55 protein-coding genes, 2 tRNA genes, 1 rRNA gene and 1 riboswitch (1 of these 59 running past the window's edge) are annotated in these 57,671 nt (G+C 54.8%); of the genes, 33 read left to right on the forward strand and 25 right to left on the reverse strand.

Annotation, left to right across the window (positions count from 1 at the left end; all coding sequences use genetic code 11):
* Positions 1-113: ribosomal RNA gene (locus C1A08_RS10855) — 16S ribosomal RNA — on the reverse strand; the annotation flags it as partial.
* 1,093 nt (positions 114-1,206) lie between these two features.
* Positions 1,207-2,691, reverse strand: coding sequence for a proline--tRNA ligase (gene proS, locus C1A08_RS10860; protein ID WP_055203223.1), 1,485 nt, complete (start codon positions 2,689-2,691; stop codon positions 1,207-1,209).
* A 327-nt stretch (positions 2,692-3,018) separates the two neighbouring features.
* Between proS and C1A08_RS10865 the strand changes: the two genes are divergently transcribed.
* Both C1A08_RS10865 and C1A08_RS10870 read left to right on the forward strand, forming a co-directional pair.
* Positions 3,019-4,239, forward strand: coding sequence for a hypothetical protein (locus C1A08_RS10865; RefSeq protein ID WP_125147128.1), 1,221 nt, complete (start codon positions 3,019-3,021; stop codon positions 4,237-4,239).
* A gap of 72 nt (positions 4,240-4,311) precedes the next feature.
* Complete coding sequence (locus tag C1A08_RS10870; RefSeq protein WP_055203218.1) at positions 4,312-5,859, forward strand: hypothetical protein; 1,548 nt, start codon at positions 4,312-4,314, stop codon at positions 5,857-5,859.
* A gap of 63 nt (positions 5,860-5,922) precedes the next feature.
* Here C1A08_RS10870 and C1A08_RS10875 read toward each other — a convergent pair whose 3' ends face one another.
* The 12 genes from C1A08_RS10875 to C1A08_RS10925 all read right to left on the reverse strand — a co-directional run bounded on the left by C1A08_RS10875 (position 5,923) and on the right by C1A08_RS10925 (position 18,571).
* Entirely contained in the window at positions 5,923-6,576 is a 654-nt protein-coding gene (locus C1A08_RS10875; RefSeq protein ID WP_101573658.1) for a response regulator, read from the reverse strand.
* A 13-nt stretch (positions 6,577-6,589) separates the two neighbouring features.
* Positions 6,590-7,525 carry a sensor histidine kinase gene (locus C1A08_RS10880; protein WP_101573457.1) on the reverse strand — a complete coding sequence of 312 codons (936 nt, stop codon included), beginning with the start codon at positions 7,523-7,525 and terminating at the stop codon, positions 6,590-6,592.
* Positions 7,526-7,736: 211 nt separating this feature from the next.
* Entirely contained in the window at positions 7,737-8,099 is a 363-nt protein-coding gene (gene rplS / locus C1A08_RS10885; protein WP_055203213.1) for a 50S ribosomal protein L19, read from the reverse strand.
* A gap of 202 nt (positions 8,100-8,301) precedes the next feature.
* Positions 8,302-10,545 carry an aconitate hydratase gene (locus tag C1A08_RS10890; RefSeq protein WP_101573459.1) on the reverse strand — a complete coding sequence of 748 codons (2,244 nt, stop codon included), beginning with the start codon at positions 10,543-10,545 and terminating at the stop codon, positions 8,302-8,304.
* Positions 10,546-10,685: 140 nt separating this feature from the next.
* Positions 10,686-11,231 carry a PH domain-containing protein gene (locus C1A08_RS10895; RefSeq protein ID WP_055203209.1) on the reverse strand — a complete coding sequence of 182 codons (546 nt, stop codon included), beginning with the start codon at positions 11,229-11,231 and terminating at the stop codon, positions 10,686-10,688.
* A 29-nt stretch (positions 11,232-11,260) separates the two neighbouring features.
* Complete coding sequence (locus C1A08_RS13285) at positions 11,261-11,509, reverse strand: hypothetical protein (protein WP_055203208.1); 249 nt, start codon at positions 11,507-11,509, stop codon at positions 11,261-11,263.
* 105 nt (positions 11,510-11,614) lie between these two features.
* Positions 11,615-12,640 (reverse strand): DHH family phosphoesterase, encoded by a 1,026-nt coding sequence (locus C1A08_RS10900; RefSeq protein ID WP_055203206.1) that lies wholly within the window; start codon positions 12,638-12,640, stop codon positions 11,615-11,617.
* A gap of 16 nt (positions 12,641-12,656) precedes the next feature.
* Positions 12,657-14,114: a S41 family peptidase gene (locus tag C1A08_RS10905; RefSeq protein ID WP_101573463.1), complete on the reverse strand. Its 1,458-nt coding sequence runs from the start codon at positions 14,112-14,114 to the stop codon at positions 12,657-12,659.
* 109 nt (positions 14,115-14,223) lie between these two features.
* Complete coding sequence (gene nth, locus C1A08_RS10910; protein WP_055203202.1) at positions 14,224-14,865, reverse strand: endonuclease III; 642 nt, start codon at positions 14,863-14,865, stop codon at positions 14,224-14,226.
* Between the two features lie 58 nt (positions 14,866-14,923).
* Positions 14,924-15,613, reverse strand: a complete 690-nt coding sequence (locus C1A08_RS10915; protein ID WP_101573660.1) for an LrgB family protein — start codon at positions 15,611-15,613, stop codon at positions 14,924-14,926.
* A complete protein-coding gene (locus tag C1A08_RS10920; protein WP_055203200.1) occupies positions 15,597-15,968 on the reverse strand; it encodes a CidA/LrgA family protein in 372 nt (123 codons plus the stop codon). Before C1A08_RS10920 ends, C1A08_RS10915 begins: the two co-directional genes overlap by 17 nt.
* Positions 15,969-16,081: 113 nt before the next feature.
* The gene (locus C1A08_RS10925; protein WP_101573662.1) at positions 16,082-18,571 is read right to left on the reverse strand and encodes an ATP-dependent helicase; all 2,490 of its coding nucleotides are present in this window, start codon (positions 18,569-18,571) and stop codon (positions 16,082-16,084) included.
* A gap of 246 nt (positions 18,572-18,817) precedes the next feature.
* Between C1A08_RS10925 and C1A08_RS10930 the strand changes: the two genes are divergently transcribed.
* From C1A08_RS10930 to C1A08_RS10965, 8 genes are all read left to right on the forward strand, one after another.
* A complete protein-coding gene (locus tag C1A08_RS10930) occupies positions 18,818-19,816 on the forward strand; it encodes an AAA family ATPase (RefSeq protein ID WP_055203198.1) in 999 nt (332 codons plus the stop codon).
* Positions 19,817-19,829: 13 nt separating this feature from the next.
* Entirely contained in the window at positions 19,830-20,711 is an 882-nt protein-coding gene (locus C1A08_RS10935; RefSeq protein ID WP_101573465.1) for a DUF58 domain-containing protein, read from the forward strand.
* 23 nt (positions 20,712-20,734) lie between these two features.
* Positions 20,735-21,745 carry a hypothetical protein gene (locus C1A08_RS10940; protein WP_101573467.1) on the forward strand — a complete coding sequence of 337 codons (1,011 nt, stop codon included), beginning with the start codon at positions 20,735-20,737 and terminating at the stop codon, positions 21,743-21,745.
* Positions 21,742-22,518 (forward strand): tetratricopeptide repeat protein, encoded by a 777-nt coding sequence (locus tag C1A08_RS10945; RefSeq protein ID WP_055203193.1) that lies wholly within the window; start codon positions 21,742-21,744, stop codon positions 22,516-22,518. Before C1A08_RS10940 ends, C1A08_RS10945 begins: the two co-directional genes overlap by 4 nt.
* Positions 22,519-22,561: 43 nt before the next feature.
* Entirely contained in the window at positions 22,562-23,557 is a 996-nt protein-coding gene (locus tag C1A08_RS10950; RefSeq protein WP_101573469.1) for a vWA domain-containing protein, read from the forward strand.
* A gap of 12 nt (positions 23,558-23,569) precedes the next feature.
* Positions 23,570-24,589: a vWA domain-containing protein gene (locus C1A08_RS10955; protein WP_055203191.1), complete on the forward strand. Its 1,020-nt coding sequence runs from the start codon at positions 23,570-23,572 to the stop codon at positions 24,587-24,589.
* Positions 24,590-24,866: 277 nt separating this feature from the next.
* Positions 24,867-25,892 (forward strand): homoserine O-acetyltransferase family protein, encoded by a 1,026-nt coding sequence (locus tag C1A08_RS10960; protein ID WP_101573471.1) that lies wholly within the window; start codon positions 24,867-24,869, stop codon positions 25,890-25,892.
* Positions 25,893-25,996: 104 nt separating this feature from the next.
* A complete protein-coding gene (locus C1A08_RS10965) occupies positions 25,997-27,922 on the forward strand; it encodes a glycoside hydrolase family 127 protein (protein ID WP_180951575.1) in 1,926 nt (641 codons plus the stop codon).
* A 214-nt stretch (positions 27,923-28,136) separates the two neighbouring features.
* Here the strand turns inward: C1A08_RS10965 and C1A08_RS10970 are convergent, their stop codons facing one another.
* Complete coding sequence (locus C1A08_RS10970) at positions 28,137-29,138, reverse strand: 2-hydroxyacid dehydrogenase (RefSeq protein ID WP_055203185.1); 1,002 nt, start codon at positions 29,136-29,138, stop codon at positions 28,137-28,139.
* 520 nt (positions 29,139-29,658) lie between these two features.
* On the opposite strand from C1A08_RS10970, the gene purD reads away from it, so the two are divergent.
* Complete coding sequence (gene purD / locus C1A08_RS10975; protein WP_101573475.1) at positions 29,659-30,948, forward strand: phosphoribosylamine--glycine ligase; 1,290 nt, start codon at positions 29,659-29,661, stop codon at positions 30,946-30,948.
* Positions 30,949-30,963: 15 nt separating this feature from the next.
* Entirely contained in the window at positions 30,964-31,953 is a 990-nt protein-coding gene (locus tag C1A08_RS10980; RefSeq protein WP_055203182.1) for a hypothetical protein, read from the forward strand.
* Here C1A08_RS10980 and C1A08_RS10985 read toward each other — a convergent pair.
* On the reverse strand, positions 31,942-32,856 hold the full coding sequence (locus C1A08_RS10985; protein ID WP_055203180.1) for a YegS/Rv2252/BmrU family lipid kinase: 915 nt from the start codon (positions 32,854-32,856) through the stop codon (positions 31,942-31,944). The genes C1A08_RS10980 and C1A08_RS10985 overlap by 12 nt on opposite strands.
* 33 nt (positions 32,857-32,889) lie before the next feature.
* Positions 32,890-33,912 carry an FAD:protein FMN transferase gene (locus C1A08_RS10990; RefSeq protein WP_101573477.1) on the reverse strand — a complete coding sequence of 341 codons (1,023 nt, stop codon included), beginning with the start codon at positions 33,910-33,912 and terminating at the stop codon, positions 32,890-32,892.
* 91 nt (positions 33,913-34,003) lie between these two features.
* A riboswitch (TPP riboswitch) is annotated at positions 34,004-34,099 on the forward strand.
* Positions 34,100-34,137: 38 nt separating this feature from the next.
* Between C1A08_RS10990 and thiS the strand changes: the two genes are divergently transcribed.
* From thiS to C1A08_RS11045, 11 genes are all read left to right on the forward strand, one after another.
* Positions 34,138-34,335 (forward strand): sulfur carrier protein ThiS, encoded by a 198-nt coding sequence (thiS, locus tag C1A08_RS10995; RefSeq protein ID WP_055203176.1) that lies wholly within the window; start codon positions 34,138-34,140, stop codon positions 34,333-34,335.
* Positions 34,336-34,339: 4 nt separating this feature from the next.
* Positions 34,340-35,578 (forward strand): thiamine phosphate synthase, encoded by a 1,239-nt coding sequence (locus C1A08_RS11000; RefSeq protein WP_101573479.1) that lies wholly within the window; start codon positions 34,340-34,342, stop codon positions 35,576-35,578.
* Positions 35,579-35,627: 49 nt separating this feature from the next.
* Complete coding sequence (locus tag C1A08_RS11005; protein ID WP_101573480.1) at positions 35,628-36,416, forward strand: thiazole synthase; 789 nt, start codon at positions 35,628-35,630, stop codon at positions 36,414-36,416.
* Entirely contained in the window at positions 36,413-37,546 is a 1,134-nt protein-coding gene (thiH, locus tag C1A08_RS11010) for a 2-iminoacetate synthase ThiH (protein WP_101573482.1), read from the forward strand. The genes C1A08_RS11005 and thiH overlap by 4 nt, the downstream gene beginning before the upstream one ends.
* A gap of 88 nt (positions 37,547-37,634) precedes the next feature.
* Positions 37,635-38,087: a D-aminoacyl-tRNA deacylase gene (dtd, locus tag C1A08_RS11015; RefSeq protein ID WP_101573484.1), complete on the forward strand. Its 453-nt coding sequence runs from the start codon at positions 37,635-37,637 to the stop codon at positions 38,085-38,087.
* Positions 38,088-38,104: 17 nt separating this feature from the next.
* Complete coding sequence (locus C1A08_RS11020; protein ID WP_055203169.1) at positions 38,105-38,419, forward strand: MazG nucleotide pyrophosphohydrolase domain-containing protein; 315 nt, start codon at positions 38,105-38,107, stop codon at positions 38,417-38,419.
* 244 nt (positions 38,420-38,663) lie between these two features.
* Positions 38,664-38,996 carry a hypothetical protein gene (locus C1A08_RS11025; protein ID WP_101573487.1) on the forward strand — a complete coding sequence of 111 codons (333 nt, stop codon included), beginning with the start codon at positions 38,664-38,666 and terminating at the stop codon, positions 38,994-38,996.
* Between the two features lie 128 nt (positions 38,997-39,124).
* The gene (locus C1A08_RS11030; protein WP_055203166.1) at positions 39,125-40,321 is read left to right on the forward strand and encodes an aspartate aminotransferase family protein; all 1,197 of its coding nucleotides are present in this window, start codon (positions 39,125-39,127) and stop codon (positions 40,319-40,321) included.
* Between the two features lie 172 nt (positions 40,322-40,493).
* Positions 40,494-41,372, forward strand: a complete 879-nt coding sequence (locus C1A08_RS11035; RefSeq protein ID WP_101573489.1) for an electron transfer flavoprotein subunit beta/FixA family protein — start codon at positions 40,494-40,496, stop codon at positions 41,370-41,372.
* Positions 41,373-41,403: 31 nt separating this feature from the next.
* On the forward strand, positions 41,404-42,423 hold the full coding sequence (locus C1A08_RS11040) for an electron transfer flavoprotein subunit alpha/FixB family protein (RefSeq protein WP_101573491.1): 1,020 nt from the start codon (positions 41,404-41,406) through the stop codon (positions 42,421-42,423).
* Between the two features lie 29 nt (positions 42,424-42,452).
* Positions 42,453-44,168 carry an acyl-CoA dehydrogenase family protein gene (locus tag C1A08_RS11045; protein ID WP_101573493.1) on the forward strand — a complete coding sequence of 572 codons (1,716 nt, stop codon included), beginning with the start codon at positions 42,453-42,455 and terminating at the stop codon, positions 44,166-44,168.
* An 82-nt stretch (positions 44,169-44,250) separates the two neighbouring features.
* On the opposite strand, the gene C1A08_RS11050 is transcribed toward C1A08_RS11045, so the two are convergent.
* From C1A08_RS11050 to purN, 7 genes are all read right to left on the reverse strand, one after another.
* The gene (locus C1A08_RS11050) at positions 44,251-44,523 is read right to left on the reverse strand and encodes a hypothetical protein (protein WP_101573495.1); all 273 of its coding nucleotides are present in this window, start codon (positions 44,521-44,523) and stop codon (positions 44,251-44,253) included.
* Positions 44,524-45,207: 684 nt separating this feature from the next.
* Positions 45,208-45,278 (reverse strand) — tRNA-Gln (locus C1A08_RS11055).
* Positions 45,279-45,327: 49 nt separating this feature from the next.
* A complete protein-coding gene (locus C1A08_RS11060; protein ID WP_101573497.1) occupies positions 45,328-46,557 on the reverse strand; it encodes a 3-deoxy-D-manno-octulosonic acid transferase in 1,230 nt (409 codons plus the stop codon).
* 6 nt (positions 46,558-46,563) lie between these two features.
* A complete protein-coding gene (locus C1A08_RS11065; protein ID WP_101573499.1) occupies positions 46,564-47,226 on the reverse strand; it encodes a Crp/Fnr family transcriptional regulator in 663 nt (220 codons plus the stop codon).
* Between the two features lie 88 nt (positions 47,227-47,314).
* On the reverse strand, positions 47,315-47,677 hold the full coding sequence (locus tag C1A08_RS11070; protein WP_055203118.1) for a YraN family protein: 363 nt from the start codon (positions 47,675-47,677) through the stop codon (positions 47,315-47,317).
* A 9-nt stretch (positions 47,678-47,686) separates the two neighbouring features.
* Positions 47,687-48,388, reverse strand: a complete 702-nt coding sequence (gene pepE / locus C1A08_RS11075; protein WP_101573501.1) for a dipeptidase PepE — start codon at positions 48,386-48,388, stop codon at positions 47,687-47,689.
* A gap of 26 nt (positions 48,389-48,414) precedes the next feature.
* The gene (gene purN, locus C1A08_RS11080; RefSeq protein WP_101573503.1) at positions 48,415-48,984 is read right to left on the reverse strand and encodes a phosphoribosylglycinamide formyltransferase; all 570 of its coding nucleotides are present in this window, start codon (positions 48,982-48,984) and stop codon (positions 48,415-48,417) included.
* 159 nt (positions 48,985-49,143) lie between these two features.
* On the opposite strand from purN, the gene C1A08_RS11085 reads away from it, so the two are divergent.
* The 8 genes from C1A08_RS11085 (at position 49,144) to C1A08_RS13500 (ending at position 54,632) form a co-directional block, all read left to right on the forward strand.
* The gene (locus C1A08_RS11085; RefSeq protein ID WP_055203124.1) at positions 49,144-49,377 is read left to right on the forward strand and encodes an acyl carrier protein; all 234 of its coding nucleotides are present in this window, start codon (positions 49,144-49,146) and stop codon (positions 49,375-49,377) included.
* Positions 49,378-49,426: 49 nt separating this feature from the next.
* Complete coding sequence (fabF, locus tag C1A08_RS11090; protein WP_055203586.1) at positions 49,427-50,674, forward strand: beta-ketoacyl-ACP synthase II; 1,248 nt, start codon at positions 49,427-49,429, stop codon at positions 50,672-50,674.
* Positions 50,674-51,450, forward strand: a complete 777-nt coding sequence (rnc, locus tag C1A08_RS11095; RefSeq protein ID WP_055203126.1) for a ribonuclease III — start codon at positions 50,674-50,676, stop codon at positions 51,448-51,450. Before fabF ends, rnc begins: the two co-directional genes overlap by 1 nt.
* Positions 51,451-51,463: 13 nt before the next feature.
* A complete protein-coding gene (gene radC, locus C1A08_RS11100) occupies positions 51,464-52,162 on the forward strand; it encodes a RadC family protein (protein WP_257937110.1) in 699 nt (232 codons plus the stop codon).
* A gap of 92 nt (positions 52,163-52,254) precedes the next feature.
* Complete coding sequence (gene tsaB, locus C1A08_RS11105; RefSeq protein WP_101573505.1) at positions 52,255-52,968, forward strand: tRNA (adenosine(37)-N6)-threonylcarbamoyltransferase complex dimerization subunit type 1 TsaB; 714 nt, start codon at positions 52,255-52,257, stop codon at positions 52,966-52,968.
* 27 nt (positions 52,969-52,995) lie between these two features.
* Positions 52,996-53,066, forward strand: a tRNA-Gln gene (locus tag C1A08_RS11110).
* Positions 53,067-53,415: 349 nt separating this feature from the next.
* Positions 53,416-54,159, forward strand: a complete 744-nt coding sequence (locus C1A08_RS11115) for a tyrosine-type recombinase/integrase (RefSeq protein WP_257937111.1) — start codon at positions 53,416-53,418, stop codon at positions 54,157-54,159.
* Positions 54,156-54,632 (forward strand): DUF6642 family protein, encoded by a 477-nt coding sequence (locus C1A08_RS13500; RefSeq protein ID WP_306345982.1) that lies wholly within the window; start codon positions 54,156-54,158, stop codon positions 54,630-54,632. Before C1A08_RS11115 ends, C1A08_RS13500 begins: the two co-directional genes overlap by 4 nt.
* A 32-nt stretch (positions 54,633-54,664) precedes the next feature.
* Here the strand turns inward: C1A08_RS13500 and C1A08_RS11125 are convergent, their stop codons facing one another.
* Positions 54,665-55,729, reverse strand: a complete 1,065-nt coding sequence (locus C1A08_RS11125) for a DNA cytosine methyltransferase (RefSeq protein WP_101573509.1) — start codon at positions 55,727-55,729, stop codon at positions 54,665-54,667.
* Between the two features lie 121 nt (positions 55,730-55,850).
* Between C1A08_RS11125 and C1A08_RS11130 the strand changes: the two genes are divergently transcribed.
* Positions 55,851-56,264, forward strand: a complete 414-nt coding sequence (locus C1A08_RS11130; protein ID WP_101573511.1) for a very short patch repair endonuclease — start codon at positions 55,851-55,853, stop codon at positions 56,262-56,264.
* Positions 56,265-56,355: 91 nt separating this feature from the next.
* Positions 56,356-57,671 carry the 5' portion of an ATP-binding protein gene (locus C1A08_RS11135; RefSeq protein ID WP_101573513.1) on the forward strand. It continues 358 nt past the right edge of the window, so only the first 1,316 of its 1,674 coding nucleotides appear in the window; it begins with the start codon at positions 56,356-56,358; its stop codon lies off the right edge, out of view.

Raw genomic sequence — 57,671 nt, forward strand, 5'->3', positions numbered from 1 at the left:
GTGCGCCGGTCGCCGGCAGAAGTAGCAAGCTACTTCTTCCGCTGCCCCTCGACTTGCATGTGTTAGGCCTGCCGCTAGCGTTTATCCTGAGCCAGGATCAAACTCTCCATTGTAAAAAATTTAAATCATTAGAGTCCTGACTACTTGAATTTCCTGAAATAATTTAGGAATTGATAAATACTACATTTACTTGTTTTTCTCAAATATTACCAATAATTCAAAGAACCTGTTTCATGTTGCGAAAAGTTCGCAAAGACCGCTAAAAAAATCGCTCTGATTTTAAGAGCGAATCGGACTGCAAAGATACGGCGGATTTTTAAATTTCCAAATGTTTCTTTGCAAAATTTGCAAATTTTATTTTCGACAACCTTTTGAAAGAACTGCTTTACTTTCGTTTAGCGGGTGCAAATGTAGAGACTTTTTTTTATCCTGCAAATTTTATCCGATCTTTTTTTGTTTTTTTTATTCATGCATTCATCTCATCCGTCCATTTCAATACATATAAAAATCTGTATTATTGTATATTAACTACAATTATCAATCCTTCAAATATTCATCTTTTTTAAATTTCATTCTTTCTCAAAGGTCTGCATTCTTTTAAAGCGAATCGTCAATAGAGATCATTGGAATATTCAATCTCCAACCGATAAATACTTAATCGGAATCGATCAAACATCTGGCAATACAAATCAAATAGGCAACTTCGCTCTTTTAGTATTTAAGGTATATATAGACATTATATTAATCGAACTATTACCTTTACAATATTTATAACATTTGCATTTAGTCGAATGATAAGTTTTGCAAAGAAATACGGTATAACACCCGTTATCATGACTGAATATCCGGATTTTCACTTGTTCAAGAAAAACAGCAGATCCTACAATATCGAAAGATGGCCTTGTTACAGCATAACGGAAGTATCCAAATTAGACGAATTAAATACACCCTATTGTTTTGTTCTTAATCCGGATATGACAATGAGTGCTGTTTCCATTCCAGAAAAAGCACTTCCATCGGTCACCAGTCTTTACTTGCAGGGAATTCTCGACCGTTTCTTTACAGTTGACCAAAACAATTGACAAACCGTTGCACTGCACCCAAAAGAACATTTAAGGAATCTTCATTGAAACAACAATTATTCCCTCATCCATGAATAAGGCCTCTGTTTTTACAGAGGCCTTATTCATCTAAAAGAGAGAAACATCAATAACTCCTGGCAAAAAGGACGCGGCGGTGCGAAGGCTTTCCGCTGACGATGCAGACTCCCTCTTCGGCGGGGGCGTCGACCGGAATGCACCGGATCGTCGCTTTCGTCTCGTTCTTGATGCGCTCTTCCGTTTCGGGCGAGCCGTCCCAATGGGCCAGGATAAAGCCGCCTTTGTCGTCGAGCACCCGTTTGAACTCGTCGTACGTGTCGACCCGCGTAATCATACCGTCGCGGAATTTCAGCGCTTTATCATAAATATTCTGCTGTATCTCGCCGAGAAGCCGTTCGACGGCATCTTCCAGCCCTTGTTGCGGAACGGTCGCTTTTTCGAGCGTATCGCGGCGAACCAGTTCGATCGTACCGCCGGCAAAGTCGCGCGGCCCCATCGCCAGGCGAACGGGGACGCCTTTCAACTCGTATTCCGCGAATTTGAAACCGGTGCGGACATTGTCCCGCGCATCGATTTTAACGCTGATTCCCCGTTTTTTCAGTTCGGCGGCAATCTCGTCCAGCCGGGCCAATATCTGCGCCAACTCTTCGGAGCCTTTGTAAATAGGGATCATCACGACCTGTATCGGAGCCAGCTTCGGCGGCAGCACGAGCCCGTTATTGTCGGAGTGCGCCATGATCAGGGCCCCCATCAAACGGGTCGAAACGCCCCACGAGGTCGCCCACACATAATCGAGCTTACCCTCCTTATTGGTAAACTGCACGTCGAACGCTTTTGCGAAATTCTGTCCGAGGAAGTGCGACGTTCCGCTTTGCAGCGCTTTCCCGTCCTGCATCAGCGCCTCGATCGTCAGCGTGTCGTCGGCCCCGGCGAAACGTTCGCTGTCGCTCTTGTGCCCCACGATCACCGGCAGCCCCATCCACTTTTCGGCAAATTCCTTGTAGACGCCGATCATTTTTTTCGCTTCGGCCATCGCTTCCTCCCGGGTTTCGTGCGCCGTATGCCCCTCCTGCCACAGGAACTCGGCCGTCCGCAGGAACAGGCGCGTACGCATCTCCCAACGCACCACGTTAGCCCACTGGTTGCAAAGAATCGGCAGGTCGCGGTACGACTGAATCCAATTTTTATAGGTATTCCAGATAATGGTCTCGGAGGTCGGGCGGACGATCAGCTCCTCCTCGAGCCTGGCATCGGGATCGACGATCACGCCCTTGCCGTCGGGATCGTTTTTCAGCCGGTAATGGGTCACCACGGCGCACTCCTTGGCAAACCCCTCGACATGATGCGCCTCCTTGCTGAAAAACGACTTCGGGATAAACAGCGGGAAATAAGCGTTTTCATGCCCGGTATCTTTGAACATCTGATCCAGCGCACGCTGCATCTTTTCCCAGATCGCATAACCGTACGGTTTGATCACCATACATCCGCGAACTGCCGAATTCTCGGCCAGTCCCGCTTTTACCACCAGATCGTTATACCACTGCGAATAGTTTTCGTCCCGTGATGTCAACTCTTTCAGCTCTTTTGCCATATCAAACTACTTTTCAGTCTTAAAATACTTCGGTTTGTGAATTTACAAAGGTATAGTATTTTTCCAAAAATCGTAAAAATTGAATATCTTTGGCAACGAGGCCGGATCGGTTTTTCCCTGGAAAAAGGAAAAACATTCGACCCGCGCCACGCAACGTTCGGAGGGCGCAGATGCATCTTTTAAAAACGGCGCGCGCGCCCTCCGGAACCGTGAAATTTATTTCCGGAGCAATAACTTTCGGGTATAATTTTCGTTATACCTATATATGATGGAATGCGGCGGCGGCGAAAAGGCCGCCATTCCGCGAAACAGAAAAAATAGAGTGCCATGAAAAGCCGAAAATTAATAACCGTATTGGGCAGCGTGGTCGTTGCCACGCTGCTGGGAGGATGCAGTGCAACCGTCTATTCGAGCACTTCATCCGCTGCCACCGACGATTTATACGTAACGCACAACCGGAAAGCGATCGCCGCCGAGAAGCAGCAGCGTCTCATCCGGCAGCAGGAAGCGCAGCGCGCCGCGGAAGAGGCCGAACGGGCCCGCCGCGAGGAAGTGGCCCGGGCCGTATCCGAACTGAACGACCGACAAGAGGACGAATCGCGCAGCAGCTTGATCGCGGGCGGTTACGGCGGAGATTCTTACGCAAGCCGTCTGAAAAGTCTCGGTTCGCTGAGCGACGACAGGCAGAGCGACGTCCAAAACGAAAATGCCAACACCTCGGGACGCTATGCCTCCGCCTACGATCCGGCCTATTACGACGTGACGGTCCTCGGCGACCAAGTGCTCGTAGAACCCAAATACGCCCCCTCCTTGTACGGCGACTGGGGAACAGCCAACGTAAACATCAATCTCGGACTGTGGGGATGGAGCTCCCCCGCATGGAACTGGAGCAGCCCGTGGTGGTGGGGATGGAGCCCGTCGTGGAGTTGGTATTCGGGATACTACCCTTATAACAGTTGGAACTGGGGATGGAATTGGGGATGGAACAGTTGGAACGGCTGGTACGGAGGATGGTACGGCGGCTGGTATCCGCCCTATTACGGAGGATGGTACGGCCCGCATCATCACTGGGGATACGATTATTACCCTAAATACAATAATAAGAACACGGTTTGGAACCGTCCGAGAACCGGAACGGGCGGCACGGTATCTTCCGCAGGGCGGGGGTCGTCGGGACCCAGCTACCGCCGGGGAGGAACCACTTCATCGACCTACCGGCCCGGAACGACTACCGGCTCGTCGCTGAACGGCGGCTCGTCGTACCGCCGGGGCGGTACGACCTCGAGCGGCAGTTCGATCGGCAGCACCGGTTCGGGAACGTCTTCGGGCAGTTCGTCCTACCGGCGCGGCGGAACCGCATCGGGGCCGACTACCACCGTAAGCCCGTCGGTTAACAACAATTCGGGATCGTCGTACCGGCGCGGAAGCACCGCTCCCTCTTCGGGCAGCAGCTACTCGCCGAGCACCGGGTCCGGCTACCGGGGCGGAGGAGGAGGATACACCGGCGGCGGACAATCGTCGGGCGGCGGCGCAAGCTATCGGAGATAATCTTCGGCCGGCTTCCGGCAACGACAAACCTCGAACACGAAACTCAACATCGAATTAATCAAAGAACGAATTATGAAAAAAAACAAATTCGTCACGCTATGCGTCATCGCGGCGCTTCCGTTCGCAACGGCGACCGCCCAGACTCCGGGCGACCTACTGAATCTATCTCAGTACAACTATTCATTCGGAACGGCACGCAGCGCGGCGCTCGGCGGAGCTTTCACATCGCTCGGCGCGGATCTCTCTTCGATGAACATCAATCCGGCAGGTCTGGGAATCTACCGGGGATCGGAAGTCGGCATATCGCCGTCGCTGACCTGGAGTAACATGGAAAGCGGCTTTCAGGGACGGAGCAACGACTATTCGCGCACCCGGTTTTCGCTGGGCAATGTCGGGGCAGCGCTGAACCTCTACCAGGGAACAGGCGCGCTGACCAGCTTCACGCTGGGCGTAGGTTATACGAAACTGGCCGATTTCAATACCACGTCGGCGGCTTACGGACAAGGGATCGGACAGTCGATGACCGAAGTATTCGCGGAAGATATCCGCGGAGTCAGCGAATCGACGCTGCGAATGACTCCCGAAGACCCGATTAGCCCGTTCCAGAGCCTCGCTATCGGACAATGGGGTGGAATTCTGGCCTACAACACCTATGTGCTCGACCCGGTAGGCGACAACTATTACGCCCCGTGGAACAACCTTTCGAAAGACGCGCGGATCAACCCGTCGCTGTACAACATCAACAAGGGAAGTATCGGCGAATACGACATCTCCGGCGGATTCAACTTCCAGAATATCCTCTACCTCGGGTTTACGGTCGGGATTCAGGATATTTACTTCCGGAACGAAAACAATTACAGCGAAACTTACAGCAACAATACGCTGCCGCTGAATCGCCTGAATTACATCCGGACGCTGCGTCAGGACGGCACCGGCGTGAATTTCAAGTTCGGGGCCATCCTCCGTCCGGTCGACAACCTGCGGATCGGCGTGGCCGTCCATACGCCGACCTACGTCAGCATGAACGAGGAGTACACCGAATACATGTCGGCGGAATTCAACACCCAGCAAAACTGGCAGGAGAGCCCGTACGCCCCCAACCAGTACAACATCAACACCCCCACGCGGCTGCTCACGGGTATTTCGTTCACGCTCCCGGGCGTAGGGCTGATCACGGCCGATTACGAACGGGTATGGTACGACAACATGAAGATCCGAAACATGAACGGAAACAACTGGGAATTCGAACAGGATCTCAACCAGGACATCAAGTCGTTCTTTCAGCCGGCGAACAACTTCCGGGTGGGCGTCGAGGCGACTCCGCTAAAAAACTTCTACGTGCGGGTCGGCTATGCCAATTACGGGGAGTGCATCCGGACGAAGGACGCCTTCATCAACCAGGCGAACGTCCGTTCTTACGAGAACTATTCGGCCGGCTTGGGATTCCGTTTCCAGAATTTCTACCTGGACGCGACCTATATTTACACCGCGTACAAATACGCTCCCTACCAGATGTTCTATTTCTACGACGATAAAGATAAATACACCATCCAGTCGGGAGCCGTCGATACCAAGCAGAACCGCAACACGATCACCCTGTCGGCGGGACTCAAGTTCTAAACGCCGTCCCTGTTATACGACACTCCCGGAACCGTTCGTAACGCGTTCCGGGAGTGTTTCGTTTCATATCTCCACCAGGTTGTGCTTGATCGCATAGACGACCAGGTTCGCCGTATTCCGGCATCCGGTTTTAGCCAGGATGTTCGACCGGTGCTTATCGACAGTGCGTTTCGAAATGAACAGCGCATCGGCGATCTCGTTGTTCGACTCGCCGCGGCAGATGTGCAGCAGGATCTCCGACTCGCGTTGCGAAAGCTGTTCGGGGCTGTCCTCCGGCACCGACGACGGAGTCGATTTGAGATTGCTTACCAGATTGAACAACAGCTCCTGCGAGAAAAAACTTCCTCCGTCGACCACCGTTTCGATCGCGGCTACGACGTCCTTGATTTCTGAATTTTTCAGAATAAAACCTTTCACGCCGAGCGACACCATTTTGAAATAGTAATCCTCGTCGCCGTACATCGAGAGCGTGATAATCCGCAGGTCGGGCCAACGTTTCAGCGCTTCTTCGGCGGCCACGATGCCGTTCATTTTCGGCATCTCGATATCCAACAGCACGACGTCCGGAGTTTCGCGCCCCAGCAGTTCGAGCAACTCGCAACCGTCGGAAGCCTCGCCGGTCACTTCGAAATTCCGGATGCCCGACAACAACGTCTTAAGTCCGTTGCGGAACAGCGTATGATCGTCCGCCAACACTATTTTACAAGTTCTTTCCATAACCGTCCTTTTTTTACACATGCACCTCGACCACCGCATTCATTCCGCGGCCGGGCATGCTTTTCAACGCGAAATCGCCTTTCAGCGAACTGACCCGAGACTGAATGTTAGCGATTCCCATTCCTTTCTGTTCGACCTTCGCTACGTCGAACCCGCATCCGTTATCGCGGTAATCGAGCCGCAGCACGCCGTCGGCGTAAACCAGCGAAACGGTAGCGACCGAGGCCCCGGAGTGTTTCAGACTGTTGTTAATCAACTCGCACACGATCCGGTACAGGATCACTTCGATATCCATATCGAAACGTTCCGTCCGCAGGTTCGTCGAAAAATTGATCCGCATCGCGCCGCGCGGCAGCCTATTGATGAAATTCGAGATCGCCCGCGATAACCCGAAATCGTTCAGGATATGCGGGCTGAGATTGACCGAGATCTCGCGCAGGCTGCGGATCGCTTCGTCGATCACGTAGTTGGCATTGCGCAGTATCTCGCGGTTGCGTTCATCCGTATCGCCGGACGAAAGCGCCGAAATAGACATCTTTGCGGACGAAAGCAACGGCCCCAATCCGTCGTGCAGATCTTTCGAAAAACGCTGCCGTTCTTTTTCCTCGGTACGCAACACGGTGTTCAGTATCCGCCGTTCGCTGATCCGCCGCTGACGCTCGGCACGGGCGATGTAATTGAAAATTTTCTGCACCAGGAGCATCCCGACCGCGAAACAGAGCGAAGTAACGATCCCTGTCCAGATAAAGAACTCCGACGGCAACCGCCACTCCTTCAGATCGGTGATCTGAACGTACTCCCCGAGACGCAGAAACGCCATGCAGGTCAGCGCGACCGTAAACAACATCCACGACAGGTTGTATTTGGTACGGCGCGTCAGCCCGATAGCGACGATCGCCGCAATGATTTGCAGGATGACGGATATGATCAGCAGTATCTCTTTAACCATTGCAGAATAGCCGTTTAACAGTGGAACGGAGTTCGAATATTTTGTAAATATACAAAATTTTCAGATTAACCGTCCCCGCCGCTGGCGAAGCGTCCTGTCCCGGCTGCCGAAAACAACTATCCGCCCGGCGGGGACGGGAACGACAAAACGGGGAACCAGCCTGCTGGTTCCCCGTCGTATAGAATCTTTCGTATCCGAAAAGCTATCCGGACTATTTGGCCACCACTCTTTTCTTCTCTTTGATACGGGCTTTTTTACCGGTCAGTTCGCGCAGGTAGTAAATACGCGCACGGCGAACGACACCCACTTTATTCACCTCGATACGGTCGATATGCGGCGAGTAAACCGGGAAAATACGTTCCACGCCAATACCGTCCGAAATTTTACGAATCGTGAACATCTTCGTAATACCGCTGCCCTTGATCTGAATGACCGTGCCGCGGAAACTCTGGAGACGTTCCTTGTTACCCTCGACAATCTTGTAGGTCACGGTAATCGTGTCGCCGCTTTTGAACGAGGGAACTTCCGGCTTCACCCACATCGAATCCTGGGCGATCTTGATTAAATTATCCATCTCTTTTCAATTAAATTTATAGTGGGAATATTGCGGGCCCCTACGTCCTCGCAAGAGATTCCTGCACTTTGGGAGGGCAAAGATAACGCTTTCCGTTGAAAAAACAATATTTTGCACTCGAAACCCGTGATATTTTCGAACTTTCAGGGAATTCCGGACGGACGATCCGCGCCGTCCGGCCGGAAAATACCGCTGCAATTCGTTAGCAGTTCAATGCGGCTCCCGCCTTGAACCACTTGATTTGCTGTTCGTTGTAAGTATGATTGGCTTCGAACGACTCGGACGTTCCGTCGCTGTGGCGCAGCGTAACGGTCATCCGGCTGCCCGGCGCAAACGTTTTCAGGCCGGTCACTTCGATCCGGTCGTCCTCGCGGATGCGGTCGTAATCGGCCGGATCGGCGAACGTCAGCGCCAGCATACCCTGTTTTTTCAGGTTCGTTTCATGGATTCGCGCGAACGACTTGACAAGCACGACCTTCACATTCAGGAAGCGCGGTTCGAGCGCGGCATGTTCGCGCGACGATCCCTCGCCGTAGTTCTCCTCGGCCACGACGATCGAACCGATCCCCTTCGCCTTATACTTTTTGGCCACAGACGACACGCCGTCGTAACTGCCGTCCAGCGTATTGAGCACCGAATTGGTCTGTCCGTTGAATTTATTGACGGCTCCCATCAGCAGGTTGTCCGAAATGTTTTCGAGGTGTCCCCGGAAGCGCAGCCACGGCCCCGCCATCGAGATATGGTCGGTCGTGCACTTGCCGGACGCCTTGATCAGCAGCCGCAAATCGGTAAAGTCGTTCCCGTCCCACGCGGCAAAAGGCTCCAGCCGTTGCAGACGATTCGAACCGGCGGCGATCGCCACCTCGCCGGAAGCGTGCGGATCGGGCGCGACGTACCCGTTGTCTTTCACGTCGAACCCGGAGGCGGGCAACTCGTCCCCTTTCGGTTCGTCGAGCATCACGGACTGTCCGGCAGCATTTTGCAGCGTGTCCTTCATCGGATTGAACGTCAGGTCGCCGGCGATGGTCAGCGCCATCACCAGTTCGGGCGAAGCCACGAAAGCGTGCGTATTCGGATTGCCGTCGGCCCGCTTCGCAAAGTTCCGGTTGAACGACGTCACGATCGAGTTCGGACGCGTGTTGTCCGGCTCGTGCCGCGCCCACTGCCCGATGCACGGACCGCAAGCATTGGCCATCACGGTGCCGCCCGCCTCAAGCAGCGACTGCAAGATTCCGTCGCGTTCGGCCGTATAGCGCACCTGCTCCGAACCCGGATTGATCAGCAGCTTCGCTTTCGTCTCCAGCTTTTTGGCGGCCGCTTGACGCGCCACCGAAGCGGCGCGGCTCAGATCCTGGTACGAAGAGTTCGTACACGATCCGATCAAGCCGACTTCCATCCGCTGCGGGATCCCTTTTTCGCGCACCCAGGCGCCGAATTCGGAGATCGTATGCGCGGCATCGGGCGTAAAAGGCCCGTTGATATAGGGTTCCAACGACGACAGGTCGATTTCGATCACCCGGTCGTAATATTTTTCCGGCTCGGCGGCCGTTTCGGCGTCGGCGCGCAGCGAACCGGCTATGCCGTCGGCCAGCGCGGCCACTTCTTCGCGTCCGGTAGCGCGCAGGTAGCGCGCCATCGACTCGTCATAGGCGAACAGCGAAGTGGTGGCCCCCACCTCGGCGCCCATATTGCAGATCGTCGCCTTGCCGGTCGCAGACAGCGAAGCCGCCCCGTCGCCGAAATATTCCAGAATCGCATTGGTTCCGCCCTTGACGGTCAGTATCCCGGCCAGTTTCAGGATCACGTCTTTCGGCGAAGCCCAGCCGCTGAGCCGCCCGGTCAGTTTCACGCCGATGATCTTCGGCATTTTCAGCTCCCACGGCATCCCTGCCATCACGTCCACCGCATCGGCCCCGCCGACGCCGATAGCTACCATGCCGAGCCCGCCGGCGTTCGGCGTATGCGAATCCGTCCCGATCATCATGCCGCCCGGAAAAGCGTAGTTTTCCAACACGACCTGATGAATGATACCGGCCCCGGCTTTCCAGAAACCGAGCCCGTAGCGATTGGCCACGCTTTTGAGAAAATCGTACACCTCGCGGTTCGAATCGTTGGCGGTAGACACATCGGAAGCGGCCCCCCGGTCGGCCTGAATCAGGTGGTCGCAGTGCACCGACGCCGGAACGGCCGAACGGTCGCGGCCGGCGTTCATAAACTGCAACAGCGCCATCTGCGCCGTGGCATCCTGCATCGCCACGCGATCCGGACGGAAATTCACGTAATCGACCCCTCTGCGGAACGCTTTCGCATCCGACGCATCGTACAGGTGCGCATAGAGGATTTTCTCCGCCAGCGTCAGCGACGTTCCTTTCACTTTCCGGGCCTGCTCCACCCTGGCGGCGAACGAGCCGTAAACTTTCCGAATCAACTCAATGTCAAATACCATTTTCTCTATATTTATTAAATTACCCTGCTTTTCGATACGGGCATAAAAACGCAAAACGGAAATTCTCCCGTTTTGCAAAGATAATCAATTTATCAAAAAGAGTCCCCGCTCCCGACGGATTTATCGGCTCTGCGGAACGGTCATTTCGCGATCTGCCCGGCCGTGTGCCTGAGTATCTCGGCCCGTTTCCGGTCGCGGGCTTCCGAAACGAAAGCGATCAGCCCATCCGGGTCGTCGCAACTGACGATGTAGGTATCCTCGTAAATATCCTCGATCAGCACCAGGTTGTTCCGCTCCGCCGCATAGACCTTGTACAGCGTCCACTCCCGGAAGCTGAAATAGTAGCCGTAATATCCCCAGAACCCGTAGCTGCCGAGCAACGGCCACAGCCGGCGGAATTCGCTGCGTTCGATCCGCCGGATCAGTTCGATATCCTCGATGTGAATCCGCGTCAGGTCGACGATGCAATGGATCTCGAGCGCCGCGTCGTCCAGCAGGATGTAACGCGGAATGGACAGGATGTACAGCGTGATGATGCAGACGACGAAAAAGAGTCCCCAGGCCGGCAGGTAATCGCCTCCCAGGACGAAATGAAACCAAACGAACAGCCCGGCGAGAATCAACAACAGGGCCGCCGTAATCCGCCGGCAGCGCCGGTCGTAGCGGTATTTATATTTTTTTTCCATCGGTACTTCCTCCCTAAGACGGCTGGCGATTATCCTTTCCCGGCCGCGTTTCTGCGTTCCTCCCTTTTTTTGTCGTTGCGCTCTTTCTCCCGTTCGGCCCGGCCGGCTACCATACATAGGAAAACGGCGAAAACGGCCGCAGCCACGCCGGATTCGACCAGCATCGACTGCATGTTCTTGCCGCTGTGGAACGCCCATGTTTCCGCCCCGTACGTAATCGCGAAAATCACGACGAAAAAAAGCGCGGCGTACAAAAGAAAATTCAGAACCACTTTCATAACGAATCACCTATTTCGGTCATCGATCCAATACGTTTTACGAACGTTTCCGGCGACGATCTTATTTTACATCAAATGTGAAAAAACGATTTTCCGACGAAAAAACTACGCCCCGAAATACTCCTTAAGATACGTATGGAAATTTTTCAGCGTTTCGTCCATCGACACGTACGATTTGCCGCCGGCGGCGTTACGGTGTCCCCCGCCGTCGAAATAACGGCGCGCGAACACGTTGACGTCCACGTCGCTGCCCCGCGAACGGAGCGACACCCGGATGCTGTGCTTCGTCTGGATAAACATCGCCGACATGCGGATACCCCGGATCGACAGCGGATAATTGACGAACCCCTCGCTATCGCCCTGTATGAAGTTGAAGCGCCGCATCTCCTCCTCGGTCAGGGACACGTACGCCACGCCGTACCGATAGTCGGTCACCATCTTGTCGTTCAGCATGTACCCGAGCAGCCGCATCCGTCCCTCCGAAAAATTGTCGTACACGCTGCTGTTGACGTACGGCACGTTCACTCCGCGGTCGATCAGCACCGCTACGGCCCGGAACAGATCGGAAGTCAGGTTGCTGAAACTGAAATTGCCGGTATCGGTCATGATGCCGACATACAGCGCCTCGGCCATCGCCTGGTCGATCGCATCGGTTCCGGCCAGCGCCTCGATCAGCTGATAGACGATATAGGAAGTCGAACAGGAGTGCGTATCGGAAAACTGCACCGTATAACCGTCCACCGGCGGATGCAGGTGATGGTCGATCAGTACGCGCTGGGCCGTCGTATTGGCCGTCGCCGTATCGGTCACCCGGTCGAGCCGGTTGATCTGATTGAAATCCATGCAAAAGATCACGTCCGCCTCGCCGATGAACTTCGCCATCTCCCCGTCCGCATCCTCCTTGAAAACCCCGATATACCCGATATCGGTCATCCATTCGAGAAAATAAGGGTACCGGTTCGGCGCGATGCAGCGCGTCGTATGCCCCAGACGTTCGAGGTACGCGCGCCACGCCAGCGCGGCGCCGATCGTATCGCCGTCCGGATTGGTATGTGAAAGAAGCGCCATTTTTTTGGGAGCGCCGCCCAATATCTCCCGCAGTTGATCCAGTTTCTGTTCCGTAATTACCATAAAAATTTTTCTTTTTTTAATCGAACGGCCCGTCCGTTCCTCCCGGAGCCGTAAATATCATCCCCCGTATCCTTCCTTCCGGCTGCGGTTCGCCCGCCGGCGTATAAGGCCCGCGCAGCAGGTCGTCCGCCTTCGACGTCGCGGCGGCCGGCGAACCGGCTATGTCCGCCAGGGCGTACTGCAATACGAACTCGTCCGGATCGCCCAATTCGAGCATCTGATCCTGATTATCGTCGTCGTCCGCCGGAAAATCGGGATCGAAACCGTCCGCGTAATCCGATTCGTAATCGCGGTTGAAAGCCCGGCCGGTAATCGGACGTAAAACGATCCCGTAAACGTTCGACCGGATCTCCGACGATCCTACGTTTTTTCCTTCCGTCGTCGTTCCCACCACCTTCACCGGCATATACGGCCGCAGGTTGTTGATCACCAACTCGCTCGACGAAGCCGTCCACGGGCCGGTCAGCACATAAAGCCGGGCGAGATTCAGGTTGCAGCCGCCCACCTCGCCTTCCGGCAGGAACCGCAGCACCGTCTCGCCGTACAGCGCATGCAGGTCGTCGTTGAAACGTTCGATGCAGAAAACCTGTCCCAGCGCGCTCTGCGGCGCGATCATGCTGCACAGCAACCGACAAGTATTGACGTAACCGCCGCCGTTATAACGAAAATCCAGCACCAGTTCGTTGATATGCTGTCGTTTGAAATCGGCGAATACCGCTTTGAGTTGTTCGTCGTACCGCCCGTCCGACGCCCCGGCAGGCTCCGACAGGAATTCGTTGTATACGAGATAACCGATCCGCCGGGAACCGCGTACGATCAGCGTATCGGTCAGTACCGGAGAGACGTCCAGCGTTTCGGCGGCGTCCATCGAAACGGATTTCTCGTAAACGGTTTGATAAATTTCGAACCCGCCCTGCATCGTTTTTTCCATTCGCTCCACCCACAGCGTCACCGCTCCGCCCCGCCGCAGTACCGACGTGTTGTTCGACCCGATCGGTTTTCCGTCGACCAGACAGATCCAGTCCCCGCGCCGTATTCCGGCTCTATCGGCGGGCGATCCCTTCACCACGAACTGCACCCGGGCCGCCACATACGTTCTGGAATAGTCGGTATAATAGCACTTGTATTCGATCCCGTAAGTGGCGACCTTGCCCGAAACGGCCGTTTTCGACGTTCCGCTGCGCTCCATAGACGAGTAAAAATAGTTATCCGTCCCGGTATGTTTCCCGTCGTTGTCGGTCGGACGCGAGGACAACAGTCCAGTGAAAAAGTTTTCGCACGACTGGTTGTAATCGGGAGTTATCGTCTTCGTATAATCGTTATAGAGGTACTGCCGGATCATCTGCGAATAGATCCAGCGGTTGGCGGCGGCATCCGTAGCAGGATCGGACGCTCCCCCTTCCGAAGGGCCTTTGGCACAGGATATCAGCGCCAAACCCGCCAGCACGGCAAACCACCCTTTCAGTCCGTTCATAACTCCGGTTTTAATCCGACAATTCCGTCCCCGGACGCCGACCGCCCGAAGGCGGCCTGATCCGGCATTTTACAAAAATAGTAAATTATCGGCAGATCGTCGCAAAAAATCACTTTTCCTTTCGCCCGTAATAACGGCACCACGGAGTCAGGCCGCACTGATCGCATTTGGGTCTACGGGCCAGGCATACGTAACGCCCGTGCAGGATCAGCCAGTGGTGCGCGATCGGGAGCAATTCGGGGGGAATATGCGCCGTCAGCTGATGCTCGGTTTGCAACGGCGTTTTGGCCCCCGTGGTCAGCCCCAACCGGTCGGACACCCGGAACACGTGCGTGTCCACCGGCATCACGGCCTCGTTGAAAACGACGATCCCGATCACGTTGGCCGTCTTGCGCCCCACGCCCGGCAATCGCTGCAACTGATCGAGGTCGGACGGCACCTCTCCGCCGAACTCCGACACCAGCATCCGCGCCATGCCGGCCAGGTTTTTCGCCTTGTTGTTCGGATAAGAAATACTTTTGATATAAGGATAGATCTCCTCGGGCGTCGCTTCGGCCATGCGTTGCGGGGTCGGGAAACGCTCGAACAGCGCCGGAGTAGTCATGTTGACCCGCTTGTCGGTGCACTGCGCCGACAGGATGACCGCCACCAGCAATTGGTACGGGTCTTTGTAGCGCAATTCGCTCTCGGCGACGGGCATATTCTGCTGAAACCATTCCAGGATTCGGGCGTATCGTTCAGTCAGTCTCATGGCAAATCGATTTTAAATAGTTCGAAACCGGATAGATTATTCTATGACAATGACAAAGTTACAATATTTTTCCAAGGATCGGAACGAGGATCGCCGTAGCCAGCCCCATCAACCCGATGGCCAACCCGCTGATAGCCCCCTCGACGGCCCCCAATTCCATCGCGCGGGCCGTTCCGAGCGCATGAGCCGCCGCGCCCATCGCCAGTCCTTTGGCGATCCGGCTTTCGACGCCGACCCGGCGGAGCACCCACGGCCCGACGATGCCGCCGAACACGCCGACCACGATTACCGCCACGGACGTCAGGGCCGGAATCCCGCCCGAGTTGGCCGACACCGACAGCGCGATCGCCGTCGTAACCGACTTCGGTTCGAGCGAAGCGACTACGGCAGGCTCGGCCCCCATCCAACGGGCGATCAACGCGACGCTGACGATCCCCACGGCGCTGCCGACCAGGATCGCCACGACGATCGAAATCACGTTCCCTCGGATGTTGTAAATCTGATCGTGCAGGATATACCCGAGCGCGACGACCGACAATCCCAGCAGAAAATCGATCACCTGCGTCTGCCGCATGTAATGCTCGTATTCGATCCCGCTCAGCCGCAAAAAGGCGATCAGCACGACGATCGAAACGAAAATCGGATGCAACAGCGCCCAGTTGACCTTGCGGCGCAACCACATCGCGCCGATGTAAACGCCGACGGTCAGCGTCAGCAGGAACACCTGCGAATCAGCGATCTCCTTTATCATCATCTTCTTTTTTAGACCGTTTTTTCGACTCCAGTTTCTGCTCCACCAGCCCGACCACCGCGATCACCAGCACCGTGCTGACCAACGAAGCCACGATGATGGCCAGCATGTAGCGGCTCAGCAACGTGTAGGACGTGATCAGTCCGACGCCGACCGGAATAAAGAACAACATCATGTTGTCGAGCAGGAACATCGACACCTTTTTCACATGCCCCGGACGCACCCACTTCAGCGACAGCGCACAGAAAAGCAGGATCATCCCGATCACGCTGCCCGGAACGAAATTCCCGATCAGGGCCGCGACGAAGCATCCCAGCAGATAAAACAACAAAATCAGAAATATACCGTACATTTTCAGGAACTAGTCATAAATAAAATACAATACGCCGAAACCTTTCGGTCGATTTTCATCCGCCTTACCCATTCCATTCCGTCCGACGGCCGGCACAGGCTGGACGCGACCCGTCACCCCCGCCGCAACGGGGTCAACTTCGCGAACCGCCGGAGCAGCGTTTTCCGTCCCGCTCCGTCGAACTCGACCGTAATTTTCACGTCGCCCGACCACTCCTCGACCTGCGTCACGCGTCCCGTTCCGAATTTGTCGTGCCGCACCAACATTCCGACCTCGAACTCGTCTCCCGCGCCGGCACTTTCCGCCGGACGGGGAGCGGACGGAATCCGCTGCTCCGGTTCGACCTGCGGGCGGCTGCCCACGCTGCGGAAACGGCTGTCGGGCACGACCGGCGACATCTCCCGGACAGGAGCCGCCGCATGTCGAAACCATCCCTGCGCAGGACGTTCGGACGAACGTTCCCCGCGGGACTGCTCCCGGCCGGAATAATACGTCCGGGCGTTCCCCGTATAATCCTTGCGCCCGGCTTCCTGTTTCCGGTAACCGCCCCGGCCGCCGTATGCCGTCCGCACCGGAGCGTCGTTCCCTCCTTCCGGCGCCGACAGGTCGTCGGCGTCGAACTGGATGTCGAGAAACTTCGGGTCGATCTCGCCGAGAAAACGGCTGGGCCGGCAAAAAGTCATTTCGCCCCATTTAAAACGCGACTCGGCGAACGAGAGCACCGCTCCCCGTTTGGCCCGCGTCAACGCCACGTAAAACAGCCGGCGCTCCTCTTCGAGCCCCTCCTCGTTGCCGAGGCTCATCATGCTCGGGAACAAGTTCTCTTCCAGTCCCGCCACGTACACGTATTCGAACTCAAGCCCTTTGGCGCCATGCACCGTCATCATCGTCACTTTGTTGCGCTCTTCGGGCTTCTCGTTGTCCATATCGGTCAGCAGCGCAACGTTTTGCAGCCATTCGTCGAGCGTCACGCGCGCCTGCGCATCGTCGCCCGATTCGGCCGCGATCCGCTTTTGTTCGTCGGTATAGGCCCTGACCGAGTTGATCAGCTCTTCGATATTTTCCAGCGCGCTGACCGCTTCCGGGGTCTGCTGCATTTTGTAGGTTCCGATAATTCCGGAACGGACGGCGATTTCCAGACCGAGCTCGTAAGCTTCGGCCGTGGCCCGCATACCGGACAACTCGCCGATCATCCCCGCAAAAGCGGTCACTTTTTTACCGGCGGCCCCTTTCATCTCCATATCGTCCGACGAAAGCGTGCTGACCGCTTCCCACAGGCTCAGATTCCGTTCCGCCGCGGCTGCCGCAATCCGGTTCACCGTCACGTCGCCGATCCCGCGCGCCGGGGTGTTGATTACCCGGCGGAACGCCTCGTCGTCTTTCGGGTTCACGACCAAGCGCACGTAAGCCAGCAAATCCTTGATCTCCTTTCGTTGGTAGAACGACACGCCGCCGTAGATTTTATAGGGAATGTTTCGCCCGCGGAGCGACTCCTCGAGCGAGCGCGACTGCGCATTGGTACGGTACAGAATCGCTATCTCGCTGTAAGAAAGATCCTTTTCTCGCACCGTCGAAGCGATGTCGCCGGCAATCAGGATCGCCTCCTCCTTATCGGTATAGGCCTTGATCACCTTGATTTTTTCGCCCTGCTCGGCAGTCGAGAAGGAGCGTTTGCGGATCTGCTTCGTATTTTTTTCGATGATGCTGTTCGCCGCATCGACGATCGTCTGCGTCGAACGGTAATTCTGTTCGAGCTTGAAAATCCGCGCATCCGGAAAGTCGTTGCGGAACCGCAGGATGTTTTCGATCTTCGCTCCGCGAAACGAGTAGATGCTCTGCGCATCGTCGCCGACGACGCAGACGTTCGAATGCTGCTCGGCCAACCGCCGGATAATCACGTACTGCGCGAAATTGGTATCCTGATACTCATCGACCAGAATGTAGCGGAACTGCGCCTGGTAGCGGGCCAGCACGTCCGGAAAATCTTTGAACAGGATATTCGTATTGAGCAGCAGGTCGTCGAAATCCATCGCCCCGTTCTGCCTGCATTTCTGCACGTAGAGTTTATAAATATCGACGAACTGCGGTCGGCGGCGTTCCCGGTCTTCGGCCTGCAACGAAGCGTTCGCCTCGTAAGCGCCCGGCGTGATCAGGTTGTTCTTCGCCAGCGAGATCCGGGCGGCGATATCGCCGGGCTTGTAAGTCTCGTCGCTGAGATTCATCTCGCGGATGATCTGCTTGACCAGGTTGCGGGCGTCCGACGCGTCGTAGATCGTGTAGGAAGAGGGATAGCCCAGCTTGTCGGCCTCGGCGCGCAGGATGCGCGAGAACAGCGAGTGGAACGTTCCCATCCAGATCCGGCGAGTGGCCTGCGGCGACAGCAACTGCCCGATCCGTTCGCGCATCTCGGCCGCCGCTTTGTTCGTGAAAGTCAGCGCGAGGATCGTATCGGGGGCTACGCCCTGTTCGAGCATATAGGCGATGCGGCAGGTCAACACGCGGGTTTTGCCGGAACCGGCCCCGGCCACGATCAGCGACGGACACCGGAAGTTGACGACGGCCTCGCGCTGCGCATCGTTCAGTTTTTGGATATATTCAGACACAACGATCGACATTATTAACGCCGCAAAGGTAAGCATTAGAATCCGGAAATTTTCGCAAAAACGTCCCTTCGGAGAGCAAATCCCTCCGGCGGACGGCGCGCAAACGACCGCCGAAACGGATAACGGTCTGAAATTTGGCACAAGAGGGCATAAATTAAAAATTTTACAATAAATTTGCGTGTCAATCGTTTAAATCAATGCCCGAAACAGAGAACGGCATACGGATTATACGTAATTTTTCAAGATATGAGTGAAGTAATCAATATCAAGGAACTCAACGAGCGGATCGAGCGCGAAAGCGTCTTCGTCGATACGCTGAACCTGGAGATGAGCAAGGTGATCGTCGGCCAGAAACACCTGGTTGACACGCTGCTGATCGGCCTGCTGTCGAACGGCCACATCCTGTTGGAAGGCGTCCCGGGACTGGCCAAGACGCTGGCCATCACGACGCTGGCGCAGGCCGTGAACGCCCACTTCAGCCGCATCCAGTTCACCCCCGACCTGTTGCCGGCCGACCTGATCGGTACGCTGATATACAGCCAGAAGACCGAAGAGTTTTCGGTGAAGAAGGGGCCGATCTTCGCCAACTTCATCCTGGCCGACGAAATCAACCGCTCCCCGGCCAAAGTGCAGAGCGCGCTGCTCGAAGCAATGCAGGAGCGTCAGGTTACCATCGGGGACACGACCTACAAACTGCCGGAACCGTTCCTCGTACTGGCCACGCAGAACCCGCTCGAACAGGAAGGCACCTACCCGTTGCCCGAAGCGCAGGTCGACCGTTTCATGCTGAAAGCGCGGATCACCTATCCGAAGAAACAAGAAGAACGCGACATCATGCGACTGAACATGCTGGGCGGCGGGCTGCCCAAACCGAACCGGGTCATCGCGCCGGAAGACATTCTGAAAGCCCGCGAGGTGGTCAGCGACGTCTATATGGACGAAAAAATCGAGAAATACATCGTAGACATCATCTTCGCCACGCGCGAACCGTCTGAATACAACATGGCGAGGCTCGCTTCGCTGATCAGCTACGGCGGCTCGCCGCGCGCGAGCATTTCGCTGGCGAAGGCGGCCAAAAGCTACGCCTTCATCAAGCGGCGCGGCTACGTGATCCCCGAGGACGTGCGCGCCGTATGCCACGACGTGCTGCGGCACCGTATCGGACTGACCTACGAAGCTGAGGCCGAAAACGTCTCCACCGAAGAGATCGTCACCGAAATCCTCAACAACGTCGAAGTACCTTAGTCCGTAAACCGTCATGGAGAGCAGCAGCGATATTCTCAAACAGGTCCGCAGGATCGAGATCAAGACGCGGGGGCTGAGCAACGATATCTTCGCCGGCAAATACCACAGCGCTTTCAAAGGGCGCGGTATGGCCTTCAGCGAAGTGCGCGAATACCGCGTGGGCGACGACGTCCGCGATATCGACTGGAACGTCACCGCCCGCAGCCGCCAGCCGCACATCAAGATCTACGAGGAAGAGCGCGAGCTGACGATGATGCTGTTGATCGACGTCAGCGGTTCGCGCATGTTCGGCACGACCGAAAAGCTCAAGAAAAACACGATCACCGAGATCGCCGCCGTGCTGGCCTTTTCCGCCGCGCAGAACAACGACAAGGTGGGCTGCATCTTCTTCAGCGACCGCGTCGAAAAGTTCATCCCGCCGAAAAAGGGCCGCGCGCACGTGTTGATGATCATCAAGGAGTTGATCAGCTTCATGCCCGAGAATAACGGCACGGACATTTCCGAAGGGCTGCGCTACCTGACCAATATCCTGAAAAAACGTTCGACGGCCTTCGTACTGTCCGACTTCATGGACACGGCCGACGGTCACGCCCGGTTCGAAGACGCGCTGAAAATCGCCTCCGGCAAACACGACATGGTCGGAATCCGGGTCTACGACCGCCGCGAACAGCAGCTTCCGGATGTGGGAATCCTCGAACTGAAAGACGCCGAGACGGGCGAAAAAGTGTGGGTCGACACGGCTTCGCGCGCCGTCCGCGACGCCTACGCCCGTAACTGGGAACAGACCAGCGCGCTGATCGATTCGTCGTTGAAACGCTGCCGGGTCGACAACGTGAAGATCGCGACGGGAGAAGACTATGTCACGTCATTGATGAAACTCTTTAAACGCCGGTAACCGGCGCCAAGCTGACAAACCGTATGTTTTACGTTAAAAAAATATTCACCGTAGCTCTGCTGCTGATCGCAGGTTCGCTGTCCGCACAACCGAAAACGCCGTCCGTCGAGGCGCGGTTCTCGGCCGACTCGGTGTTGATCGGCGACCAGTTCCGGCTCGACATCGAGGTCGACAAGGACGTGATGGAGGTCGTCGAATTCCCCGTTTTCGACAGAGGACATCTGGGCGGCGATTCGACCGACATCGAAATACTCGCCGAAGGACCCGTCGATACGTTGAAAACCGACGGACGCCGGATTACGCTGAAAAAATCCTACTTGCTGACCTGTTTCGAAGAGGCCGACTACCGTATCGGAAAGTTCCCGGTGCTTTACATCAATAAAAACATAATCGACACGTTGTGGTCGATGGATTCGCTGCGGATTTTCGTCAATACGCTGTCGGTCGACACGGCCACGCAGACGATCCACGACGTCAAGCTCCCGCTCGAAGTTCCCGTCCGGTTCGGCGAATACGGCGGCTACTTGCTGACGGGTCTGCTCGGGGCCGCGCTGATCGCCCTGGTCGTCTTCCTGCTCGTCAAACGGTTCCGCGGCAAACGGCAGTCCGGCGGCAAACGCGTCCCGGCCGAACCGCCGCACGTAACGGCGATCCGGCAGCTCGAAAAACTGCACTCGCAGAAACTATGGCAAAGCGGGAAACAAAAAGCCTATTACACCGGCATCACCGACATCCTGCGCGAATACCTGAGCACCCGTTACCCGGTCAAAGCGCTGGAAATGACTTCGCAAGAGATCTTGGACAGGATGATCCGCGAATCCTTACCGGAGAAATCGATCAAGCGGCTCAAAGACATCCTGATCACCGCCGATTTCGTAAAATTCGCCAAATTCACACCGGATGCGGATCAGAACGAAACGGTCTACACGGACGCTTACTATTTCATCGAAGAGACCAAAGCGGTCGAGGTGGAACAGCCCGCCGCCGAGATCGAACCGATCAAAACCGAGGAAAAGAAGGAGGACGACGCATGATACGCCATACGATCATAACCTGTCTGCTGCTATTGGCGGCCGGGACGGCGGCGGGACAGAAATACCCCGAACGCCGCGACATCCGTTCGGGCAACAAATTTTACGGGAAAGCGGAGTACTCCGAAGCCGAGATCTCCTACCGCAAAGCGCTGGAAAAACAGCCCGATTCCTACGAAGCGAACTTCAACCTGGCCGACGCGCTGTACAAACAGAAACGTTACGACGAAGCGGCCGGACTGAACGAACAACTGGCTGCCGACTCGGCCCGTCTGGACAACGCGGCTTCGGCCTATTTCAACCAGGGAAACGCCCTGTTCCAGCAGCGCAAACTGCAGGAAGCCCTCGAAGCGTACAAAAACTCGCTGCGGTTGAATCCGGCCGACATGGAAGCAAAGTTCAACTACGCCTACACAAAAAAACTGCTCGACAAAGACAAAAACGATCAGAACAAAAACGATCAAAACAAGGATCAGAACAAAGACCAGAACAAGGACAACCGGAACGACCAAAATAAAAACGATAAAAACGATCCGAACCAAGACCCGGATAAAGACCGAAACAAAGACAATCCGGATAATAATCAAAACGGCAACGATCCCGACAAACAGGATCAGCAGCCTCCGTCCGGCGGACAGCAACCGCCGCAGGGGGGCATGAGCCGCGAAGAAGCCGAGCGGATGCTCGACGCCGTCCAGGGCAGCGAGGACAAGACAAAGAAGAAAGTGGACGAAAAGAAGGCGGTGACCGTCGGAAACTCGGGAAAAAACTGGTAGGGCCGTCCGGTGAAAAAATCTGTTTAAATCAGCAATCGACGTGGTGGACATAACAAAATTCGCGAATCCCAAATTATTATGGCTGTTGCTGCTGCTGCTGCCGATGGTCGCCTATTACATCTACCGGATGCGGCAGGGGAAGGCTACGATGCGGATATCGACCGTAGCCGGCGTACGGCGGCTTCCGCACGGGCCCAAATACTACCTGCAGCACCTGCCGTTCGTTCTGAGATGCCTGGCGACGGCGCTGCTGATCGTGGCGCTGGCCCGCCCGCAAAGCACATCGAAAAACACCAGCAGCTCGACCGAGGGGATCGACATCGTGCTGGCGCTCGACATCTCCGGCAGTATGCTGGCAAGGGATTTCCAGCCCGACCGGATCTCGGCCGCGAAAGAGATGGCCGCCAATTTCATCATGGACCGTCCGAACGACCGGATCGGCCTGGTGGTATTCGCCGGCGAAAGCTTTACGCAGAGTCCGCTGACCACCGACAAAGCCTCGCTGGTCAATATCCTCGGCACCGTCAAAAGCGGCATCATCGAAGACGGCACGGCAATCGGCAACGGGCTCGGCACAGCGGTCAACCGGCTGCGCGAGAGCTCGGCCAAAAGCAAGGTGGTGATCCTGCTCACGGACGGCGTCAACAACAGCGGGCAGATCGCTCCGCTGACCGCGGCCGATATCGCCCAAACGCTCGGCATCCGTGTCTACACGATCGGCGTCGGCAGCGAAGGGACGGCTCCATACCCGGCGCTCGACATGTGGGGCAACATCAGCTACGTACCGATGAAAGTCGAGATCGACGAAAAAATGCTGACCCAAATCGCCGAAAAAACGGGCGGCAAATATTTCCGGGCGACCGACAACAACAAACTGCGCGACATCTACGAAGAGATCAACCAAATGGAAAAAAGCCGCGTGGAGGTGGAAAACGTCACCCGTTATTACGAACGGTTCGCCCTTTTCGCGCTGGCCGCGCTCGCGTTGCTGGTTTGCGAAATGTTGATCCGTAAACTGTGGCTGCGCCAGATTCCGTAAAACCGTACGACTATGTTCAGATTTGCAACACCCGAATATTTCTACCTGCTGATCCTCGTCCCCGTGCTGATCGGCGTCTACTGGTACTCGGTACGCGTCCGGCGACGGGCGTTGGAACGCTTCGGCGACCCGGAAACCGTCCGGGGACTGATGCCGGAGGCCTCTCCGAAACGGGTACGCACCAAGTTCACGATCTTCGCGCTGGCGCTGGTCTTCATCGTCATCGGCCTGGCGCGACCGCAGTTCGGTTCCAAGCTGAAAGAGGTCACGCGCACGGGGATCGAAATGATGCTGGCGGTCGACGTATCGAACAGCATGTTGGCGCAGGATTTCGAACCGAACCGACTCGAACGCACCAAATTCGCGATCGACCGGCTGATCGAACAGCTTCATCAGGATAAAATCGGACTGATCGTATTCGCCGGCGATGCCTATATGCAGCTTCCGATCACCTCCGATTACGTCATCGCCCGCACGTTTGCGAACAACATCTCCCCTACCATGGTTTCGAGACAGGGAACGGCCATCGGCGCGGCCATCGACCTGGCGTCCCAATCGTTTTCGTCGGGTAGCGACGGCAGCCGCGTCATCGTCATCATCTCGGACGGCGAGAACCACGAAGACGACGCCATTGCCGCAGCAAAGGCCGCCGCCGAAAAGGGGATCAAGATCTATACGATCGGCATCGGAAGTCCGGAAGGCGCCCCGATCCCGATCGACGGGAATTTCATCAAGGACGAAAAAGGAAACATGGTCGTATCGAAACTCGACGAAGCGACGCTCGAACAGATCGCCCTGTCGACCGGAGGCGCTTACATCCGCGCCACGAACCGCAGCCTCGGACTCGACGAAATCGTCAAGAAGATCAACGAAGTCGAGAAAAAACAACTATCGTCCAGCGTTTTCGAAGATTTCAACGAACAATACCAATACCTGATCGGAATCGGACTGCTGCTGCTACTGATCGAATTCGTCATGCTCGAACGGAAAAGCCGTATCCTGAGCCGTCTGAATATCTTCCGAAAACAATAAAGCCCTCCGAAAGCATTTTCCTTCCGGTACGGCCGATCCGTCCAAAGCCGGCAAAAATCTTTTCGAATTTTGCCGGCTTTGCAGTTTTCTCGTCTTCCAAGATCCGCTTCCCGGGCACTGTGTCCGATTGTGAATATCGACCGACAAAACAACCCGAACAAAATGCATAAAATTACTTTTTAGGCGATTTTTTTCGCGGGCGCACATGAATCTATGGAAAATCAAGTAAATTTGCGAAATATTCGATTTTTATTCAGAAAACTAAACCCGACGACAGATGCCGGTACGCTACTTCAAATACGACCAACCTTTCGCGCTCGAAAACGGAGAGAAGCTTCCCGAGCTGACCATCGCCTACCACACGTTCGGGACGTTCAAAGGGAACAACGCGGTCTGGGTCTGCCACGCGCTGACAGCCAACTCGGACGTAGCCGACTGGTGGCCGCATACGGTCGAGCAGGGCCGGTTTCTCGACCCGAAGCGTTATTTCATCGTCTGCGCGAACATCATCGGCTCGCATTACGGATCGACCGGTCCGTTGAGCATCGATCCCGCGACCGGGAAGCCGTACTACGGCACATTCCCCTTCATCACGGTACGCGACATGGTCAACGCCCATTTTCTGCTGGCCGACCACCTCGGCATCGCATCGGCTCACGCCGTCGTCGGCAGTTCGATCGGCGGATTCCAGGCCCTCGAAATGGCGCTGACGCGACCGAACTTCGCCCGAAAACTGGTATTGATCGCAACGGCGGCCCGCAGCCAGCCGTGGGCCATCGCTTTCAACGAATCGCAGCGCATGGCCATCGAAACGGACGCCAGTTTCGGACAGGAAGACCCTGAAGCCGGGAAAAAGGGTATGCGGGTTTCCCGGTCGATCGGTCTGCTCAGCTACCGCGGTTCGTCGGCTTACAACGCCACGCAGCAGGAAAACGACAACCTGTACAAAATAGCCGGATTCCGGGCGACGACCTACCAGCAATACCAGGGTGACAAACTGTGCCGCCGTTTCGACGCCTACTCCTACTACCGCCTGACACAGGCTTTCGACTCGCACAACGTCGGACGCTACCGCGGCGGCATCGAAAGCGCGCTCGGATCGGTCGCGAGCCCGACGATGGTCGTGGGAATTTCGTCGGACATGATCTTTCCCGTCTCGGAACAGGTCTTCCTGTACCGTCACATCCCGCAATGCCAGCTACGGCTGATCGACTCGCCGTTCGGCCACGACGGGTTCCTGGTCGAATACGACAAGCTGAACGCGCTGCTCAAACCGTTCATCGGTACGCCGACGGCCCGGTAACATCCCGTTATTTTCACCGGGAATGTTGCTTTTCGGCATTTTTTTTTCGATATTGCCGCAACCCGGATCAAATCGGAATACCTAAAATATTTAACCAAACTGATATGAAACTTTCTACTTTTTGCCGGATTCCGGCCCGCCGCATTGCGAAAACAGGCATCTGCACCCTCTCCGTACTACTGGGAACGGGGCCTTTCGTATCGGCGCAAACCGTTACGGACCGGTTCGCGCCGCTTCCGGCAGGCGCCGTCCGGCTGACCAATTTTCTCGAAAACGACATCCGGAACTCGATCGAACATTGGAACAAAGGCGAACTGCCCTACCGCGAATTCGTGGAATTTTTCCGTTCCCAGGCTGCGCCCCAATTCGCCCTCGGCGAAATGTGGGGCAAAGCGGTGCGCTCGGGCTGCATGTTTTACCGATACACCCAGGACCCGGAACTCAAAAGCATCCTGAAGGCGACGGTCGAAGACCTGCTTTCGGTACAGAATCCCAACGGCAGCATCAGTTGTACGCCCGAAGAGCAGCAGCCCGGCGGGGAGAACGGCGACCTATGGGAGCGCAAGTACGTCATGCTCGGACTGGATGAATACTATCGCTGGGTCGAACAGAACCCCGCCGTACTGGAGGCGTTGAAAAAACACGCCGACTGCCTCATCGCGCAAATAGGACACGCGCCCAAAACGGAAATCGTCGATCTGGGCTGGAGCGCCACCAACATCGGCCACGAAGCGTGCCACATCGAATCCAGCACGCTGCTGGAACCCTTCATGCGGCTGTACAACTGGACCGGCGAGCAACGGTACCTGGACTTCGCCTCGTACATCGTCGAATCGGGCGGAACCAAGCATTTCGATCTGATCCAGCAAGCCTGCGACAACACTCTCCCTTACAAGATGAGCGGCCATTACCCCAAGGCGTACGAAATGATGTCGATGTTCGAAGGGGTCGTAGAATACTACCGGGCAACGGGCGACGAGCGCTGCAAACAAGCATTCATGAATCTGTACGACAACATCCGGAAAAACGAAATCACCATCATCGGCAACGCCGGGGCCGATCAGCCCTACCACCCCTACGTAGCCGGGGAGGCGTGGGGAAACACCGCTTTCGAACAAACCAACCCCGACATCACCCGCATGATGGAGACCTGCGTGGGGGTAACCTGGCTGAAATTCTGCTCCCAGATCATGCGCCTGACCGGCGATCCCTCGCCCGTGGACGAGATCGAAAAATACGTCTATAACGGCCTGCTCGGGGCGATGAAACCTTCGGGCGACGGGTTCAGTTACGTGAATCTGCTGAACGGCAACAAGGTCGTCAATTACGGCTGGGGCTGGCATTTCGGCGATTTTTACGTCACCTGTTGCAACCTCAACGGTCCGATGGGACTGGCCTACATTCCGTACGTAGCCGTCATGGAAGACGATCGGGGGCCGATCGTCAATCTGTACAATGCGAGCGAAATCGACATGACGACGCCCCGTAAACGCCCGCTGAAACTCTCCCTCGAAACGGATTTCCCGCTGACCGGCAACGTGATCATCGAAGTCACGCCCGAAAAGAAAGAAGAATTCACCCTGAAATTGCGCATTCCCTCCTGGAGCGCGAATACCGTCGTCAAAGTGAACGGAAAGACGCAGGAAGTCGCGCCGGGCACCTACGCCGAATTGACGCGCAAATGGCAGGCCGGCGACCGCATCGAGGTCGCTTTCGACATGACCTGCCGCGTCATCGACGCGCCGCACGGCAGCAACCGCAAAGGAGATAATTTCCAGGCGGTCGTCTGGGGCCCGATCGTACTGGCCCGCGACCAGAACATCGATCCCGATTACGACAAGCCGGTACGAATAATCGCCGACGAAAACGGAATCGTCAAAATCAGAAAAGTGAACCCGACCCTGCCGACAACGCGGATCGAATTTGCGGTTCCGACCGCCGACGGCGAGATCCGGATGACCGACTACGCCTCGGTCAACGGATGGGAGGGAGCCAAAATATGCACCTGGCTGCCGGTAAAAACGGAATAGACGGCCGGATTCATCCAAAAAGCGGAGATACACGGACGAACGCGTTCATGTGTTTTCCAATCGAACGCACGATCCTCCCGGCAAGACGCTCCAGTCTGTCCGGACGACATACGGAAACGAATCAGGCGACGGGAAACTCTGAAATTCCGTCGCCTGATTCGTATTCATTCCGGAAATCTGACAATCCGAAAATTTCGCCGGGCGGCAGTCTGGCCTATGCTCCCGGACGCACTTCGTTCGTCAGTCTCCGCCCGTCCGAGAAATCGCGGACATTTTGCAGGGTCGTATGCGCAATGTTATCCAGCGCCTCACGGGTAAAAAAACCCTGGTGGGAGGTCACGATCACATTGTTGAACGACAACAGGCGCGCCAGCATATCGTCGCCCATGATCCGGTCGGAGGTATCTTCGTAAAAGTAAGCCGCTTCCTCCTCGTAAACGTCGAGACCGGCCGAACCGATCTTTTTCTTTTTCAGCCCCTCGATCAAAGCCTCCGTATGGATCAGTTGTCCCCGCCCCGTATTAATGAGCATCATCCCTTCTTTCATCTGATCGATGGCTTTTTCATTGATCATATACCGGGTCTGCTCGGTCAGGGGACAATGCAGCGAAATGATGTCCGATTGCCGGAACAACTGTTCGAGCGGCACGTACTCCACTCCTTCGTTCGCCGCGAACTCCCGGTCGGGATAAAGGTCGTACGCCAGTATATTCAACCCGAAACCCTTTAATATGCGGATCAACACCTTCGCTATTTGGCCCGTTCCAACGATTCCGGCCGTTTTTCCGTGCATATCGAACCCCAACAGGCCGTGCAATGAGAAATTACCGTCGCGCGTACGCCAGTAGGCGCGGTGGATCTTGCGGTTGAGCGCCAGCATCAACGCTACGGCATATTCGGCCACGGCATAAGGCGAATAGGCCGGCACGCGCACCACCGGAATGCGGTGCCTTGCCGCGGCATTCAAATCCACGTTGTTGAAACCCGCGCAACGCAATGCGATCAGCTTCACTCCCATGGCGGCAAGCCGGTCGATGGTTTCGGCATCGGCCGTATCGTTCACGAAAATACACACGACGTCGGTATCCTGCGCCAGAGCCACATTATTGAGATTCAAATGGCTCCGGTGGTAGTTGAACTCGAATCCGAAGGCGGCATTGGCCCGGTCGAACGAATCCCGGTCGTAAGGCTGTGTTCCAAAAAATGTTATTTTCATTTGTATTTTTTTAATGTATCGGTTTTTGACAAAACAGTCGTTCTACTTTTCACGGTTATGGTGAATCATAACAAATATCATGAAAATCTTCCGCGCAGCGCTTTAAATTTAACCGCATTTTCCACAATACCGCAGAATTACCCCATGTATCCAACGGCTGAAAGCCGACGGAGCAGATCCGAAGTATAAAACCGGCTGGTAAAACGGTCTATCCGTCACGGTCTGCCGTCGGCTTTATCAGTAAAACCGTGAAAAGCGGAGACGATCTTACCGCCCTTTGCGTCGAATGATTTCGGCCGGCATGTCCTTTTGAAAAAACGGGCCGCAAAAAACAAAATATCAAACGTTTCGACCGTTTTTTAGTATTTTGTTTATTTTTTTGGCAGGAAATATGGTGAAATTGCCGGGAAGAGGGTTACTTTTGTATTCATTTTGAAAAGACCGGAACCGGCGAAAGACGCATCCCGAAGCGGACGGTCCGCAACCGGATTCGAAAAACAGTCATAAAACGATAAAACCGATGAAATATCCCGAATCAGTAAATATCCTTTTATTGGGCTCAGGGGGCCGTGAACATGCCTTTGCATGGAAAATCGCTCAAAGCAAGCGGCTGGCGCGGCTGTATATCGCTCCGGGGAACGCAGGCACCGCCGTATGCGGGACGAACGTGGACATCAATCCGGTCAATTTCGCGGCCGTCAAACAGTTCGTGCTGTCGAACAACATCAACATGGTCGTCGTCGGCCCGGAAGAACCGCTGGTAAAAGGGATTTACGATTTTTTCAAGGAAGACCATCAGATCAGCAACATCCCCGTGATCGGCCCGTCGACGGTCGGGGCGCGGCTCGAAGGGAGTAAGGATTTCGCCAAGGATTTCATGATCCGCCACCGTATTCCGACGGCCGCCTACCGTAGTTTCACAAAGAAAAACGCCGACGAAGCCAAAGCCTTTCTCGAAACGCTGAAAGCGCCTTACGTGCTGAAAGCCGACGGACTGGCCGCCGGAAAAGGAGTGCTGATCGTCGATTCGCTCGAAACGGCGAAAGCCGAGCTGGATACGATGCTCAACGGGCGTTTCGGGCACGCCGGCGACACGGTCGTGATCGAAGAGTTCCTGTCGGGAATCGAATGTTCGGTTTTCGTAGCCACCGACGGCAAGAATTTCAGCGTGCTGCCCGTCGCAAAAGATTACAAGCGGATCGGCGTCGGGGACACCGGCCCGAACACCGGCGGCATGGGGGCCGTATCGCCGGTTCCGTTCGCCGACGCAAAATTTATGGACAAGGTCGTATCGACCATCGTCGAACCGACCGTCAAAGGGCTCTCTGCCGATAAGATCGACTACAAAGGATTTATTTTCATCGGATTGATGAACGTGCAGGGCGATCCTTATGTGATCGAATACAACGTCCGCATGGGCGATCCCGAAACCGAAGCGGTGCTGCCGCGCATCGAATCGGACATCGTCGAACTGTTCCAGGGCATCGCTTACGGCGGACTCGACCAATACGAACTGAAAATCACCCCGGCGACCGCCGCCACAGTGGTCTGCGTATCCGGCGGCTACCCGGGCGACTATGCCAAAGGCATGGAAATCAAAGGACTCGGCAACACGGCAGACAGCATCGTCTTCCATGCGGGAACCACGGCCAAAGGCGGCAAAACGTTTACGGCAGGCGGGCGCGTGCTGGCCGTCACGTCGTTCGGCGACAACATTACGGACGCCGTCGGCAAATCCTACAAAACGATCGAAGGAATCGGCTACGAAGGGAAATACTACCGCACGGACATCGGAAAAGACCTGCTGTAACGGCAGGGGAAGGCCATGGGAGAGATCACCCGCCTGAACCTGAGTTGGACGCTGCTGTTCTTCGGACTGTTCCTGGGGCTTTTTTGGGGACGGTCGGAGTTGCTACCGACAGCGGCGGGCGGCGCCGATATGCCGCTGGGATCGTTGCTGAACCGGTTCTCCGCGACATATCCGATTGCGGCGAAAACGCTGGCTGCCGTACTGCTTTTCCTGAACAGCATCCTGTTGCTGCGGATCGTCTCCCGCAACATGATCCTGACCGACCGGAGCTACATGCCGATCATCGTCTACCTGCTCGTCGCTGCCGGTTGCGGTTTCGGCAGCTCGGCGCTCGGCGCCATAACCGTTTCGCTGCTGGCAGTCTGCTCGTTCGATCAGATGTTGGGTTCGTTCCGGAGAGCCGTCCAATACGGAAAGCTATTCAATGCGGCGCTGCTGGCCGGTCTTGCACCCCTGGTCTGGTCGCACGCCGTCGTTTATGCGTTTCTGCTGCCCGTTTCGTTGATCCTGTTCAAAAAAGGCGGCCGCGAATGGATCGTGGCATGGGTCGGCTTTTTGTTGCCGTGGGCGATCTGCTCGTACGTCTACTGGGGAATGGGGTATCCGTTCGGCCACGTAACCGGCCTGCTCGCCGGGAACCTCGGGAACCTGCTTGCCGGCGGAGATTTCCCCGACGTCCTGCGCCATCCGGAACTGCCGGTCTTCTGGGGAATGTGCCTGACGACCGTCGTGCTTTCGCTGATCTCGTTTATCCGGCGCTCGGACACGATCCGCACACGGGCCTATAAATCCTACATCTACTTTCTGTGGATTCTGCTCTTCTCGGCGGTACCGTTCGCTTTTCCGGGCCGGTCGGTACAGGATTTCCCGATGATCGCCGTCCCTTTGGCGATCATCATCCCGCCCTATTTCATCCGCTACCGGGGCTGGATTCCCGGCCTGATCTATTTCGCGCTGATCGGCAGCATCGTTTTTTACAACCTCGCTCCGGCATTACTTCCCTGACCGTTTTTTCCGGCGATCCGCAACGGGACATATCACACGCAGCGCCCCGGCCTCGCAGGTAATATGCACCGGGAAGCGCGGCCCGGGCTGTCCGTCGATGTCGGTCGACTCCTCGCTGTACGAATACAACGTCACGTCGTCGCTCTTGAAATACACCACGCCCGGAGGGTAGCTGCCATTGTTGCGCTTGATGAAATGAAAAATCGTCCGGATCGTCTCGATCGGGCTGTCGCCCTTGATAACGATCACGTCGAGCAGGCCGTCGTCCGGCTCGGACAAGTAAGCGAAACGCATCTGCCCGGCGGTGCGTCCGTTGAATACGAAAAAGATCAGCGAAGAACCTTCGTAATTCCCGTGCGCCGACTCGATCGAAATATGCATTTTACGGAAATTCGGCAGTTCGCCCAGCCCGCCGAAATAGTAGGCCAGTTTCCCGAACGTGTTTTTCAGGATCGTCGGCGTTTTCTGCGAAACGTCGGTAAACAGCCCACAACTAAACACGTTGACGAAGTATTCGTCGTTGGCGCGCCCCAGATCCATGGTTCTGATCTCCCCGTTCAGGATCCGGCGACAGGCTTTCGCCAGATCGGACGGCACTCCGAGCACATGGGCGAAATCGTTGGCCGTCCCGGTCGGAAGCACCGCCACCGGAACGTCGAGCCCGCGCCGCTTCATCACGTTCACCACGTAATTGACCGTTCCGTCGCCGCCGGCGATCAGCGCGTGGTGGTAGCTCTGATCGACCCCGTCGAACATGTCGGTCTCCTCGGTATCCCCGAAACAAAGCCGGTACGGCACGACCGTATAACCGTGCCCCTGGTAAATCTCGATGATGTGGTCGAGCCACTCCGAAATCACGGTTTCTCCGGACTTGGGATTATAAATGAATCTGACTTTCTGCATCTTTTTTCACGTTTCTGAACCATAATGATATCGTCATTGCCGGGTCGACGCCTGCCGGGCGATCATCGCCTCCATTCCGGGAGTAAGATAGGTCTGATAGTTTCCCCGGTCGTCCGAATAGATCAGGTAAGCGTGCAACTCCGGATGCCCGGCCAGGAACTCCTTGCTTTTTTCGAGGCCGAGGATCATACAAACCGTGCCGTAAGCGTCGGCCAACGTCGCGGTAGGCCCCACGACCGTTACCGACAGCAGGTTGCTGATGACCGGCTCGCCGGTTCGGGCATTGATCGTATGCACGATCTTACGGCCTTTGTCGTCGGTATAGAATTTCCGGTAATTGCCCGAAGTGGCGAGTCCCTGCCCGCTGAGTCCGATCACCGTCTCCAGGTCGGCCCCCGGCAGCACGTTCCCTTCGGCCGGACGGTCGATTCCGACGCGCCAGGGTTTCCCTTCGGCATTCGACCCCCGACAGAAAATCTCTCCCCCCACTTCGACGATATAATCCGTCAGACCGAGGCTGTCGAAATAGGCGGCGATATAGTCCGAAGTCGCTCCTTGCGCGATCGAATTCAGGTCGAGCTGCATCCGCGGATCTTCTTTCCGCAACCGGCCGCCATCGACCGCGATTTTCCGATACCCGACGAATCGCAACAGCGAATCGACGTTCGGCTGCTGCACGACCGAATCGCCTGCAAACCCGTAAGCCGCCGTAAGCGGTTTGACCGTGATGTCGTATGCGCCGTCCGTCTCGCGGCTCAGCCGCTCGGCTTCGGCGATGCAACCCGCAATGAACGCATCCACCGAATCGGTCTCGTTGCGGTTCAGGCGGCTGAGCCGCGAATCGGGATTGAACAGCGACATCGAATTGTCGATCTCACGCAACAGACTGTCCACCTGACCTTTCAAATCTACCGGCCGGTCGCTTTTTATCACGATATGATAAGTTCCCCCCTGTGCGAAACCGTCGATTACGGTTACCCGATTGTCTTTCTTCACTCCGCCGCATGCGGCCACAGCCAGCGCAACAATCCCAAGCAAACCAATTTTAAATTTCATTATCAGCGTTTTAACATTCGAACATCGCACAAATTTATTTATTTTCCACAATATACGAATTATTTTTTATTACTTTGCAGGACAAATCAAGGAAGGAAGACGGGGGTGCCGCAGAACCGGCGGCTGAGATCAAACCCCAACACCTGATACGGTTAATACCGTCGGAGGGAGTTTTTCCAAAGGATAGCGCATTCGCCGCCTCTCTTTCTGCAAATCGTTTTTCGTATGGAAATATTTCTGAACGGAGTGAAAACCCCGACGCAGGCGTCGACCCTTTCGGAACTGATCGCAGAACAGTCGATCGCTACCGCCGGGCTGGCCGTCGCCATCGGGCTCCGCGTAATCCGCCGCGACGAGTGGGACGCTACGCCGGTCGCCGACCAGGCCGAAATCACGCTGATCCGCGCCACACAGGGAGGATAGAACAATGGTTGCAGATATTTTCCCGGAATCCCCGATCCTGATCACGCTGCCCCGTATTCTGAAAAACGAGGCGGAGACGCTGGCCGCACTGTGCGGCGCAGGAGTTTCCGTCATCCATATCCGCAAGCCGGAGGCGTCCGAACCGGAAATCGAAGAGTTGCTGAAAACGTTGCAGGCCCTCGGCGCGGACATGTCGCGGCTGACGATTCACTACAACGAACCGCTGGCCCGCAAATACGGGCTCGGAGGCGTGCACCTGCGCATCGAAGAACTGCTTGCCGGAGCCGGCGAAGGGCTGCGGCGGAGCTGTTCGGCGCACGGCTGGACGGAAGCGGAACGCGCGGCGACAGACGCGGACTACGTATTTCTGAGCCCGCTGTTCGATTCGATCTCGAAGCCGGGCTACCGCAGCGCGATTGACCCGGCGGAAGCCGCCGAACGGTTACGGCGCCGCAAAGGGAGGATCGTCGCGCTCGGCGGGATCCGTCCGGCGAACATCGCACGGGTAAGGCGGATCGGATTCGACGGGGCCGCCGTACTCGGGGCCGCATGGAGCGCGGACGAAAAGGCTGTCAATACCGAACGCACCCTGAAAAATTACCATATCCTAAACCGCAAATGGAAAGCGGCCGGAGGAACGCTACAACTGATCTCGGACGGCGACCTCTCCGTCGCCGCGCAATTCCTCGACGCGGGCGGACGCTGGATCCAACTGCGGATGAAAGACGCCTCCGCAGAGGTTATCGTCTGCCGGGGCAAAGAGATGCTCGCCCTGTGCCGGAAACGCCGGGCCGTGCTCGTCGTCAACGATGCGCCGCAACTGGCGGTCGCGATCGGCGCCGACGGCGTGCACCTCGGTCAAGCCGATATGCCGCCCATCGAAGCGAGGCGGATTATCGGCGACGGAGCGGTTATCGGTTCGACGGCCAACACCTTCGAACAGATCGTAGCGCGCAACGACGGCGAAACCGACTACGTCGGACTGGGACCCTTCCGTTTCACGACAACCAAGAAAAACCTGTCGCCGGTGCTCGGCACGGAGGGTTACCGCACGATCCTCGGACGTATGCGGACGGAAAATATCCCCCTGCCGGTCGTGGCGATCGGCGGCATCGAACTGCCGGATATACCGCAGATCATGCGGACGGGGGTCGACGGGATCGCCCTCAGCGGAGCGATCGCCCGCGCGGACTCGCCCGCCACGACGACCGCGAATTTTCTGAACGCAATCCGGAACGCATGAACCGCAGGCCGGGCCGACAGATAACAAAACAATACGTTATTATAAAACAATGGAAAATTTAATTATCGGAAACAAAACGTTTCACTCGCGGCTCTTCGTCGGAACCGGGAAGTTTTCATCCGCGGAACTAATGGGCAAAGCCACCGCCGCCAGCGGCAGCGAACTGGTAACCGTCGCGCTGAAACGAGTAGAACTCGAAAACCCGCAGGACGACATGCTCAGTCACCTGCACCTGCCGGGAGTCAACCTGCTGCCGAACACATCGGGGGTACGCAATGCCAAAGAAGCGGTTTTCGCCGCGCAGATGGCGCGCGAAGCGCTCGGGACGAACTGGATCAAACTCGAAATCCATCCCGATCCTCGCTACCTGCTGCCCGACCCGATCGAAACGCTGGCCGCGGCCGAACAGCTCGTAAAAGACGGCTTCATCGTGATGCCGTACATCAACGCCGACCCGGTACTGTGCAAACGGCTCGAAGAGGTAGGCACGGCCTGCGTCATGCCTCTGGGCGCCCCGATCGGATCGAACCGGGGACTGAAAACCCGCGACCTGCTGAGAATCATCATCGAACAGAGCAACGTCCCGGTCGTCGTCGACGCCGGAATCGGCGCTCCGTCGCACGCCGCCGAAGCGATGGAGATGGGCGCGTCGGCCGTACTGGTCAACACCGCAATCGCCGTAACGCAGGACCCGGTACAAATGGCCGTCGCTTTCAAAATGGCCGTCGAAGCCGGACGCATGGCATACGAGGCGCAGCTCGCGCCGCAAACGACCGCCGCATCGGCCACCAGCCCGTTAAACCCGTTTTTGGAAGGCATTAAAGGTTTGCAACAATGAGTTACTACGACATCATTCTCCAGTATGACTGGGAAACCACGCGGCGTAAGATCTACGCCTCGACCGAGGCCGACGTAGAACGCGCCCTGAGTCACGACCGCCCGTCGATGGACGACTTCGCGGCGCTCGTTTCCCCCGCGGCGGACAAGTACCTGAACGAAATGGCCGCCAAAAGCTACCGCATCACTCGCCGCCGTTTCGGCAACACGATGCAACTGTACATCCCGCTCTACCTCGCGAATATTTGCCAGAACCACTGCGTTTACTGCGGTTTCAACTGCACGAACAAGATCCACCGCGCGATCCTCACGCCGGACGAAATCCACGCCGAATGCCAGGCCATCAAAAAAGATCCGTTCGAACACATCTTGCTGGTGACGGGCGAAGCGCCGCGCTCATCGAGCGTACAATACATGGCCGATTCGATGGAGATCGTCAAACAGTATTTCCAGCAGATCTCGCTCGAAGTGCAGCCGCTCGAAACGGACGAATACCGGATGCTGATGGACCACGGCCTGCATTCGGTCTACGTCTATCAGGAGACCTACAACCGCGAACGCTATCCGGTCTACCACCTGCGCGGCCGCAAAGCCGACTACCGCTACCGGCTCGAAACGCCCGACCGGTTGTGCGAAGCCGGGGTGTACAAGGTCGGCGTCGGCAACCTGATCGGCCTCGAGGACTGGCGCACCGAAGCGTTCTTCACGGCATTGCACGTCCGTTACCTCGAAAACCGTTACTGGAGGCAGAAATACTCGATCGCCTTCCCGCGGCTGCGCCCTTATTTCGGCGAGGACGGGTTCAATCCCGAACACCCGACCACCGAACGCAACCTGCTGCAACTGATCTGCGCCTACCGGTTGCTGAGCGAAGACGTCGAACTGTCGATCTCGACGCGCGAAAGCGCCGCCTGCCGCGACACGGTGCTGCCGTTCGGCGTGACGGTCATCAGCGCCGGTTCGAAAACCACGCCGGGCGGTTATGCGCACCCGACGCAGGAGCTCGAACAGTGGGCCATCAACGACGATCGCACGCCGACCGAAGTGTTCGACGCGGTCCGGGCCAAAGGGTTCGAGCCGGTCTGGAAAGACTGGTCGGGCTTTATGCAGGAAGCCAATATTCCCGCTTAAGACACGAAAACGTAAACCGCAGCCGGAAACAGGGAGCCTTCGACAAACCGGCCTACCTGTTTCCGGTTGTTTTTAATAACGACAAATTATGCGTATTCTGATCCAGCGAGTACGACGCGCCTCGGTAACGATCGGGGAACAAACCCATTGCGCTATCGGCAACGGGCTGCTCGTCCTGGTCGGCATCGAAGAGGCCGACAACGACGAAGATATCGCGTGGCTGACCGGAAAATTGACAAAACTTCGTATATTTGCCGACGAATCCGGCGCGATGAACCGGTCGGCAGAGGAAACCGGGGCCGACATACTGATCGTCAGCCAGTTTACGCTGTATGCACAGACCAAAAAAGGAAACCGGCCGTCGTACATACGGGCTGCACGTCCCGAAACGGCGATCCCGCTGTACGAACGGTTCGTCGAATCGGTCGAACGGGCGATGGGACACCGGATCGAAACGGGAGTCTTCGGCGCCGATATGCAGGTGGAACTGGTCAACGACGGTCCGGTAACCATCTGGATCGACTCCAAAAACCGGGAATAAGTTAATACGCGAAAACTATGACTATCAAAGAGGCTCAGGAACTGATCGAAACCTGGACGGCGAAAAACAACGTCCGCAACAACGAACTGACCAACATGGCGCTGCTGACCGAAGAGATCGGCAAACTGACCCGCGTGATGGTGCGCCGTTTCAACGATCACGCCAATGAGCCGAATTTCCGGTACGAGGTTTCGGACGAGATCGGCGATATCCTGTGGGCGTTGGTGAACGTCGCCAACCAGACGGGCGTCGACCTGACCGTATCGCTGATCAACGCCCTCGAACGTAAAAGCAACCAGCAGAGCCACCTGTCCTCTCCGAAGAAAAAATAAATCCGTCGGTTACGCAACGGCGCGAAACTTCCTTTCTCAATTTTGAAACCGCCTGTTTTTCCGACAGTCTTTTATTAAATATCCGCCGCATATCCGGTCAAAACAGCATCATCCGTACACCGGCCGGCAAGCCCCGCGACAAACAATCACATTTCAACAATACACACCCTATTTTCAAAAAACGAACAGTCTTCGTATTAAAAACAATATTTTCTTAACTTTGAGAAGCGCACAGCCATGTACTTTGAAAATATTGATTACGAAAGCCTTTATACTATCGCTCGTCGCACTGGGCTGGACGGTCGCGCTGCAAGCACAGAACTTTCAGGTTCAAGCCGTTTCAGGAGAAAAGAAACTCAGCTATGCCTACATTTATCTCAACGGCAGGGTGTGCGGGATCGCCGATCAGGACGGCGCGTTCAATATTCCCCATAGCAAATTGCACATCGGCGATACGATTCCGGCAAGTTATGTCGGAGCCCGGCCCGCTTTCGCGGTCTACACAAAAGAATTGGCCGGCGAATCCGAATGTACGCTCGAATGCAGCCCGATTAGGCGTTGGACGCGGTCGAAGTAAGTTCCAAATTCAACATCTGGCGCTTTTTCAACAAAAACGTCCGGAAACGCATCCCGCCGGACTGATTGCCCCGGAGCGAACCGGCGGGCCGATGATTTTCGTATCTTTGCCGGTAAAATCATGCGGACATGACGACAAATCTCAGACAACTGTTCCTCGAACACGTCGGACAGACATCCGATAACCCGATGATGCTCGAAGTGGAGCGCGCCGAAGGAATCTACCTGTACGGGCGAGACGGGAAACGGTGGATCGACCTGATCTCCGGCGTCTCGGTCAGCGCCGTAGGGCACGGCAACCGGCAGGTAATCGACGCGATCTGCTCGCAGGCGCAGGACTACCTGCACCTAATGGTCTACGGCGAAGCGGTCGAATCGCCTCAGGTACGCTACGCACAGCGCATCGCATCGCTGCTGCCCGATCCGCTCGACACGGTTTATTTCGTCAATTCGGGCAGCGAAGCGGTCGAAGGGGCGTTGAAACTGGCCAAACGCTATACCGGACGAACCGAAATCATCTATTACAAGAACGCTTACCACGGCAGTACGCACGGCTCGCTCAGCGTGATGGGCGGAGAGGAGTACCGCAACGCATACCGCCCGCTACTGCCGGACACCCGGCAAATCCGGTTCAACGAACCCGCAGACCTGCGATACGTCACTCCGCGCACGGCCTGCGTCATCATCGAACCGGTACAGGGCGAAGGCGGTATTTTCCCGGCCGACCGGGACTACCTGCAGGCGCTACGCGACCGGTGCGACCAGACCGGAACGCTACTGATCTACGACGAAATCCAGACCGGACTCGGACGTACCGGCACCCTCTACTTTTTCCAGCAGTACGGCATCGTCCCGGACATCTTGTGCACGGCGAAAGCTTTCGGCGGCGGTATGCCGCTGGGCGCGTTCATCGCGTCGAATCGAATCATGTCGGTGCTGAAAACCAACCCGGTACTGGGCCACATCACCACGTTCGGCGGACACCCGGTCTGCTGCGCCGCCGGGCTCGCCGCCCTGGAATACATCCTGTCCGAACGACTGACGGAACAGGCCGACGCAAAAGGAGCGTTGTACGAAAGCCTGCTCGCCGGACATCCGCTCGTCCGCGAAATCCGGCGGACGGGTCTGCTGCTGGGCGTCGAATTCGGCGACAGCGAACTGACCGCGCGGATCGTGCTGCGGGCGATCGACCGGGGGCTGATGACCGAATGGTTCCTGTTTCACGACACGGCAATGCGGATCGCCCCGCCGCTGACAATCACCGACGCGGAGATCCGCGAATCCTGCGAGATTCTGCTGGAAGTGCTGAACGGAGCTGCCGAATAGCCTTTCCCCGACGCTCCGTGCCGAAGCCGGGATATCCGTTGCAAATGGACGGCGAACGCTCTCCGGCGGTTTTAAAACCGAATGGTTTGATATTCGCAAAAAAGTCTTAATTTTGCAAGGTTATGACTGATTTTTCCGAGCAAAACTAATCACTAAATAAACAAACTCAACAATGAAAAAAACGTTGAAAATAGTTGTTCTGGCCAAACAGGTTCCCGACACCCGCAACGTCGGCAAAGACGCCATGAAAGCCGACGGAACGGTGAATCGCGCAGCCTTGCCGGCCATTTTCAACCCGGAAGACCTCAACGCGCTCGAACAGGCCCTCGTCCTGAAGGACATGTTTCCCGGCAGCCGCGTCGACATCCTGACGATGGGCCCCGGACGGGCGGCGGAAATTATCCGCGAAGGCATGTTCCGCGGAGCCGACGGCGGCGTACTGCTGACCGACCGCAAATTCGCCGGATCGGATACGCTGGCCACTTCCTACGCTCTGTCCCGCGCCGCAGCCAAAATGAACCCGGACATCATCATCGCCGGCCGCCAGGCCATCGACGGCGACACCGCCCAGGTAGGCCCGCAGGTCGCCGAGAAGATGAACCTGCCGCAGGTAACCTACGCCGAAGAGATCGTCGGCGTGGAAGGCGACGAACTGGTGATCCGTCGCCGGCTCGAACACGGCATCGAAACGGTAGCTTGCCGTATGCCGCTGGTAATGACGGTCAACGGCTCGGCCGCTGAATGCCGTCCGCGCCACGCCAAACTGGTGATGAAATACAAATATGCGATTACGCCGAGCGAATGCCAGCAGGACGAAGTGGGCTGCTACGCCGACCTGCGCGCACAGCGCCCGTACCTGAATATTACCGAATGGAACGTAGCCGACGTCGATGCCGACGACCGGCAACTGGGCCTCTCCGGCTCTCCGACCAAGGTTAAAAAGATCGAGAACGTGGTGTTCGCCGCCAAGGAAGCCAAGAAGCTGACCGCTTCCGACCAGGACATCGACTCCCTGATGCAGGAACTGATCGCCAGTCATACCTTAGGATAACCCGAATCGTAAACTGATAAAACGCATATTGATGAACAACATATTTGTATATTGCGAAATCGAGGACGGCAAGGTGGCCGACGTGTCGCTGGAACTACTGACCAAAGGCCGCGTGCTGGCCGACACGCTCGGGTGCGAACTCGAAGCGCTGGCGCTGGGACACAACCTCGCCGGAATTGAAAAAGAACTGGCCGAATATGGCGCCGACAGGGTGCACGTTGCCGACTGCGAATGCCTCGCCCCGTACCGCACGCTGCCGCATGCGGCGGTCGTCTGCGGGATTTTCAAGGAAGAGCAACCGCAGATCGCGCTGTTCGGCGCCACGCCGGTCGGACGCGACCTCGGCCCGCGCGTATCGTCGACGCTGCACAGCGGCCTGACGGCCGACTGCACGAGCCTCGAAATCGGCTCGCACACCGACGTGAAAAGCGGCAAAGAGTATAAAAACCTGCTTTACCAGATCCGTCCTGCATTCGGCGGCAACATCATCGCGACGATCATCAATCCGGATCATCGTCCGCAGATGGCCACCGTCCGCGAAGGCGTGATGAAGAAAGAAAAGGCCAAAACGCCGGGTAAAGGCATCGTTAAAAAAGTCGATCCGAAGAAATACGTGAACGACTCGGATTTCGTCGTACGGATCATCGACCGGCAGATCGAAGAGCGCAAGATCAATATCAAGGGCGCTCCGGTGATCGTAGCCGGCGGTTACGGCATGGGATCGAAAGAGAATTTCGACTTGCTGTTCGAACTGGCCGACGTGCTGGGCGCCGAGGTAGGCGCTTCGCGCGCGGCGGTCGACGCGGGAATGGCCGAACACGGCCGGCAGGTCGGACAAACCGGCGTTACGGTGCGTCCGAAACTGTACATCGCCTGCGGTATCTCGGGCCAGATCCAGCATACGGCCGGTATGGATCAATCGTCGATGATCATCTCGATCAATACCGATCCGGACGCGCCGATCAACAAAATCGCGGATTACGCGATCACGGGCGACGTGACGGAAGTGATCCCGAAAATGATCAAATACTACAAACAGAACTCGAAATAACGCACGACGTGCCTAATTCACAATAAACGATGGCTAATTTCTTTTTAGACAATAAAGACCTCCAGTACCACATGAACCATCCGTTGATGAAGCGGATCGTGGAACTCAAGGAGAAAGGCTATGCCGACAAGGATTTATACGATTATGCGCCGACCGATTTCGAGGACGCGCAGGACAGCTACCGCCGCGTGATGGAAATCATCGGCGAGGTCTGCGGCGACGTGATCGCCCCGAACGCCGAAGGCGTCGACCACGAAGGCCCGAAGGTGGTGGACGACCATGTGGTCTATGCCCCGGGAACGGCCCGGAACATCGAGGCGCTGAACAAAGCCGGTCTGTTCGGCCTGACGCTGCCGCGCAAGTACGAAGGACTGAACTTTCCGCTGATCTACTTCGTGATGGCGAACGAAATGGTAGCCCGCGCCGACGCCGGATTCGAAAACATCTGGGGTTTGCAGGACTGCGCCGAAACGCTGAACGAGTTTGCTTCGGAAGAGATCAAAGCGAAATACCTGCCGCGCGTATCGCGGGGCGAAACCTGCGCGATGGATCTGACCGAGCCCGACGCCGGCAGCGACCTGCAGGCCGTAATGCTAAAGGCCCACTGGGACGAAGCGAAAGGGACTTGGTTGCTGAACGGCGTGAAACGGTTCATCACCAACGGCGACGGACACATCTCGCTGGTGCTGGCCCGTTCGGAAGAGGGAACGGCCGACGCGCGCGGACTGTCGATGTTCGTTTACGACCGCAACCACATGGCCGTAAAGGTGCGCCGCATCGAGAATAAACTCGGTATCAAAGGTTCGCCGACCTGCGAGCTGGTCTTCACGAACGCCCCGGCCGAACTGGTCGGCGACCGGAAGATGGGGCTGATCAAATACGTGATGTCGCTGATGAACGCAGCCCGTCTGGGCATCGGCGCGCAATCGACCGGCCTGTCGGAAGCCGCTTACCGCGAAGCGTTGAAATACGCCCGCGAACGTCAGCAGTTCGGCAAGGCGATCATCGAATTCCCGGCAATCCGCGAACTGCTGGCGAACATGAAGGCCAAACTGCAGGGATCGCGCGCGATGCTGTACGAGACGACCCGTTTCGTAGAGATCTACAAAGACCTCACCCACATCAGCCACGACCGCAAGCTCACGCCGGAAGAACGCGCCGAGATGAAAGCCTACACCCGGCTTGCGGACGCCTTCACACCGATGCTGAAGCTGATGAGCAGCGAATACTGCAACTCGCTGGCCTACGATGCGATCCAGATTTTCGGCGGCTCGGGCTACATGAAAGACTACCCGATCGAGCGCATTTACCGCGACGCGCGTATCACGAACATTTACGAGGGCACTTCGCAGTTGCAGGTCGTTGCGGCGATCCGCCACGTCACCACGGGCACCTACCTCGCCCAGATCAAGGAATACGAGGCCCAGACCTACGAACAGAAACACCTGCACGAAAAGCTGGTCGCCCTGCGCGAAGAGTACGAACAGAGCGTCCAGAAGGTCGTTTCGGCCGAGAACAACGAGTTTATCGACTTCCATGCCCGCCGCATGGTGGAGATGGCCGCGCACATCATCATCAGCTACCTGCTGATGCGCCAGGCCGGCGAAGTGGAAGACTACCGCAACTCCGCGGAACTCTACGTGAAATACGCAGAGGCTCAGAACAGCGCGGCGGCACGCTACATCGAAAGTTCGACGCTGGCCGATCTGGATCTGATCTCCGCCGTCAAGGAAGAGGAGCTCTGATTTCCATATCCCGTTTAACGGGCGGGGCCTCCGGGAATCGTGAAGATTTCCCGGAGGCCCCGCTTCTATTCAAACTTCACGGTCAGCGGCGTTCATTGTAAAGCGCGAGACGCGCTTTACACAGCCGTTCGATCAGTTCCTTCATTTTCTGCGTCCGTTCGACGTATCCGCCGATCTCGGCCCGGCACGGGCCGCACCGGAACAGGAAAAGCGCATCCCTGCGGTATACGTCCAGCCGGCTCAGCATCCGGCTGTTGGAGGTCTGTTCGGGATCGAGCAGCAGGTACAACTCGGGCGAGATCGTCCGCATACGCAGCAGCAGCGTCGTCAGCGTGTGCAGGTCGAGCCATTCCATTTTATCAATTTTAAAAGTTTAGGGAATAAAAGTCCCGGCCTTGCCGCGCACGGACTGCGGCGAAGCGAATCAAGTATTGACCGACAGGCATTTGTCAGATCAACAGATAAAAACGGAAACGGGATAACCTGTCACGGGGCGGATGCCCGGAGTTGGCCTTGCGGCTGGTCGGTACCGGAGTACGGACGGGATACATGGTTCGCATAAAATAAAAAATGCGCAGTTGCGAACCATATATCCCCTTGTTACAGGCTCAATAAAGTGCCATTCGCGGGTCGCTAAACCCCAACAGCTCTGCGCATACCTTTTTAAATTGGTTGCTTTATCGAGCACCATAGTAACAATTAATAAATATATGATTCGCAAGAGCAAAGATACAAAATTTTAATTCCCGAGTATACGAAACGGCAAATAAAAACAGAAACGGGATAACCTGTCGCGGGGCGGACGCCCGAAGTTGACCTTGCGGCCGGTCGGTACCGGAGTACGACGGGACACATGGTTTGCATAAAATAGTAGGCAGAAGTTATGAAACTAATTCTATATATTTATAAACATATTCGGTTGATATACATATAAATATCTTTAAAAAGACGCAAAAATGCAATGTTTTACCTATGTTGTACCCGTTAAAAGAATAAACGCTCAACTCGTTAAAAGTTAAGCGTTTACGATGTAGTCTTGTTGACCCACCAGGATTCGAACCTGGAACGACAGAACCAAAATCTGCTGTGTTACCATTACACCATGGGTCAAACTTATTTCAGAACCGGATTCGAGCGACAAATATAGTGCAAGAAATTTTTATCTGCAAATTTCGTCCATGATCCGGGCGGTAGCTCCTTTGTGCTGCAATACATACTCCTTGCAAATCGTTCCGCTGCGTCCCGTGGCGTCCGGATCGTCGTGCAGGCCTGCGAACCATCGTTCCAGTTCTTCCGCCGAGGCGATACTCGCCGCACCGCGCAGCGTCACCAGATCGCGTGCCTCCCTGAATTTCCCGTAACGGGGTCCGAAAGCCAGCGGCAGTCCAAAGGTGGCCGCTTCCAGCGTATTGTGTATCCCGGCGCCGAAACCTCCGCCGATGTATCCCCAGCGGCCGTAGCGGTAGACGGACGACAGGATCCCGATCGTATCGACGAACAGGACGCCCGCTGCGGCGAGGTCGCTTTGCGGAGTCAGCTGCGTGTAGCGCAGCGCCGGGCGGGAAATACGCTCGCAGAACTTTTCGATCCGTGCGGGATCGATTTCGTGCGGCGCGACGATGAATTTCACGTCCGGATACCGTTCGATCAATCCCACTAACAATTCTTCGTCGGGCGGCCATGTGCTGCCGGCGATAAATACCGGGGCGTCTGCCGCGAACCGTTCGATTTCGGGTAGCCGTTTCGCTTGCTGCGCGATTTCGTATACCCGGTCGAAGCGGGTGTCGCCCGCCACACTGACCTGCTCGATGCCGATGCTTTTCAGCAAATTTCGCGAAGAGTCGTTTTGGACGAAGATATGCCGGAAAGCTCTCAGCGCGCTGCGGAAAAGTCCGCCGTAAGGACGGAAGAAAATCTGTCCGTCGCGGAATATCGACGAGATCAAGTAGAGTTTCGTGCCCGCCCGTTTCATCGCCAGCAGGTAGTTGACCCAGAATTCGTATTTGACGAAAACGGCGATTTTAGGCCGCACGATCGCCATGAAACGGCGCACGTTGCGCGGGGTGTCGGGCGGCAGGTAAAAGATGTAGTCGGCTCCGGGGTAGTTTTTGCGGATCTCGTAGCCGGACGGAGAAAAGAAGGTGACCAGTATCTTGTAACCCGGACACGCTTTGCGGAACGCTTCGATCACCGGCCGTCCCTGTTCGAATTCGCCGAGCGAAGCGGCATGGAACCATGCGATGTCGGCTCCGGAGTCCACCGTCCGGGCCAGTTTGTCGAAAATGCCCTTCCGTCCCCGCACCCAGAGTCGCGCTTTGGGGTTGAACAGGGCGGCAAGCCGTATCGCGGCGTTTGTCAAATAGATGCCAGAGTTGTAGAGCAGCCGCATCGGTCGTTATTTGAGAATATCCCGCAACCCTTTGCGGTTCAGTACGGCAATCGACGACGCTTCGGATCGGATCAGGTGTTTCTTTTCCAATTCCATGAGTACGGTTTGCAGCGCGCTGCGCGTGGCGTCGAAATATTCGGCGATTTCGCGGATGTCGGGCACCGGTACCGAGCCGGATTCTTCGGAAGTGTGTTCCAGCAGGTAAGTGGCGACTTTCTCTTTCAGCGACCGGAACGACAGGAAAAAGATTTTTTTCGACCAGACGTTGGCGCGGTTCGAAATGATGTCGATGAAGTTCGACATAATCAGCACGTTGGCCTGCATCAATTCGAAAATATAGCCCCGGTGCAGCGTCATGATCGTTACGTCGCCGTCGGCGATCACGTCGATCGGCAGTTTGTTGTAACCGCCGAACAGGAAAGCGGGGGCGATCAACTGCGGAGCCTCGATCGGGTCTACCACGATCGTTTTGCCGCCCGAAACCATCTCTCCGTGCACCCGTCCTTTCAGGATGATCATCAGGCCCGAATAGGCGGTATCCCGGTGGGCGATGCAGTCTTTATCCTTGTATTCGGTCAGGGAGAATTCGCCCCTTTCACCGATCGTTTCCCCGATCTGTTCCGCCGTCAGACCTCTGAACAGCGGGCACTGAGCCAATATCGCATACATATCCTTCACAGATTTAAAAGGTTCTCTAATAATGCGTGAAGTTACTACTTTTTCTTCATTCCGCCAAGCGGTTTCGGCAGATCGGCGGTTACCAGCGCGGAACCATCGCGTTCGGAATGTAGCGCAGCCGGTGCGTGGAATCGGGCAGCAGGTCGACGGCGATTAAGTCGAACTGCGTATCCGCGTCGATCCGGTACAGGGCGACGTATTGCTGTGCGGCCCGGAACAGCGCGTTGAATTTTTTCCGGGTCATGGCCTCTTCGGGCGCGGTCAGTCCGTCCGCCTTCCGGGATTTCACTTCCACGATGTGCAACACGCCCTCTTTACGGGCGACAATGTCCAGCTCGTAACGGCCGCTGCGCCAGTTGCGGTGCAGCAGGTCGAAACCTTCCGAAAGGAGAAAGCGGGCGGCGATCTCCTCGCCGCGTTGTCCAATACGTATCGACGACATGCCGCGAAGTTACATCAGAAAACTCAGGTCTTCGTCCGGATGCACCTCGAACGGCTGCGTCCCGCAACGGAAGATCCGCATCGGGCGGTTGCCGATCAACGACAGCCGGTCGCCTTCGACCCGCAACATGCACCCTTCGCGCAGTCCGGCGACGTAAGTTTCCGGATTCGCAGCGATGTATTCCAGAATGCGCTGTTCGCGGGTTTCGCCGGCATGACCGTCGGGATGGGCGTCCGTATAATGCGGATTGATCTGGAATTTGACCAGTCCGGCGGCGATGAACGACGCCGGTTCGACGATCGGCATGTCGTTCGTGGTGCAGATTGTCGGACAGGCCACGTTGCTGCCGGCGCTCCATCCGATATAGGGCATACCGTCGAAGGCCCGTTCGCGGATTGCCTGCACGAGGCCCTGTTGCTGCATGGCCCGGATCAGCGCGAACGTGTTACCGCCGCCGACGACGACCGCTTCGGCCGCACGCACGGCGCGGGCCGGGTTGCTTTCGCGGTGTACGGAACGCACCTCGACGCCCAGTTCCGAAAATCGTGCCTGTACTTTGCTCTGGTAGTCGTCGTAAGAGAACGTAACGGCGGCGTAAGGGATGAACAGCACTTCCCGGACAGGGCCCAGGAACTCCCGGATCTGTCCGACCGGATATTCGAGAAACCCTTCGCCGGCATTGGTCGAATTACTGATAAGCAGTAGACGCATGATATACTGTGTTTTACGAGACGCCTTTACAATCGGGCGATCTCTTTTTCTATTTCTGCCGGAAAGTGCTCGTATTCCAGCGCGTGGACTTTGGCCGCTACCGTCTCCGGCGTATCGGTTTCGGTTACCGGCACGCGGTACTGAGCCAGGATGTCGCCGCTGTCGTAGCGCTCGTTGACGCGGTGGATCGTGATTCCTGTTTCCCGGTCTCCGGCCTCCACGACCGCGCGGTGCACCCGGTCTCCGTACATACCCTTGCCGCCGTGGCGCGGCAGCAGGGCCGGATGGATGTTCACGATCCGGTTCGGGTAAGCGGTCAGCAGGTTTTCGGGTACCAGCCACAAGAATCCGGCCAATACGACGTAATCGATCTGCCGCCGGCGCATCAGCACGACGATCCGGTCGCTATTATAGAAGGTGTCCCGGTCGAATACGACCGATTCGATCTGCAGTTTCTCGGCGCGGCGGAGCACTTTGGCATCCGGTCTGTTGGTCAATATCAGTTCGACGCGGGCCGTATTTCCGGCGGCGAAGTAGCCGGCGATGTTTTCCGCGTTGGAACCCGACCCGGATGCGAAAATGGCTATTTTCTTCATTTTTAGATTTTTATGCGATAGTTAACGTGTCGTATCCGTAAAAAAAAGAAAGAATTATCAAAAATAATCGAAAAAGTGTTACTTTTGCAAAAATTTGGCTTTGAAATATAAAGTTATTTTTGGAATAAACACAATTGTTAAACTTAAACTAATTTGATTATGTCAGACGTTTCATCAAAAGTGGTTGAGATCATCGTTGACAAGCTCGGCGTTGATGCTGCTGAAGTTGTTCCCGCCGCAAGCTTTACCAATGACCTGGGCGCGGATTCGCTGGACACCGTGGAATTGATCATGGAATTCGAAAAGGAATTCGAGATTTCGATTCCGGACGAAGATGCTGAAAAGATCACCACCGTAGGTGATGCTATTAACTACATTTCTGCCAAGAAATAATTAAGAGCCTTTGAGACAGGGCGTTTGTCAAACGAATTTGTTGTATTTTATGAAACAGAGAAGAGTTGTGATTACGGGGATAGGTACCATTAACCCCTTAGGTAACAGCATTGAGGAGTACTTCACTAATCTTGAAAAAGGTGTAAGCGGAGCAGGACCTATTACTCATTTTGACCCTTCTAACTTCAAGACAAAATTTGCCTGCGAACTCAAAGGTTACGAACCGAATAACTTCTTCGATCGCAAGGAGGTGCGTAAATACGACCTCTATTCGCAGTATGCGTTGATCGCCGCCGAACAGGCGGTGCAGGACTCGGGGATCGAGCCCGAAAAGCTCGACCTCGAACGCGTGGGAGTTATCTGGGGATCGGGTATAGGTGGATTGGAAACATTCTACCAAGAGGTAAAGAGCTATGTCGAGGGAGGTTTCATTCCGCGATATAGCCCTTTCTTCATACCTAAGATGATTGCGGATCTGGCTGCCGGCCACATTTCGATGAAATACGGTTTCCGGGGCCCGAACTATTGTACGGTTTCGGCCTGCGCTTCGTCGAACCATGCGATGATCGATTCGTTGAATTACATTCGCTGGGGCAAGGCGGACATGATTCTCACGGGAGGTTCCGAGGCCGCGATCAACCCTCCGGGAGTCGGAGGTTTCAATTCGATGCAGGCCCTCTCGACCCGCAACGACGACCCGCAGAAAGCTTCGCGGCCGTTCGATGCCGATCGCGACGGGTTCGTGATCGGAGAAGGCGCCGGAGCGTTGCTGCTCGAAGAGTACGAGCATGCCGTTGCCCGCGGGGCCAAAATCTATGCCGAGGTAGCCGGCGGCGGCATGAGCGCCGATGCTTACCACCTGACCGCTCCCGATCCGGAAGGGAAAGGCGCGAAAAAGTCCATGCTCGACGCCGTTGCGGATGCGGGGCTGAAAGTTGAGGACATCGATTACGTGAATGTGCACGGAACGTCCACTCCGGTAGGCGACATAGCCGAGATCAAAGGATTGTTCGCCGCGTTCGGAGACCACATTTACAACCTGAACATCAGCTCCACGAAGTCGATGACCGGGCACCTGCTGGGCGCCGCCGGTTCGATCGAAGCGCTGGCTTGCGTGATGGCCCTGACCAAAGGGATCGTGCCTCCGACGATCAACAACGAAAACCTCGATCCGAATATCGATCCGAAGCTCAACCTGACGCTCAACGTCGCCCAGAAACGCGATGTGAAGTGCGCGCTGAGCAACACGTTCGGTTTCGGCGGACACAACTCGACGGTCGTACTCAAAAAGATGTAATGTTTGGAACGATACAGTCTTATTTCAGGCTGCGTTACGGCAGGGATAAGGCGTATTATCGAATGCTGAAAACTATTTTCGGGCTTCGTCCGAATAATATAGAACTCTATAAGCTGGCCTTGATTCACAGGTCAGCTTCCTTGTTTCTGGACGACGGGGCCCCGATCAATAACGAACGGCTCGAATTCCTCGGCGACGCGGTGATCGAGTCGATCGTATCGGATTTCCTGTTCATCGAGTTTCCCGAGGCGGACGAGGGGTTTCTGTCCCGGTTGCGTTCGCGGATCGTCCGGCGTTCGTCGCTGAACCGGCTGGCGATCGAGATCGGGCTCGACCGGTACGTGATCGCCCAGGGCGGCAACGGCTTTGCCCAGAAACACCTGTACGGGGATACGCTCGAAGCAATGATGGGAGCGGTTTACCTCGACAAGGGATACGATTTTTCGAACCGGCTTTTTATCAACGGGATTCTGCGGAAATACGTCGATCTGGACGATATGTCCGAGCAGGAGACCGATTTTAAGAGCCGTTTGATCGAATGGAGTCAGAAAAACCGGAAACGCTTGCAGTTCGATTCGGCGCCCAGCGCGTCGTATACGGCCAAATCGCCTCATTTTCGGACGACCGTTTTGGTGGACGGCCGACCGTCCGGCGACGGGGAAGGAGACAGTAAAAAGGAGTCCGAACAGCGGGCGTGTCAGGAGGCGATCCGCCGGCTGGAACGGCTGGGGGAATCGGTGCTTTCCGAGGCAGCCGGAGGTTCGGACGGCGAATGACGTTATAAACGGAATGATGCGGAATATTTCATCGGTTACGGACAGACAGGTGCGCGAAAAACTGGTTGCGCAAGGACCGTCTGCGCTGTCGGATGCCGAATTGCTGAGCATTCTGCTTCGGGACGGCGATGCCGGGGAGTCGGCCGTCGGGCTGGCGGAACGGTTGTTGGCGCACTTCGGCGGAAGCCTCGCTCGGATGGAACGTTGCGATTTGCCGGCCCTGCGCATGGTGGGAGGGCTCGGTATCCGCAGGGCCGCCGCGGTTGCCGCCGCGCTGGAACTGGGGCGCAGGCTTCGGATCGAGGAGGGGCAACAGATCGATTCGGTGCGTACCGATCAGGATATCGTCGCGATGTTCCAGCCGCAGCTCGGCGCGTTGCCTTACGAAGAGTTCTGGGCGGTTTATCTCAATGCTTCGAACCGGGTGATCGACCGGATGCGGGTCAGCCAGGGGGGCGTTTCTGCTACCGTCGTGGATCACCGGCTGATCGTCAAGCGGGCCGTCGAAAAACTGGCCAATGCGCTGGTGCTGGTGCACAACCATCCGTCGGGAAACGAACTGCCGAGCGACGAAGACAAAGCCCTGACCGGTCGGGTCGATCTGGCGGCTTCGCTGTTCGACATTACGCTGCTCGATCATGTCATCGTTACGGCGGGGCCTTGTTACAGTTTCCGTAGTCACGGCTTTTTCGATGAACGGCCGAATCCGTAGGAGTCCGGTGCGCAACGCATGTTTTTATTTCCGGAAGGACGGTGCGCTTTTGATCGAAATTCATTTACTTTGCATTTCCAAACGGCAGAAAAATGGCACTTATTTTATGTATAGAAGCGGGAACGGACGTAGGTTCGGTGGCGCTGGCCAAAAACGGCGAATTGCTTTCGCTGCTTGAGAATCTCGAAGGAAGACAGCATGCGCAGAACCTGGCCGTTTACGTGCAGGAAGTATTGCAGGAACATGACCTGGATGCGGGAGATCTGGATGCGGTGGCGGTCGGCAAGGGGCCGGGTTCGTATACGGGGCTGCGGATCGCCGTCTCGCTGGCTAAGGGAATCTGTTACGGCGCCGGGATTCCGCTGATCGCCGTGAACAGCCTCGAGGCGCTGGTTCACGTTGCTCTGGAAGATTTCGATGCGGGGATTCTCGGCGTGGACGATATGCGGAACATGAAGTTGCTGCCGATGATCGACGCCCGCCGGATGGAGGTGTACTGCCAGTTGTTCGATGCGGCGGCGAAGCCGCTCTCGGAAGTGACGGCGCATATCGTCACGCCCGAAAGTTTTCTGGAACAACGTACCGAAAAGGGCGGATTGCTGGTGTTCGGGAATGGCGCGGCGAAGAGCCGGGAGCTGTTTACCGAGCCGGGCGTACATTTTGCGGAGGTCACTCCTTCGGCTCGCGGACTGGTCAAACCGGCTTTCAAGGCCTTTGCGGCGAAGAAATTCGAAGATACGGCCTACTTCGAACCATTTTATCTGAAAAATTTTGTCGAAAATTGTTCGTCGAAAAAAATATTTTGATTACATTTGCACCGTAAAAATAATCATTGACCCATGGTGTAATGGTAACACTGCAGATTCTGGTTCTGCCTTTCTTGGTTCGAATCCAGGTGGGTCAACAAGACGACACCGTAAACGCTTAACTTTTAACGAGTTGAGCGTTTATTTTTTTAACGGGTACAACATAGGTAAAACATTGCATTTTTGTTTGTTTTTCAAATCTATCAACCTGTATATCAATCGAATACATCTGCAAATATAGAATTAATTTCGTAACTTCGGGATACGATTTTCAGCAACGGAGTTATGAATCATATTGAGTTATTGCCGTCGAGTCGGCGGGATTTGATTGTACGGCAGGTATTTGATACGTTGGACGTATCGGAAACCACCCGCCGGGAATATGCGATGCGGATACGGCATTTTTTACGGTTTACCGATACGCACGGACTGAATCGTAACAGTTATTTGGAATACAAGCGTTATTTGCAGGGTTGCGAGACGTTCAGCATATCGACCAAAAACAAGTACCTGATTTCGGCAAAGGTGTTCTTAGACGGGTTGTACCGGCTACGACTGATCCCGCAGAAGATCACCGACGGCGTAAAAGGATTTACACAGTCCCGGTTACACAAGAAAGACGGATTGACCGATGACGATATAGGAAAGTTGCAGTCGTATTGTTCCGCACTGGAGCTAACAAAAACCAACCTAAGACTGAGAGCGATTATCGCTCTCTTTTTGTTTCAGGGCCTCCGGCAAATCGAGGTCGTCCGGTTGGATGTTACGGATATTAATCTTCGGGATAAAGTCGCTTTGATTCGCGGCAAAGGCCGGGACGATAAAGAACCCGTGTATTTGCATCCCTCTACGGTGAAAGTCTTACGCGAATACCTGCGGTTATATCGTTTCCGTGAGGGAGCATTGTTCCGGAGCGACAGCAACCATTGCCGGGGCGAACGACTCACGACGAAATCCGTCCGGGAGATTATCAAACGAACGTTCCATACCTTACAGATCGACGGAAGCGCGCACGGCTTCCGTCATTATTTTATCACGAAGCTAATCAGGTCTTACAAGGGCGAATTATTAACCGTATCGAAATACAGCCGTCACCGGAGTATTCAGATGCTCGAAGTGTATAACGACGAGATAATCCGGCAGGAAGATTTACCGAGGTATTACAGCGTATTCAAAGATATACGGATTTGAGGAAACCGCGATACATATACTGCCTGGAGGGTAATTGGAATACCAACCCGCGAAGCAAACAAAGTATCCGCCCGATTCTCGATATTCTCTACTACTCCGCTGGAATTAAATATGTCTACCGCAAATGCAACACGAAAGACGAGTTCTTCGAATACCTCAGGCAATTCACGTTCAAACGGTACAAGAACTACCGGATTCTGTACATTGCGTTTCATGGCCGACCGAACGGCATACAGATCGGGCGCGACTTCGTGACGTTATCGGAGATTGCGGACGTTTTGGAGGGCGAATTAGCCGGTTGCGCGGTGCACTTCGGGAGTTGCAGCACCATGCGGACGAAACGCGCAAATATCGACGATTTTATGAACCGCACGAAAGCAGACCTTGTTTCGGGCTACCGGAAACAAGTGGATTTTGTTGAGTCCACGGCAGAAGAAATGAATTATCTTAGGTTTATTGCATCAAAAATATAAGACAGCAAGTCGTGTATTTATCGAAATAGGAATTAAATTTTCTTATATTTTTTGAGATGCTTTATTATACTTTCAGCAGTGATGATTCCTAACCTTGGAGGTACTGCATTGCCGATATATCGAGAAGCATTACTCAAAGAGATATTCTCTGTGGGGGCAAAAAAACTGTATTTTTTCGGAAAAGTTTGAAATAACGCTGCCTCCCTTAAGGAAATTGCTCGATCTTGTTCTGGATGTCCAAATCTTCCGTTACCAATTCCCGTACACAATGTTGTCATCGTAGGTGCAGGTTCTTCCCATTTCATTCTACCGTAAACTGCTCCAAAAGATTTTCCTGAAGCTTTTTTGTGACATTCAAGTTGTAAGTCTTCTGGCCAATCTTTCCACCCGCCTCCATATGGAGTCGCTTTAATTCGCCTTAAATTAAGTTCGGACAAAGCCCGTGCCCTATGCAAGGGATCCTTAGCAGATGTTTCCCCTGCTTTAATAGCTGGCAGTTTCCCTATTACATCTTTAACCGTAATATAATTCTCCGGATTATGCGTAGGCTTAATAAGTTGAATATCTCCCAATCGTGAAGCAAGTAAAACAAGTCGTTTTCTCGTTTGAGGGATTCCATAATCGGGACAATAAACGATTTGGAAACTAACATGATAATTTAACGATTCTAATTTTTTGACAAAATCATTAATTACAGGCTGTTGTTTAAATGATAAAATTTGCGAAACATTTTCCATTGTTATTATATCTGGTTCAGATTCTTCCACAAGGCGTCCAAACTGATATAATAGATTATATTTACTACTATCTTTTTCTTTAACTTTGAAAGCATAAGACGAAAATGGTTGACATGGAGCACAACCTGCAAGAACTTTAATCTTCGACTCTCCGAATAATTTTTTTATTTGTTCCCCTGTAACTGTACTAACATCCTGCGAAAAGAAGGATGCATTATTATTTTTTTCGTATGCATATTTACACGTTTCGTCAATATCAAAACCTGCTATAATATTAAATCCTCGTTTGTACATTCCATAGCTGAGTCCTCCTATCCCGCAAAATAGATCAACAACACCTATCTCGTTGTAAGTTTTCATTATTTGTTATTAGGTATCATTCTAAAGTACCAAAGATAAAAATCTTTGCCGAATAAAGAAAGGTAATATATAACATAATTTACTTAAATTTGTTATACAACGTTAAATAAAGTACAATCAAATGGATATATGGGATAAAGATAAACGCTCTGAAATAATGAAAAGTGTTCATTGCAAAAACACTAAACCGGAAATATTAGTTCGGAAATTCTTGTTTGCAAATGGATTTAGATACCGGAATAATGTAAAAACCCTTCCCGGGTCCCCGGATATCGTATTGCCAAAATATAAAACCGTCATTTTTATAAATGGTTGTTTTTGGCATGGGCATAATTGTAGAGCAGGTAGATTACCGAGTTCTAATATAGATTATTGGCATCCTAAAATTTTGTCAAATATCGAACGAGATAAAAACAAAATCGAACAGTTGAAAAATAGCGGATGGCACGTAATCGTTATCTGGCAATGTGAATTGAAAAATAAAGAAAAATGTTCAAATAGACTGAATTCTTTAATTGCCGAAATAAAAATTTAGACCCACAATTTTGCAATAATCTATTGTGCAAATAACTTACCCAAATATTTCTTATATTGTACCAAATTATCTATGTCTAATTCGATAGGTTATGAGCAATTTTACCTTTAACATTTCCCTGAGTATTCTCAATCACCTTGGTCGAAATCTTTATCGAAATTTTATAACGGTTATCGGTGAAGCAATTTCTAATTCATGGGATGCCGATGCAAACAATGTATGGATTACTATAAATAGAGAGGGAAACTATTTTGTTATTAAAGACGACGGTAATGGAATGACCGAAGATGATTTTCAAAACAAATTTTTGCGTATAGGTTATTCTAAAAGAAAACAAGGAGAAAACAAATCCCCGGGTAATCGGCCATATATAGGTCGTAAAGGGATAGGAAAGCTTGCTCTTTTATCTTGTGCTAAACGAATTTCCATTTTAACCAAAACGGCAACCTCGCCATACATAGGAGGTGTTATTGATAATACGGGATTAGATGAAGCGATAACAGAAGATTTAAATCCGCAAGATTACAATCTTGAAGCTGTTGATGAAGTACTTTTACGCCCATTCATCGAAGACAATAATAAAGGGACTGTTATTTATTTTCAGGATTTGAACGATGGTATAAAGAACAGAATAGATCATATTCGTAAATTGATAGCTCTTTATTTTAAATTCTCACTATTAGACAATTCTTTCTCAATTTATTTGAACGGCGCGCCTATTACAGTAGACGAATTAACGGATTTGGCTAATGATACTCAATTTTTATGGAAAATAAATGAACCTAATGATCCATATATAAATCAAAAACTTATTGGTAATGAACATCTAAAGCAAAATAGAGATTTACAAGCAAGAGACGATATAAGCGGCTTTATTGCATCTGTAGTAAAACCGTCCAATTTGAAGATTAGAGGTACCGATGAAAATGTTTCGATAGATTTATTCGTAAATGGTCGATTGCGAGAAAAAGACATTTTAAAACACATTCCTCAGGCGCGCGTGGTGGAAAGCTACATTTACGGACAAATTCATTTTAACTTATTGGACGATGGCGACGGGGAAGACAGATTTACCAGTAGTCGTGAGGGCGTTATCTCGGATGATCCTTTATTTAAAGAGTTGCTAGCCGAAATAGAGCGACTGTTAAAAGAGGAAATCATCAACGATTGGGATAAATGGCGTATAAAACTTAGACAAGATGGAGATCCAGATAATGAAAGGATTAATAAAAAAGAGCGTAAATCACAAGAATTATTTAATGTGATTTCGGGAGAATTTATTCTCCCGTCAGAAACGCCTAATGCAGATGAGGTTAACTCTTGGATCGATGCATTGTCGGATGATGCTAAATTTAATTTTGCGTCATACGGGGAATGTTTCGTGTCGGAAAATCTTCTGAGAAAATT

Source organism: Alistipes sp. cv1 (assembly GCF_900240235.1).
Lineage (GTDB): Bacteria > Bacteroidota > Bacteroidia > Bacteroidales > Rikenellaceae > Alistipes_A > Alistipes_A hominis.

What these genes read in the sequence shown, in the direction of transcription:
- proS (WP_055203223.1), bottom strand. Translation starts at nt 2,691, where the DNA reads ATGGCAAAAGAGCTGAAAGAGTTGACATCACGGGACGAAAACTATTCG.
- C1A08_RS10865 (WP_125147128.1), top strand. Translation starts at nt 3,019, where the DNA reads ATGAAAAGCCGAAAATTAATAACCGTATTGGGCAGCGTGGTCGTTGCC.
- C1A08_RS10870 (WP_055203218.1), top strand. Translation starts at nt 4,312, where the DNA reads ATGAAAAAAAACAAATTCGTCACGCTATGCGTCATCGCGGCGCTTCCG.
- C1A08_RS10875 (WP_101573658.1), bottom strand. Translation starts at nt 6,576, where the DNA reads ATGGAAAGAACTTGTAAAATAGTGTTGGCGGACGATCATACGCTGTTC.
- C1A08_RS10880 (WP_101573457.1), bottom strand. Translation starts at nt 7,525, where the DNA reads ATGGTTAAAGAGATACTGCTGATCATATCCGTCATCCTGCAAATCATT.
- rplS (WP_055203213.1), bottom strand. Translation starts at nt 8,099, where the DNA reads ATGGATAATTTAATCAAGATCGCCCAGGATTCGATGTGGGTGAAGCCG.
- C1A08_RS10890 (WP_101573459.1), bottom strand. Translation starts at nt 10,545, where the DNA reads ATGGTATTTGACATTGAGTTGATTCGGAAAGTTTACGGCTCGTTCGCC.
- C1A08_RS10895 (WP_055203209.1), bottom strand. Translation starts at nt 11,231, where the DNA reads ATGGAAAAAAAATATAAATACCGCTACGACCGGCGCTGCCGGCGGATT.
- C1A08_RS13285 (WP_055203208.1), bottom strand. Translation starts at nt 11,509, where the DNA reads ATGAAAGTGGTTCTGAATTTTCTTTTGTACGCCGCGCTTTTTTTCGTC.
- C1A08_RS10900 (WP_055203206.1), bottom strand. Translation starts at nt 12,640, where the DNA reads ATGGTAATTACGGAACAGAAACTGGATCAACTGCGGGAGATATTGGGC.
- C1A08_RS10905 (WP_101573463.1), bottom strand. Translation starts at nt 14,114, where the DNA reads ATGAACGGACTGAAAGGGTGGTTTGCCGTGCTGGCGGGTTTGGCGCTG.
- nth (WP_055203202.1), bottom strand. Translation starts at nt 14,865, where the DNA reads ATGAGACTGACTGAACGATACGCCCGAATCCTGGAATGGTTTCAGCAG.
- C1A08_RS10920 (WP_055203200.1), bottom strand. Translation starts at nt 15,968, where the DNA reads ATGTACGGTATATTTCTGATTTTGTTGTTTTATCTGCTGGGATGCTTC.
- C1A08_RS10930 (WP_055203198.1), top strand. Translation starts at nt 18,818, where the DNA reads ATGAGTGAAGTAATCAATATCAAGGAACTCAACGAGCGGATCGAGCGC.
- C1A08_RS10935 (WP_101573465.1), top strand. Translation starts at nt 19,830, where the DNA reads ATGGAGAGCAGCAGCGATATTCTCAAACAGGTCCGCAGGATCGAGATC.
- C1A08_RS10940 (WP_101573467.1), top strand. Translation starts at nt 20,735, where the DNA reads ATGTTTTACGTTAAAAAAATATTCACCGTAGCTCTGCTGCTGATCGCA.
- C1A08_RS10945 (WP_055203193.1), top strand. Translation starts at nt 21,742, where the DNA reads ATGATACGCCATACGATCATAACCTGTCTGCTGCTATTGGCGGCCGGG.
- C1A08_RS10955 (WP_055203191.1), top strand. Translation starts at nt 23,570, where the DNA reads ATGTTCAGATTTGCAACACCCGAATATTTCTACCTGCTGATCCTCGTC.
- C1A08_RS10960 (WP_101573471.1), top strand. Translation starts at nt 24,867, where the DNA reads ATGCCGGTACGCTACTTCAAATACGACCAACCTTTCGCGCTCGAAAAC.
- C1A08_RS10965 (WP_180951575.1), top strand. Translation starts at nt 25,997, where the DNA reads ATGAAACTTTCTACTTTTTGCCGGATTCCGGCCCGCCGCATTGCGAAA.
- C1A08_RS10970 (WP_055203185.1), bottom strand. Translation starts at nt 29,138, where the DNA reads ATGAAAATAACATTTTTTGGAACACAGCCTTACGACCGGGATTCGTTC.
- purD (WP_101573475.1), top strand. Translation starts at nt 29,659, where the DNA reads ATGAAATATCCCGAATCAGTAAATATCCTTTTATTGGGCTCAGGGGGC.
- C1A08_RS10980 (WP_055203182.1), top strand. Translation starts at nt 30,964, where the DNA reads ATGGGAGAGATCACCCGCCTGAACCTGAGTTGGACGCTGCTGTTCTTC.
- C1A08_RS10985 (WP_055203180.1), bottom strand. Translation starts at nt 32,856, where the DNA reads ATGCAGAAAGTCAGATTCATTTATAATCCCAAGTCCGGAGAAACCGTG.
- C1A08_RS10990 (WP_101573477.1), bottom strand. Translation starts at nt 33,912, where the DNA reads ATGAAATTTAAAATTGGTTTGCTTGGGATTGTTGCGCTGGCTGTGGCC.
- thiS (WP_055203176.1), top strand. Translation starts at nt 34,138, where the DNA reads ATGGAAATATTTCTGAACGGAGTGAAAACCCCGACGCAGGCGTCGACC.
- C1A08_RS11000 (WP_101573479.1), top strand. Translation starts at nt 34,340, where the DNA reads ATGGTTGCAGATATTTTCCCGGAATCCCCGATCCTGATCACGCTGCCC.
- C1A08_RS11005 (WP_101573480.1), top strand. Translation starts at nt 35,628, where the DNA reads ATGGAAAATTTAATTATCGGAAACAAAACGTTTCACTCGCGGCTCTTC.
- thiH (WP_101573482.1), top strand. Translation starts at nt 36,413, where the DNA reads ATGAGTTACTACGACATCATTCTCCAGTATGACTGGGAAACCACGCGG.
- dtd (WP_101573484.1), top strand. Translation starts at nt 37,635, where the DNA reads ATGCGTATTCTGATCCAGCGAGTACGACGCGCCTCGGTAACGATCGGG.
- C1A08_RS11020 (WP_055203169.1), top strand. Translation starts at nt 38,105, where the DNA reads ATGACTATCAAAGAGGCTCAGGAACTGATCGAAACCTGGACGGCGAAA.
- C1A08_RS11030 (WP_055203166.1), top strand. Translation starts at nt 39,125, where the DNA reads ATGACGACAAATCTCAGACAACTGTTCCTCGAACACGTCGGACAGACA.
- C1A08_RS11035 (WP_101573489.1), top strand. Translation starts at nt 40,494, where the DNA reads ATGAAAAAAACGTTGAAAATAGTTGTTCTGGCCAAACAGGTTCCCGAC.
- C1A08_RS11040 (WP_101573491.1), top strand. Translation starts at nt 41,404, where the DNA reads ATGAACAACATATTTGTATATTGCGAAATCGAGGACGGCAAGGTGGCC.
- C1A08_RS11045 (WP_101573493.1), top strand. Translation starts at nt 42,453, where the DNA reads ATGGCTAATTTCTTTTTAGACAATAAAGACCTCCAGTACCACATGAAC.
- C1A08_RS11050 (WP_101573495.1), bottom strand. Translation starts at nt 44,523, where the DNA reads ATGGAATGGCTCGACCTGCACACGCTGACGACGCTGCTGCTGCGTATG.
- C1A08_RS11060 (WP_101573497.1), bottom strand. Translation starts at nt 46,557, where the DNA reads ATGCGGCTGCTCTACAACTCTGGCATCTATTTGACAAACGCCGCGATA.
- C1A08_RS11065 (WP_101573499.1), bottom strand. Translation starts at nt 47,226, where the DNA reads ATGTATGCGATATTGGCTCAGTGCCCGCTGTTCAGAGGTCTGACGGCG.
- C1A08_RS11070 (WP_055203118.1), bottom strand. Translation starts at nt 47,677, where the DNA reads ATGTCGTCGATACGTATTGGACAACGCGGCGAGGAGATCGCCGCCCGC.
- pepE (WP_101573501.1), bottom strand. Translation starts at nt 48,388, where the DNA reads ATGCGTCTACTGCTTATCAGTAATTCGACCAATGCCGGCGAAGGGTTT.
- purN (WP_101573503.1), bottom strand. Translation starts at nt 48,984, where the DNA reads ATGAAGAAAATAGCCATTTTCGCATCCGGGTCGGGTTCCAACGCGGAA.
- C1A08_RS11085 (WP_055203124.1), top strand. Translation starts at nt 49,144, where the DNA reads ATGTCAGACGTTTCATCAAAAGTGGTTGAGATCATCGTTGACAAGCTC.
- fabF (WP_055203586.1), top strand. Translation starts at nt 49,427, where the DNA reads ATGAAACAGAGAAGAGTTGTGATTACGGGGATAGGTACCATTAACCCC.
- rnc (WP_055203126.1), top strand. Translation starts at nt 50,674, where the DNA reads ATGTTTGGAACGATACAGTCTTATTTCAGGCTGCGTTACGGCAGGGAT.
- radC (WP_257937110.1), top strand. Translation starts at nt 51,464, where the DNA reads ATGATGCGGAATATTTCATCGGTTACGGACAGACAGGTGCGCGAAAAA.
- tsaB (WP_101573505.1), top strand. Translation starts at nt 52,255, where the DNA reads ATGGCACTTATTTTATGTATAGAAGCGGGAACGGACGTAGGTTCGGTG.
- C1A08_RS11125 (WP_101573509.1), bottom strand. Translation starts at nt 55,729, where the DNA reads ATGAAAACTTACAACGAGATAGGTGTTGTTGATCTATTTTGCGGGATA.
- C1A08_RS11130 (WP_101573511.1), top strand. Translation starts at nt 55,851, where the DNA reads ATGGATATATGGGATAAAGATAAACGCTCTGAAATAATGAAAAGTGTT.